31 protein-coding genes are annotated in these 46,269 nt (G+C 46.3%); 18 read left to right on the top strand and 13 right to left on the bottom strand.

Annotated features, from left to right (window positions below):
- Nucleotides 1-291 precede the first annotated feature (291 nt).
- Nucleotides 292-2,343, bottom strand: a complete 2,052-nt coding sequence (locus tag QUA78_RS21735) for an ABC transporter ATP-binding protein (RefSeq protein ID WP_333399011.1) — start codon at nt 2,341-2,343, stop codon at nt 292-294.
- 447 nt (nt 2,344-2,790) lie between these two features.
- Between QUA78_RS21735 and QUA78_RS21730 the strand changes: the two genes are divergently transcribed.
- Nucleotides 2,791-3,312, top strand: a complete 522-nt coding sequence (locus QUA78_RS21730; protein WP_333301480.1) for a GNAT family N-acetyltransferase — start codon at nt 2,791-2,793, stop codon at nt 3,310-3,312.
- A gap of 69 nt (nt 3,313-3,381) precedes the next feature.
- Here QUA78_RS21730 and QUA78_RS21725 read toward each other — a convergent pair whose 3' ends face one another.
- Nucleotides 3,382-4,659, bottom strand: a complete 1,278-nt coding sequence (locus QUA78_RS21725; RefSeq protein WP_333301481.1) for a tetratricopeptide repeat protein — start codon at nt 4,657-4,659, stop codon at nt 3,382-3,384.
- A 446-nt stretch (nt 4,660-5,105) separates the two neighbouring features.
- Between QUA78_RS21725 and QUA78_RS21720 the strand changes: the two genes are divergently transcribed.
- The 4 genes from QUA78_RS21720 (at nt 5,106) to hisC (ending at nt 9,210) form a co-directional block, all read left to right on the top strand.
- Entirely contained in the window at nt 5,106-6,368 is a 1,263-nt protein-coding gene (locus QUA78_RS21720) for an esterase-like activity of phytase family protein (protein ID WP_333301482.1), read from the top strand.
- 188 nt (nt 6,369-6,556) lie between these two features.
- On the top strand, nt 6,557-7,411 hold the full coding sequence (locus QUA78_RS21715; RefSeq protein ID WP_333301483.1) for an alpha/beta hydrolase: 855 nt from the start codon (nt 6,557-6,559) through the stop codon (nt 7,409-7,411).
- The gene (locus tag QUA78_RS21710; RefSeq protein WP_333301484.1) at nt 7,408-8,121 is read left to right on the top strand and encodes a glycerophosphodiester phosphodiesterase family protein; all 714 of its coding nucleotides are present in this window, start codon (nt 7,408-7,410) and stop codon (nt 8,119-8,121) included. Before QUA78_RS21715 ends, QUA78_RS21710 begins: the two co-directional genes overlap by 4 nt.
- Before the next feature lie 42 nt (nt 8,122-8,163).
- The gene (gene hisC / locus QUA78_RS21705) at nt 8,164-9,210 is read left to right on the top strand and encodes a histidinol-phosphate transaminase (protein WP_333301485.1); all 1,047 of its coding nucleotides are present in this window, start codon (nt 8,164-8,166) and stop codon (nt 9,208-9,210) included.
- An 89-nt stretch (nt 9,211-9,299) separates the two neighbouring features.
- On the opposite strand, the gene QUA78_RS21700 is transcribed toward hisC, so the two are convergent.
- The 7 genes from QUA78_RS21700 to QUA78_RS21670 all read right to left on the bottom strand — a co-directional run bounded on the left by QUA78_RS21700 (nt 9,300) and on the right by QUA78_RS21670 (nt 15,522).
- Nucleotides 9,300-9,749, bottom strand: a complete 450-nt coding sequence (locus QUA78_RS21700; protein WP_333399010.1) for a type II toxin-antitoxin system VapC family toxin — start codon at nt 9,747-9,749, stop codon at nt 9,300-9,302.
- A gap of 11 nt (nt 9,750-9,760) precedes the next feature.
- Nucleotides 9,761-10,057 carry an antitoxin family protein gene (locus tag QUA78_RS21695; RefSeq protein WP_333038430.1) on the bottom strand — a complete coding sequence of 99 codons (297 nt, stop codon included), beginning with the start codon at nt 10,055-10,057 and terminating at the stop codon, nt 9,761-9,763.
- A 46-nt stretch (nt 10,058-10,103) separates the two neighbouring features.
- Nucleotides 10,104-10,904 carry a class I SAM-dependent methyltransferase gene (locus QUA78_RS21690; RefSeq protein WP_333301487.1) on the bottom strand — a complete coding sequence of 267 codons (801 nt, stop codon included), beginning with the start codon at nt 10,902-10,904 and terminating at the stop codon, nt 10,104-10,106.
- Nucleotides 10,905-11,048: 144 nt separating this feature from the next.
- Entirely contained in the window at nt 11,049-12,689 is a 1,641-nt protein-coding gene (locus QUA78_RS21685; RefSeq protein ID WP_333301488.1) for a 2-isopropylmalate synthase, read from the bottom strand.
- A gap of 181 nt (nt 12,690-12,870) precedes the next feature.
- On the bottom strand, nt 12,871-13,392 hold the full coding sequence (locus QUA78_RS21680; protein WP_006633075.1) for a LabA-like NYN domain-containing protein: 522 nt from the start codon (nt 13,390-13,392) through the stop codon (nt 12,871-12,873).
- Nucleotides 13,393-13,725: 333 nt separating this feature from the next.
- Nucleotides 13,726-14,376, bottom strand: coding sequence for a response regulator transcription factor (locus tag QUA78_RS21675; RefSeq protein ID WP_172184679.1), 651 nt, complete (start codon nt 14,374-14,376; stop codon nt 13,726-13,728).
- Nucleotides 14,377-15,096: 720 nt separating this feature from the next.
- Nucleotides 15,097-15,522: a ferredoxin gene (locus QUA78_RS21670; protein WP_333301505.1), complete on the bottom strand. Its 426-nt coding sequence runs from the start codon at nt 15,520-15,522 to the stop codon at nt 15,097-15,099.
- A 257-nt stretch (nt 15,523-15,779) separates the two neighbouring features.
- Between QUA78_RS21670 and groES the strand changes: the two genes are divergently transcribed.
- From groES to QUA78_RS21640, 6 genes are all read left to right on the top strand, one after another.
- Nucleotides 15,780-16,091: a co-chaperone GroES gene (groES, locus tag QUA78_RS21665; protein ID WP_332945088.1), complete on the top strand. Its 312-nt coding sequence runs from the start codon at nt 15,780-15,782 to the stop codon at nt 16,089-16,091.
- A 138-nt stretch (nt 16,092-16,229) separates the two neighbouring features.
- Entirely contained in the window at nt 16,230-17,870 is a 1,641-nt protein-coding gene (gene groL, locus QUA78_RS21660) for a chaperonin GroEL (protein ID WP_333301489.1), read from the top strand.
- A gap of 122 nt (nt 17,871-17,992) precedes the next feature.
- Nucleotides 17,993-18,994, top strand: coding sequence for an ATP-binding protein (locus QUA78_RS21655; RefSeq protein ID WP_333301490.1), 1,002 nt, complete (start codon nt 17,993-17,995; stop codon nt 18,992-18,994).
- A gap of 28 nt (nt 18,995-19,022) precedes the next feature.
- Nucleotides 19,023-21,635 (top strand): S8 family peptidase, encoded by a 2,613-nt coding sequence (locus QUA78_RS21650; protein ID WP_333301491.1) that lies wholly within the window; start codon nt 19,023-19,025, stop codon nt 21,633-21,635.
- Nucleotides 21,636-21,803: 168 nt separating this feature from the next.
- Nucleotides 21,804-22,466, top strand: a complete 663-nt coding sequence (locus tag QUA78_RS21645; RefSeq protein WP_333301492.1) for a glutathione S-transferase family protein — start codon at nt 21,804-21,806, stop codon at nt 22,464-22,466.
- Nucleotides 22,463-22,891 carry a hypothetical protein gene (locus QUA78_RS21640; RefSeq protein ID WP_333301493.1) on the top strand — a complete coding sequence of 143 codons (429 nt, stop codon included), beginning with the start codon at nt 22,463-22,465 and terminating at the stop codon, nt 22,889-22,891. Before QUA78_RS21645 ends, QUA78_RS21640 begins: the two co-directional genes overlap by 4 nt.
- A 259-nt stretch (nt 22,892-23,150) precedes the next feature.
- Here the strand turns inward: QUA78_RS21640 and QUA78_RS21635 are convergent, their stop codons facing one another.
- Nucleotides 23,151-24,074 carry an SH3 domain-containing protein gene (locus QUA78_RS21635; protein WP_333301494.1) on the bottom strand — a complete coding sequence of 308 codons (924 nt, stop codon included), beginning with the start codon at nt 24,072-24,074 and terminating at the stop codon, nt 23,151-23,153.
- Between the two features lie 338 nt (nt 24,075-24,412).
- Nucleotides 24,413-24,604, bottom strand: coding sequence for a hypothetical protein (locus QUA78_RS21630; protein WP_333301495.1), 192 nt, complete (start codon nt 24,602-24,604; stop codon nt 24,413-24,415).
- A gap of 752 nt (nt 24,605-25,356) precedes the next feature.
- Between QUA78_RS21630 and QUA78_RS21625 the strand changes: the two genes are divergently transcribed.
- The gene (locus tag QUA78_RS21625) at nt 25,357-26,211 is read left to right on the top strand and encodes a lysophospholipid acyltransferase family protein (protein WP_333301496.1); all 855 of its coding nucleotides are present in this window, start codon (nt 25,357-25,359) and stop codon (nt 26,209-26,211) included.
- 385 nt (nt 26,212-26,596) lie between these two features.
- On the opposite strand, the gene QUA78_RS21620 is transcribed toward QUA78_RS21625, so the two are convergent.
- Nucleotides 26,597-27,982: a 2-polyprenyl-6-methoxyphenol hydroxylase-like oxidoreductase gene (locus QUA78_RS21620; protein WP_333301497.1), complete on the bottom strand. Its 1,386-nt coding sequence runs from the start codon at nt 27,980-27,982 to the stop codon at nt 26,597-26,599.
- Nucleotides 27,983-28,381: 399 nt separating this feature from the next.
- Between QUA78_RS21620 and QUA78_RS21615 the strand changes: the two genes are divergently transcribed.
- Complete coding sequence (locus QUA78_RS21615) at nt 28,382-31,480, top strand: MFS transporter (protein WP_333301498.1); 3,099 nt, start codon at nt 28,382-28,384, stop codon at nt 31,478-31,480.
- Between the two features lie 889 nt (nt 31,481-32,369).
- Nucleotides 32,370-36,905, top strand: a complete 4,536-nt coding sequence (locus tag QUA78_RS21610) for a response regulator (RefSeq protein ID WP_333301499.1) — start codon at nt 32,370-32,372, stop codon at nt 36,903-36,905.
- Nucleotides 36,906-37,034: 129 nt separating this feature from the next.
- On the opposite strand, the gene QUA78_RS21605 is transcribed toward QUA78_RS21610, so the two are convergent.
- A complete protein-coding gene (locus QUA78_RS21605; protein ID WP_333301500.1) occupies nt 37,035-38,696 on the bottom strand; it encodes a glycosyltransferase family 39 protein in 1,662 nt (553 codons plus the stop codon).
- A 74-nt stretch (nt 38,697-38,770) separates the two neighbouring features.
- On the opposite strand from QUA78_RS21605, the gene QUA78_RS21600 reads away from it, so the two are divergent.
- The 4 genes from QUA78_RS21600 to QUA78_RS21585 form a co-directional block, all read left to right on the top strand.
- Nucleotides 38,771-40,258 (top strand): hypothetical protein, encoded by a 1,488-nt coding sequence (locus QUA78_RS21600; RefSeq protein ID WP_333301501.1) that lies wholly within the window; start codon nt 38,771-38,773, stop codon nt 40,256-40,258.
- Between the two features lie 360 nt (nt 40,259-40,618).
- Complete coding sequence (locus QUA78_RS21595; RefSeq protein ID WP_333301502.1) at nt 40,619-41,050, top strand: DUF4347 domain-containing protein; 432 nt, start codon at nt 40,619-40,621, stop codon at nt 41,048-41,050.
- A gap of 918 nt (nt 41,051-41,968) precedes the next feature.
- The gene (locus QUA78_RS21590; protein ID WP_333301503.1) at nt 41,969-45,307 is read left to right on the top strand and encodes a DUF4347 domain-containing protein; all 3,339 of its coding nucleotides are present in this window, start codon (nt 41,969-41,971) and stop codon (nt 45,305-45,307) included.
- A 602-nt stretch (nt 45,308-45,909) separates the two neighbouring features.
- The coding region (locus QUA78_RS21585) for a DUF4347 domain-containing protein (protein WP_333301504.1) at nt 45,910-46,269 on the top strand (360 nt) is incomplete at its 3' end.

Below are 46,269 nucleotides of genomic sequence, written 5' to 3'. Positions count from 1 at the left end.
ATCATCAATTTTTCTTTGACACATCTTCTCAAATCCCCTTGACAACTGCCATACAAGCTTAACTTGTTACCAATGGTTAGTGGCTAATCACAGAAGGCATGACCATCGCGCAGACTGCGAATCCAACGTGAAATAACATCAAGAGCCCAGACTTCTTGAAGAAGTCTGGGCTCTTGGTATTCGGAGAAGTTTCCCTCTTCCTTCTTTCTGCTTCTTTCTGACTCCTGACTCACGATCGATAATTCATCCGTGCATCCATCTCATAATCCCTGTCGTGCCTGATTTCAGAGATTAACTTCCCAGCATTTGCAACTTGTACAAACTGGCATACAACCCTTCTTGCTGCAACAATTCTTCGTGGCTACCAGACTCTACTAATTGCCCGCGTTTGAGCACTAAAATACGATCGACATTTCGGATAGTCGAGAGCCTGTGGGCAATAATTATCGCCGTTCTGTCCGCCATCAAACGCTCTAGAGCTTCTTGGATTAAAGCTTCGGTCCCCACATCCAAACTAGCAGTGGCCTCGTCGAGCACTAAAATACTGGGATTGCGAATTGCGGCGCGAGCAAATGCTAATAATTGCTTTTGTCCCCCCGAAAGATTCGTCCCCCGTTCCCGCAATTGCGTATCGTAACCTTGAGGCAACTGTTCGATTAAACGGGCAACATTTGTCTTTTCTGCTGCTGCTTGAATTTCCTCAATCGAGTAATTTTCTCCCAAGCTAATATTGCTCTTCACATCGCCAGCAAATAGAAATCCATCTTGGATAATCACGCCTATGTGCCGCCGCAACTCTGCTTGAGGCAAATCCCGAATATCCACATGATTAACCAGAATCCGCCCTTGAGTAGGTTCGTAAAGGCGGCAGAGGAGACGGATAATCGAACTTTTGCCCGCACCGGTGGGGCCGACTAATGCTACTTTTTCGCCGGATTTGATGGTGAAATTGAGGTTTTGCAGGACGTATTCGTTTTCTTTGTAGGCAAACCACACGTTGTCAAATTGGATTTCTCCCGATTCTGAATTCTGCGATTTGGCATTTTCTCCCCCCCTTAGCTTGGGGAGGTTGGCGGGGGGTGATTGGGGATTGTTAGGCAATAAACGATATTCTGAACTTGCTGGATTTTGAGGATTATCTGCCAATTCTCGATCGAACGGAGACAAGTTGTAAGCCGTTGCCTCTGGATGTCCAGTTATCAACAACGGTGAATAACCTGCCCTTCTTCCTTCTTCCCTCTTCCCTCTTCCTTCTTCCTTCTTCCCTCTTCCTTCTTCCTTCTTCCCGCTAGTTGGATCTTTAATTTCAATGGGTTCGTTGAGAATATCGCTAATCCGTTCGACGGCGGTAAATCCTGCTTGAATTGCAGTGAATTTCTCAGCAAATTGCCGCAGCGGATCGAAGAGACGCTGAGCAAATAAAATGAATGCAGACAGAGTACCGAAGTTAAGATTACCAGCTAAAACCCTTTGACCGCCCATCCACAAAACCCCTGCGATGGCCACTAAAGCAATCCATTCTAAAGTCGCAGATACGGCGGAGTCGTAAAAGATAGTTGTGTCAACGGCTTTAATGTAGAGTTTATTGGTGACGCGAAACAATTCAGAGTTGAATCTTTCGCGGCGGAATAGCTGCACTACGCCAATACCAGTCAAGTTTTCTTGCAGTTGTGAGTTAAGGTCTGAAAGTTCTTCTCTGGTAGTGTAATTTGCTATGCGATATTGGTACTGGAAATAAATTATGACTGCGGTAATTGGTATCATCATCAGCACCAACATTAAAGCTAGTTGCCACTGCATGGTAAACATGAAAATGGCAATTACTAAAATAGAAAATAAATCGCTGACAATGCCGATCGCCCCTGAAGAGAAAACCTCTCCCAAAGCTTCTACATCGCTGGTGAGGCGAGTCATCAGTTTGCCTACAGGAGTGCGATCGAAAAATCTCACTGCTAGCGATGTGACGTGCGAGAACAAATCATTTCTAATATCTGTAGTAATTATTTGCCCTACTTTCGTGACTAAATAGCCTTGAAGTGATTGCAGTGCCAATCTAACTGTTATAGTTAGCATGAGCAAAACTGCCAGAAGATTCAATGCAGCAGATAAAGGCAATCCCCGCAAGAATTCGTAGGTAGGTTCCGAGCGAATTACCGAAATTGCCTGTCCGATGAGAATCGGTTGAACTGCTCCTGAGACTGCTAGCGGTACTAATAGTGCGATCGAAATAATCAGCAAGCGTTTGCTGCGGGTTGCGTAAGATGCCAACCTCAGAAATAACCGCCAGTCTGTTTCCTGGCCGGATTTGTTTTTGGTGTCTGTTACTGGTGAGGAAATTGTCATCCGATGTTAGATTTTAGATGTTAGATTTTAGATTGCAGAAGCTAGTATTCTGCTAAACTCGGGCGCTTTTGCTGAGAAGATCGAGCTTTTTTTTCGCTGCGCGGCTTGTAGGGCGGGCGGGCGAGATCAGTTCGCTCAGCTTTTAGCAAAAAAGCTGTACAATATAGTCCAACTAATAATTGTAGCAAATAGAGTCAGTCAAATTAGGAAATCTTCTACAGATCCAGCAAATTATCCAACCATACAGCGCTCAGTCACCCATATTTATTACAATTGCGGATACCCGCTACTTGCCACTTTATGCCTTTAGACATAGAGTCGGCCACTCGTTTTATTTGCTGGCTCAAATGCTGGATTTTCAAAATGCAGTTCACTGCATTGAAGAGATTGATTCTACATTTCACCGTCGTCTTAATGAAAGTGTATTAGACTTTGTACTGATAAATTATGCACGAAATAGAGACAGCCCGATTGTATCTGAGACAATTTACGCCTGAAGATTTAGATGAGCTGTACCGTATTTACAGTGATGCAGAAATAATGAAATACTTGAGAGGAGTTAAAACTAGAGAAGAAACAGAAATCGCCATTCATACCATGCTCCAACGTTGGGAACAAAACAACTTCGGAATGTGGGCTTTAGTACATAAAATAGACCGTAAATTGATCGGTCGCTGCGGACTTGCTTTTTTGGACAAAACACCGGAAGTTGAGCTTGGCTATGCGATCGACAAAGTTTACTGGAATCAAGGATTAGTCACAGAAGCATCTTTTGCTAGTCTAAACTATGGATTTGAAATATTAAAGTTAGAGAGAATAGTTGCCATCGCCCGCCCAGAAAATATCGCCTCCCAGCGGGTGATACAGAAAGTTGGCATGAAATATGAAAAAAATGCTCGTTATTACGAAACTGATGTACTATATTATTCAATCTCGCGAGAAACCTACGAGTCAAAAGTAGTTGTGTAGGTGTGCAATGCACACCTTACTGAATTTAAATTACTCACATCGCAATTTGTCATTATTGCCTGATGACAACTACGAAGTCCTTTGCAATTGCTTGTTAACTTTTTGAATTTTCTTAGCAAAATACTCTTGTCGGTGTCCCAATTTTTTAGCCACTTCTAACCCTTTTTGATAGGATTCCAAAGCCTTATCGTAAGCCTTCATCTCTTGATAAACTTGACCGATATTGTCATAAGTGTTCATCAATCCATAGAAATTGTAAGCCCGCTCTTCTAACAGCAACTGCATTTGATAAATCCGTAAAGTTGACTCCCACTGCTTTTGGGCTCGATAAAGTAATGCTAATTTATCTAAAGCTTCGCTAGCTTGGGCATATTGTTGAATGGGGACGGCTAAATTGTATGCTTCCTGATAGTATTGAGCTGCTAAATTGATTTGACCGATGGTTTGGTAATCGCTGGCGATCGCAATTTTGAGCGGTGGTATAGCGCTGGGATTTTGTAAGTTAAGATACACTGATGCTAGTTTTTCCCTGGCTGCGATCGCCTTTAGGGGTTGTTTCGACTGCTGGTAAACGTAAGCCAACTGTCTCAGAGTATCTACCTCAGTTGGAGGAGTTACAGGCTGCGGGGGCGCGCCGTTTCCCGCAACTACAGCAGAATTTTGCACAGCAGAATTAGCAGCAAATAAAGCGCGGTTTTCCTGAATTAAAGTTGCCAATTCCTCATACACCGGAGCAGCTTTATCGTAACTCAACCAATTGATGTGAATAAGCCCGATCGCCTTCAAAATCTGACCTTCAGCCAATATATCTTGCTTTTGGCGCGCATTTTCGAGAATTTCTTGGTAAACTTCTACAGTCGGGCCTTTAGCGCGCACCTGCTGAAAAGCTGCAACCAAGGTGGGGAGCAACTCAGTATTAAGTGGTACTTGGGATTTGACTTGTTTTTGAATTGCTTGCAAACGTTTGGTAATAAGCTGTAGTTCGAGGTTTTTACCATTACTCCAAGCAACACTTCCCACCCGACTCAAAGCAGCAATTTCCGCCGCCGGGCCCAGATACCTCCGCAGCCGCAATTCTCGGAACCAAATTTCAAAAGCACCCACGCCGTCTCCAGCTTGCATTTTAGCCGCTGCTTCTAAGTTTAACTCTTCCAAAGCCGCTGTCAGTTCGTCCCGCTGAGTGCTGCTCAAAGATTCGTTAGCGGGAGTTAGGGGATCGGGTGTTGTAATTTCTAGAGGATTAGGAGAAAATTGATCGAGGCCTGGTGGATTAGTTTGGGCGCTAGCAATAGAACCAGCACACAGCCACAAAAAAAGCAAGCACCCAATTGGCACAGAACTTCTCATAAAAATACTCGGTAAGTGGGAAACTCAGTGGCTTCAGCCCTGAGAGGAAAACGACCCGGCGGTTTCAACCGCCTTGAATCCCCGAAAGGGGTTGGAGAGGTCGAGTTGCCTCTCCGGTGAGGTATGGTTGCCTCAATCTCCTTTTCAGGGTAATGTTCGCTTCGCCAAGGTTATCGGGGCTTGTCACGCTTACAGCACTGTCTCAGTGACTTTAAGACTGTTTAACTGTAAACAACAGAGCGGAAAACTAGCGTCGCATCTTCCGGTGTTATGACCCCAATAACGTAGTCAGTGAAGACTTAGGCTGGTCAATACAGCTTGCTTGATTTCTCTTACAAGCTCAGTGGCTTTAGCCCTGAGTTACTGACTCTCAAAATTTGGTTGCCGCGATTCGGCATCTTTTCTGGAAACATCAAGTTTTGCATATCTACAAAACGGTATAAATTATGTCACAAAGATGGCACAAAAGCAAACTGTTCAACAAGAGCAACAAAATAAATGCCACCGCACTGAGCAATTATTGGGATTTAAAGACGCTGGGCGATCGCATTTTACGCTTATTTAGTCTAGCCCTTATTATCTTAACTGTTTGCACAGCTTGCGCCCCCCCTCCCGCAGTTGCTAGAGACCGCTCTTTTCCAGAAATGTCCTTAGAATTTTTGGGCGAGTACCAATTGCCAAAAATCAATTTTGAAGGAGCACCAGTCGGCGGTTTCTCAGGAATTACCTACGACCCCAAAGGTATTAGCGCAGTCACTTCCAAAGCTTATCGCTTTTACGCTCTTTCCGACGACCCCAGCGAAAACGGAGAAGCCAGATTTTACAGTCTCCGACTCGACCTCACATCAAGTGACCCAGCAAATATTCGCCTGAAAAAAGTTGCCGTTGAAGGCGTTACCTCCCTCAAAAAAGCAGATGGTGCAACCTTCTCTTGGGGTTCCATCAATCCCGAAGGCATCGCCCTTTCTCCCCGCAACTCAGTATTTGTCGCCAGCGAAGGCGTTACTCATGTTGGCATCCCTCCTTTTGTCGGTGAATTTGACCTCAAAACAGGGCAAATGCGGGGACAATTGCCGATACCAAAGCGCTATATTCCCGATGCCAGCGATGAAAAACAGCAGCAAGGAGTGGTGGAAAATTTAGGTTTTGAATCTTTAACCATCGACCCAGAAACTTTTAGTCCGGGCGGTCTCGATCCGTTTCGTTTGTTCGCAGCTACGGAAGCGCCGTTAATGCAAGATTTAGACCCAGAACAGGCAAGCAAAATCCGTCTTTTACATTATATCATCGTCGATAAAACGCCGCAATTAGTCTCAGAAAATCTTTACAACCTCGACCAAGTTCCCATGACTATTTTGAACGGTTTAACAGAATTAGTAACTGTCGGTGGCGGTCAGATTCTGAGTTTAGAACGTTCTTTTGGGCTGTCGGGATACAGCGCTAGGATTTATCAAGTAGCGGTTGGGGCGGCTACAGATACTTCGAGAATCCAGAGTTTTAAAGGTCGAGTGGCAATGGTCGAACCTGTTAAGAAAAAGTTGCTGCTAGACTTAAGCGAACTCGGAATTCCGCTGTACAATTTAGAGGGGATGACCCTCGGCCCGCGCTTGCCAGATGGCAGCCAGAGTGTAGTGTTGGTCAGCGACGACAATTTTGATGAAACGCAGAAAACTCAGTTTATCTTGTTGAGTTTAAAAAGCAAAAATTAGGTCAGAAGGGCGGGCTAGAAGCCCACCCCACAAGAAGAAGACTTATTCTTTGTGAAATAAGCCGGAAAGCCTGTTTAGGAAAACAGTTCAATAAACTTCACTCTTTGTGGAACAGGCATCTTGCATGTTCATGAAAATAGTATAAATGAGGTTAAATCAAATTTATCCAACTATAAAACATCCTAATCATGCCAAGTCGTAACACTTTGCACTTACCAGAAATCGAGCTTTCATACCTAGAATGGCAGCCAGAAACAGGGAAAGAAAAAGTTCCGCGTTTGCTGCAGCTGCACGGTTTAGCAGATAGTGCGTGTGTCTGGACTAGCTTGGGCAATTACTTGTCCAACCGCTATCATATTGTAGCGCCAGATATGCGCGGTCACGGAGAGAGTAGCAAACCGAAAACAGACTATACTTTTAAAAGTGCGATCGCAGATTTAGAAGCTTTGATGGCACATCTCAACTGGCCTGACGCACACATTTTAGGACATTCTTGGACGGGAAAACTAGCACCGATTTGGGCGAGGCAAAATCCCGATCGCTTTTGCAGTATGATTTTAGTAGACCCCATCTTCATCACCAAACTGCCCGCCGCGATGAAACTCACCCTGCCAATTGTTTACCGAAAATTAGACTGTCTCAAATGTGTGGGGCCGTTTGCGACTTTATCCCAAGCAGAAGCAGCAGCAAAACAATCGGGAGAATACGCAGATTGGAGTGACGTGCAGCAAATGGTATTCCAACACCAAATCGAACAAAAATCCGACGGAACTTGGGGCAGTAAATTTGCGATTGCAGCCAGAAATCAGATATTTGCAGAAGTGATGAAAGTTGCTGGTTTAACTGAAAATATTGAGATACCGACTTTGTTTGTACAGCCGGAAAAAGGCGTAAATCGCATGGATTGGCAAATGCAGCCATACAAGAGATACTTGAAAAATCTTACCGTTGCAAAAGTACCGGGGAATCACTGGTCTTTTTTGACTGAACCGGAAACTTTTAATCAAACTGTGGCAGATTTTTTAGAGGGCACAAGACGGTGAATTTAGAAATTATCGCACATCGGGGATTTTCGGCGATCGCCCCCGAGAATACTTTAGCAGCTTTTGAACTGGCGATCGCCCGTGGAGCTCATTCGATCGAATTTGACATCCAGCTATCCGCCGACAACGTACCAGTGATTTTTCACGACGCCACATTAGATAGAATCACTGGAGTTTCTGGCAAAGTTAGGGAAAAAACTCTGTCGCAATTGCAGACACTTAATGCGGGAAAATGGTTTAGCGATGAATTTTCACAAGAAAAAATTCCTACTTTAAAAGCCGCATTAACCATACTCAAAAAGGTTGGCAAATTTCTTTACTTTGATGTCAAACCTCACTGCGAGTGGTCTGACGCAGATGTCGCGGATTTTGTCAATACTTTGAAGGGCGAAGAAATCCAACACAAATGCGTTATTACCTCCTTTAACGCTCGATTTCTGGAACAAGTGCGGCGGCTATCTGGCGATTTGGCGATCGGACACATTGTTGCTAATTTAGAAGCATACAAAACTCAATTTGCTCAAGCTGTGGCGCATCGGGATAATTTGATTAGCAGTCAGTATCGCGTGTTGCTGGAAAACCCCGCACTAATTCAAGAAAGCCGGAGTCAGGGAGTTGACATTGTGACCTGGACGGTGGACGATCGAGCGGATATGCAAAAGTTAATTGATTTGGGTATAACGCGGATAGTCACTAATTGTTTGATATGATATTTTTAACCGCAAATGAAGGCAGATACACGCAGATAATAGATGAATTACTTTCGCAAAAGCATCCACGAAATGTCTGGCTATGTGCCGGGGGAACAGCCCCCGCTAGGCACAAAAATTATTAAACTAAATTCTAATGAAAATCCCTATCCACCTTCTCCCAAAGCCTTAAAAGTGCTTCAGGAAATAGACGGAGAAATGCTGCGGCGCTATCCAGATCCAACTGGCAAAAGTTTCCGCATTGCTGCTAGTAAAGTTTTGGGATTTGCTGACGATTGGATTGTTGTAGGTAACGGCAGCGACGATTTATTAAACTTGATAGTTCGCGCTGTGGGCGAATCAGGGAAACAGATTGTTTGTCCCGCGCCAACCTATGTATTGTACCGCACTTTGGCAGAAATTCAAGATGCCGAATTTGTTGAAGTTCCTTATCCCGAGGACTACAAGTTACCAGTCGATTTGCTAATAGCAGCCCAGGGTGCAGTGACGTTTATAGCTTCGCCAAACAGTCCATCGGGAACAGCCATATCTATTGCAGATTTGGAGAAACTGGCTAAAGAGTTATCGGGCATTCTGGTTATCGACGAAGCTTATGTAGATTTCGCCGAAGAAAATGCTTTGAACTTGACAAAAAAGTACAGTAATGTTATAGTTTTGAGGACGCTTTCAAAAGGTTATTCCCTCGCAGGATTGAGGCTGGGTTTTGGCATAGCAAATCCGGCGCTGCTGGCAGAATTAAATAAAATCAAAGACAGCTATAATGTGGATGCTTTAGCCTATGCAGTGGGGGCGGCTGCGATCGCCGATCGAGACCACAAAATAGCCAACGCCGAAAAGATTAAGGCTTCCAGAGCAAAACTAGCCGTTAGCTTCCAGGAATTAGGCTTTGACGTTTGGCCCTCGCAAACCAACTTTTTGTTAGTTAGGCCACCACAAGGCGATGCAGAAAGAATTTATCAAACACTCAAAGTACGGGGAATATTGATTCGATACTTCAATCAGCCGCGATTAGAAGACAAATTGCGGATTAGTGTAGGTACGGAGGAACAAAATCAAATATTGGTTAAAACTTTGAAAGAAATTCTCTAAATAACGATCGCACTAAAATTAGTTTCTAATAATAACTTTAGTCGTCTGATTTTTATGAGGACTTGCATTCCTGACTACACACAGCTTGATTACGGATAATTATTAGGATTATCAATCGCCAACCCTGCCGACTGAGCAAGATCCAGCAATCTGTTGTCCGCCGAAACAAAAATTAGTTGAGTTTCTGGCATTGATGTTAAAAGAGATTGAACGCGCAAAGCAGCCGCCAATTGCACAGCATCATAAGCCCGCAGTGGATATTGAACAATCAATTCACCCGCCCTTTCAACCAGTGCCTGATCAACTTCGATAACTCTATACCGACTATTGAATTCAGAGCGAAACTTTGCAATAAGTGCAGTAACTTCCGCAGCAGTTAAACCGCCTTCACGTTGTCTGCGTGCAAAAGCACTAAGAACTTCCACCCAGGTGATGCTGACTAGAAGCAGCGAGTTACCAGTCTGGGAATCCGTGAGCGTTTTTATCCAAGGGCTGCCAATTTCAACCACATATCTTTTGATGAGGGCGCTGCTATCCAAAAAATAAATGTTTACCACGGGCCGCGATCCTCGATAATTATTTCTGATAGAGGCTTGCCCGGTTTTGCCCCTAACCTTTTAGCCAATTCATACACATCTTCATCAGTGACAGCCTCGACGTTATGGGGATTGTTAGGTAGTGGAGTCACCAATCCTCGGTCAACTAAAAACTGGATTGCCAATTCTGCCTGCTTTTTTGGATCATCTGGCCAGAGTTGAATCTGCACAGTTTCCCCATCCTTGAAAGACACAGAACTCAAGGGACGAAAAACCCCGTTTTCGTAGATAGCAGTAATAGTTTCTGGCATAATTAGCCTCTTAATTAAATGCTTTGACTTATTGTACTTCTTTTAATTACTTCGTTGCCACCACAGCCAAATTCCAAGCCAAGCGCTTCATCAAAGGCAACTTTTTCAAAAAGCCATCCAACTCTTCTAACCGAGAGTATTCCGGTTTCAATCTATCTTGTTCAATGATAATCTTTTTCCAATAACGCTCCTCATTTGGATGCACTTTTTCGATTAAATAAAAACGCAAAAAAATCCAAAGCGATGTCAGCCAAAAGGTATCATAAGCCGTCTCCGAAAACAAAGACTTGACAAAATTTACAATATTAATATCTAAAGGAGTTTCATCCTCCGTCCGCACCTCTGTCGCAATCCTGCGGTAAACATTAATCACAGGATTGTGCTTCATCGGGTCCCAAAAACAAGCTTTTCCCCCAGGCTTTAGGACGCGGTGCATTTCGCGAATTGCCTTTTCTGGTTCAGGCAAATGGTGCAACAAATTAGAAGCATAAACAATATCAAAACTATTGTCCGGGAAATCCATCGCCATTGCATTCACCGTGCAGCCGTCTATTTTGACGCCGTTTTTATCAGCCAATTTCAGGGCAACTTCTACCATACCCTGAGAATAGTCTGCCGCCACACAATTTGCACCTTTTTTAGCAAAATAAACGCTATTTTCTCCCGCGCCGCAGCCTAAATCTAACAGGCGTTTGCCTGTAATATCGCCCATTTGCTTGAGGATAAATCTATTTTCTGGGGCGGTACAAGCTTCAAAATAATCATTGACTCGAATGCCGTCTATATCGATTGTGGATGCCCAAGCATCGTGGAATTGCCGCTCTTTTTTTAAAGTTTCTTCTTGCATTTTTTAGGGTTTGTTGTTGCTAAAAAAGATTTTAATTTTTAACCGCAGATGAACGCGGATTAACGCAGATTTATTAAGATATATCTGCTGTTATGTGCGTTCGTCTGCGGTTTGTTTCAAGAAAAATGGCTGACAAGAAATTTATCAGCGCTGTGCTTTTGCAACAACTTGATTTCCGCTCTGAGTTGGCTGTTCTGAGGATTTTTCAGGATTAGACTGCAATGCCTGATACAGCCGATTTAAAGCGCTGATGTATGCTTCTGCGGACGCTACGATAATGTCGGTATTTGCTGAGTGACCGGAAAATACTTTGCCTTCGTGGCGCAAGCGAATGGTTACTTCCCCGATCGCATCTATGCCCGCTGTTACCGACTGTACGGAAAACTCGATCAACTCGTTGGGTACGTTTACCACCCGGTTAATTGCCCTGTAAATCGCATCCACAGGCCCAGTGCCGATCGCAGCATCAGTCAATTCTTCGCCCGCCGGATTCCGCACAGTGACGGTTGCTGTCGGGCGAGATTTGTCACCGCAGGAAACCTGCACTAATTCTAACCGGAACAGTTCCGGTGCTTGGTGCACTTCGTTATTGGCGATCGCCTCTAAATCCCAATCAGTAATCTCTTTTTTCTTGTCCGCTAAATCTTTAAACTTGACAAAAGCCTTATTTAGCTCATCGTCTGCCATTTCAAAACCCAACTCTTTCAAGCGAGTGTGGAATGCGTGGCGGCCGGATAATTTGCCCAAGACGATTTGATTTTCCGTCAAGCCGATCGACTCAGCGTCCATAATCTCGTATGTCCGCTTATTTTTCAGCACCCCATCTTGGTGAATTCCCGACTCGTGAGCGAAAGCATTTGCCCCGACAATCGCCTTATTTGGCTGCACCAACATCCCCGTCAAATTGGAAACCAAGCGGGAAGTTTTGTAAATTTGGCGCGAGTCAATATTTGTCAGCGGTTCCTCAGAATCCGCAGCCCGGCCCAAGAACGGATTATAATATTGGCGCCGCACGTAAAGCGCCATTACCAACTCTTCCAGAGCCGCATTTCCCGCCCGTTCCCCAATCCCGTTAATCGTGCATTCTAACTGTCTGGCGCCATTTTTCACAGCTTCCAAAAAGTTAGCAACAGCCAATCCTAAGTCATTGTGACCGTGAACCGAAATAATTGCGCGATCGATATTCGGCACATTTTCCTTAATTCCCCGAATCAAAGCCCCAAACTCGCTCGGAGTCGTGTAACCGACTGTATCGGGAATATTAACAGTAGTCGCACCGGCGGCGATCGCCCGTTCCAGCACCTGATACAAAAACTCCGGTTCCGAGCGACAAGCATCTTCCGGGGAAAACTCCACATCATCCACAAAAGACTTAGCGTAAGCCACCATTTCCGGCACAATTTCCAGAACCTCAGCCCGCGTCTTTTTCAGCTTATACTCCAAGTGAATATCAGACGTAGCCAGAAACGTATGAATTCGCGCATTTGCTGCTGGTTTCAGAGCCTCTGCTGCTGTTTTAATATCCGGCTTTCTCGCCCGTGCTAAACCGCAAATTGTCGGCCCATCTTCCGTGCCAACCGAGCGGGCTATTTTTTGGACTGCCTCGAAATCTCCCGTGCTGGTGAAAGGGAAACCCGCTTCAATCACATCCACGCCCAATCTTGCTAACTGGCGAGCGATCGTCAGCTTTTCATCCCCATTCAGAGATGCACCCGGAGATTGTTCTCCGTCCCGCAAAGTCGTATCGAAAATAATAATCCGGTCTTGACTTGGTTGAGTTTTCATAGCTCTAAAAAAGTGTTTTCCTGATTTTTACTTGTCCGCTGTTCTGGGCAATTAGTCCCCAGTCACCAGTCCCGTGTTTCGCGCCAATAATTAATAACCCATAACCCATAACCCATAACTACTGACTGCTGACTAATGACTAATGACTAATGACTAATGACTAATGACTAATAACTACTGACTAATAATCCATTTTCTCGATATGTTCCCTAATTTCATTTAGGTCTATATACCTATCTGTAGCATTTCGTAACTCTCTAGCAATCATTCCTTCGGTTGATACCACAGTAATATGAGTATTTTTCGAGCGCAGCAGCTCGATCGCCCGCTCAAAATCCCCATCCCCGCTAAACAGCACAACTTGGTCGTACTGATCCACCGTATTAAACATATCAACAACAATCTCAATGTCTAAATTAGCCTTTTGAGAATATCTGCCCGAAGCATCGTCGTAATATTCCTTAAGAATCTTAGTGCGAACCGTGTAACCGAGACTGATCAAGGCATCTCGAAATCCCCTTTGATCTTGGGGGTCTTTCAGACCCGTATACCAGAAAGCATTGATCAAGATGACATTCGGCTGCGAAGTTTTGAAATATTCGAGCACCCTGCGAGGATCAAAAAACCAACCGTTCTTTTGTTGAGCGTAGAACATATTGTTCCCGTCCACAAAAATAGAAAGGCGGTTCATTAAGTTTGTCATAGAAACTTAGACCTAATAATTGTAGAAAGAAGTTAATCTAAATATCACATTTTAGCAACATGGAGCTAACTGAGGCAATAGATTAGACTTCAGAAAACTCCATCCCCCCAGTATTTCATATTTTAGGCTCTACCGCCAGAGGGCTCTTTTAACCCTGCTTGGATTCGATCGAGCGGCCCTCACAAACCAGACGCCCAGTAACTCAATACCGGCTGCCATGTCAAGGTTAATGGGGCTTCAAACTACCGCCCTACCGCCCTACCGCCCAGCAGGCATACCGAAGCGCATAGCAGTACCTTTTGCTCCCCTGATTTGATAGCAGAGTACCTCAGCTCAAGCCTTTTTGCTTTCAAGGGCCCAGCGAGCTAACTCTGTCCGGTTGTGCAGACCTGTTTTGCCCAGCATATTGCTGACGTGGCTCTCTATAGTCCGCTGGCTGACATTCATCACGTCTGCGATCTGTCGGTTTGCCATACCCTGCGCTAGCAACTGTACCACCTTTAACTCAGTGGGAGTCAATTCGACATTGCGGCGCGCCTTAATTTTTGGGCCGCTCTCAATACCTGGATTTGAGTGACGAATCAAGCGGGAGGCTGCTTTCAGAGAAGATTCTACTTGGGCTACCAGTTCTTCTGGTTCAAAAGGCTTGACTATATAAACGTCAGCCCCAGTGCTCAAGCCTTTTACTCGGTCTGAACTTTGACCTTTGGCGGACAAGAAAAGAACCGGAATCCAGCTCGTGCGCGGGTCTTCTCTGATGTATTTGACTAAAGTGTACCCGTCCATTTCCGGCATCATCACATCGCATATGATCAAATCGGGGACTTCTTGTTCGAGTTTTTCTAGAGCGTCTCTGCCGTTTTCTGCTGTAATGACGTTGTAACCCCGAAACTCCAAGTAATCCTTGACTAGCAAGATTAAGTTCGGGTCGTCGTCAACCAGCATCAGCCGTTTTTGATCTCCTGAATTATTGTCTTTTGTCATGTTTATTCCCGCTAAAGTATCCCGCTCGCTTCCTTTTTTTCACTCGTGTTTTTTCCGTCACTCCGCCACCACCCCGGCTGGGGGTGGAGGACTGCCGTCGGGTGAAACGATCGCCCTCAGGGGAAAGCGGGGCGGGTGTTACCGCTTCCCAACCAGCGATCGACGCCCGTTTGTGAATGTCTTGCGACTAGGAACGGAGCCAAAACTTATAAGGTACATCTTCAGAAAAGCCTGTCAGTGGCAGGCATCCTGCCTGCCCCACCAGAGTTATTGGAGATGTCTAATGGACGAACATCGCCCGTTGTCACTATCGGTCTTGATTGATTGGAGACTCTCTGGGAGAGCCCAAGTTAAATATTTAATCTCGATCGGTTTAATTGGTTGATGCCCCAGTTTTAAATGATACTTCTGATATAGAGAAATTTAAGCAGACTCCCTACTTACGTATTTAACTGTTTCTAGTGTAGTTTGGCAAACTGCTTAGTGTCTGCCACTGAGAAACTTTTGCACAAAATTTCACACTTTCTCCGATCGATTTTTTTGGGCGTACCTTTTGAGCAACACCAGCTACAAGCCAAGCCCGACTACCAAGACAACCTAACTACAGTTTTTTTGCTCTGTAGCAGGTGCGATCGCCCGGGGGGCCAACGGTCTAAAATTCTCACCTTTAACCTTAAACTTAACATTTAAGTATAACCCTGTACTTTAACAGCGCTATACTTAAATGTTTGGCTCTGCCTCAGGAGGCACAGGCAAAGGATGAGTCAAGAAAGCGTATTCTTGAACGACCTTTGAGTTTAGGAGATGTTCCTGAATAATTCTTTCAATGACGGGGGGAGTAACGTCGCGATACCACACTCCGTCTGGATAGACTACCACGATCGGGCCGGACGCGCACACTCGCAGGCAATTGGCTTTGGTGCGAAAGACACAGGTTGGTCGATCGGCACTTGGCTTGTCCAACCCCAATTCTTGCAAGCGTTTTTTTAAGTAATTCCACGCCTCCAGACTGGTTTGCCGATCGCAGCACTTGGGCACGGTTTGGTCGGCACAGATAAAAATATGCCGCTCGATTTGAGCGATTCCCAGGCTTTGGACGCAAGCACTCAAGCCTTTGCTGCAAGATTCCTCGTTATTTTCTGTCATTGTATTCATCAATCAAAAGTAATTGGTTAGCGGTCGAAAGTCATCACCACAGCCCCCACTCCCCCCTCTCCTTCCTTCCAACTCATGCTCGGTTCGGGAACCCGTACTGACAACTAAGTTGCGATCGCCCCTGACTAAAGCTAAATTAGCACTCAGGAGTCGAGAGTGCTAATATGTCAGTTGTAAGCAGTCGGCTGTTGCTTTCATAGCGACCCTGACGGCTGACTGACTAGGATCTGTAATCTGGAGATTTATTTATGGCAGCAGTATCACTGAGTGTTTCTACCGTTAAACCATTAGGCGAGCGCGTGTTCGTAAAAGTAAGCGCTAGCGAAGAAAAAACCGCCGGCGGCATCCTTCTGCCCGACACAGCTAAGGAAAAGCCCCAAGTAGGCGAAGTCGCGGCCGTGGGCCCCGGCAAGCGCAATGACGACGGCACCCGCATTGAAATGGAAGTCAAAGTCGGCGACAAAGTTCTCTACTCGAAGTACGCCGGCACCGACATTAAACTCGGCACAGACGAATACGTCTTGCTTGCAGAAAAAGACATTCTGGCGATCGTTAACTAATTAATCATTAGTCATCAGTCATTAGTCATCAGTCATTAGTTTAAAGCGAACGCCGCCAAACAACTAATGACACAGGACAAATGACAGACATCAATCATCCAAAATCCAAAATCTAAAACCCTCTCATCCCCAAAAACTATGGCTAAGCGTATCATCTACAACGAAAATGCACGTCGCGCCCTCGAACGCGGTATGGACATTCTGGCCGAAGCAGTAGCCGTAACCCTCGGCCCCAAAGGCCGTAACGTGGTTTTGGAAAAGAAATTCGGAGCTCCTCAGATCGTCAATGACGGCGTAACCATCGCCAAAGAAATCGAACTAGAAGACCACGTAGAAAATACAGGCGTTGCCCTGATCCGTCAAGCCGCTTCCAAAACCAACGACGCAGCAGGCGACGGTACCACAACAGCTACCGTTTTGGCTCACGCAATGGTCAAAGAAGGTCTGCGTAACGTAGCAGCCGGCGCAAATGCGATCGCCCTCAAGCGCGGTGTTGACAAAGCAACCACGTTTTTGGTAGAAAAAATTGCCGAACACGCCAAACAAGTAGAAGATTCCAAAGCCATCGCTCAAGTCGGCTCCATCTCTGCTGGTAACGACGATGAAGTCGGTCAAATGATTGCCAACGCAATGGACAAGGTGGGCAAGGAAGGCGTGATTTCCCTGGAAGAAGGGAAGTCTATGACCACCGAATTGGAAATCACCGAAGGGATGCGCTTCGACAAAGGCTACATTTCTCCCTACTTCGTCACCGACACCGAACGGATGGAAGCGATTCTCGAAGAACCGTTCATCTTGCTGACAGACAAGAAAATCGCTTTGGTACAAGATTTAGTACCTGTGCTCGAACAAGTAGCTCGTTCCGGCCGCCCGCTGTTGATCATTGCAGAAGACATTGAGAAAGAAGCTTTAGCTACCCTCGTTGTCAACAAACTGCGCGGTGTGTTGAACGTGACTGCTGTTAAAGCACCTGGTTTTGGCGATCGACGCAAAGCCATGTTAGAAGATATCGCCGTATTGACCGGCGGTCAACTAATCACCGAAGATGCCGGTTTGAAACTGGAAAACACCAAGCTCGACATGATCGGCAAAGCTCGCCGCATCACCATCACCAAAGACAGCACCACAATTGTTGCCGAAGGTAACGAAGTCGCCGTCAAGTCCCGCTGCGAACAAATTCGCCGTCAGATGGACGAAACCGAGTCTTCCTACGACAAAGAAAAGCTGCAAGAACGTTTGGCCAAATTGGCTGGCGGCGTCGCAGTGATCAAAGTCGGCGCGGCTACCGAAACAGAAATGAAGGATCGCAAACTGCGTCTTGAAGATGCGATCAACGCTACCAAAGCTGCTGTAGAAGAAGGAATTGTTCCTGGTGGCGGTACAACTTTGGCTCACCTGACTCCTCAATTGGAAGAGTGGGCTAACAGCAGCCTGAAGGGCGAAGAATTGACCGGTGCATTGATTGTGGCCCGGGCTCTGGCTGCTCCTCTGAAGCGGATTGCTGAAAATGCTGGTTTGAATGGCGCTGTGATTGCTGAGCGCGTCAAAGAAAAGCCGTTCAACGTTGGTTTCAACGCAGCGACAAATGAGTTTGTCGATATGTTTGAAGCTGGTATCGTTGACCCCGCGAAGGTGACTCGTTCTGCTCTGCAAAATGCCGCATCTATTGCTGGTATGGTGCTGACAACCGAGTGCATCGTCGTTGACAAGCCCGAACCGAAGGATGGCGCTGCTGCTGGCGCTGGCGGCGGCATGGGCGGCGGCGACTTCGATTACTAATTAATCGTCGTCTTTAAAGTAGGTGGGGGTGCAAGGGCCCTCACCTACTTTATTTTAATTAAGTAGTTGATTAATAAATCAAGTATCATAGTGGTGTACTCTCTAGTATAGTGAGAGGCGCTATGAAAGCAGAAGTTCTTAAAAGATTATTTAGGGCGATCGCCAGTGCCGACACAGAGGCGATCGACAAACTCACACACCTAGTCATTGAGGAAGAGCGCCAGAAGGGACACACGCTACTAGCCGACCAATTAGAGAATATTACCAAAAAGAGCCAGAAAGAGAAATCGACCTCTAACAGCAAACCAGCTTCGCCAGTACCAAATAGCCGACAAGCTTTAAGCGAACTGCCGACAAGTAAGCGATTAAACCTTCCTTTAGTGACTGTCATCGGAAGGGAAAAACTGCGGCATCACATGGTGCTTCCTGAAGTTATTGAAAAACGTTTCCAGCGAATTGAGCGCGAGTATGCAGCAAGAGATAGGCTTGCTCATCACGGACTCCGCTACAGACAAAAAATTCTTCTGTACGGTTTCCCGGGCTGTGGTAAGACACTCGGAGCAGAGCGTTTAGCTTGGAATACAGGTTTACCACTTCTCAAAGTTCGATTTGATGCAATGGTATCATCTTTTTTAGGCGAAACGGCGAGTAATTTGAGGCTCGTTTTTGAAGAAGCATCAAAAAATCCCTGTTTGTTGTTTCTTGATGAATGCGACTCAATTGCTAAATCAAGAGAAGACCATCAGGAAGTAGGAGAAATTAAGCGAGTGGTAAATACATTTCTTCAAATTTTGGATGAATATGAACCCACCTCTGGTCTGATTGTAGCAGCTACAAACCTCACTAAATCTCTTGATACTGCACTGTGGAGACGATTTGACGATTTGATTGAAGTACCAAAGCCCGGAGAAAAAGAGTTAGAATTTATCCTAAAAGAAACACTATCTGCTATGGAAGTAGGCTCTATTAACTGGCCTGTGCTCATAGCTCAGATGAGAGATTTTTCTGCCGCTCAAGCTGTGAGGGTTGCACAAGATGCTGCTAAACGGGCAATTCTTGAGCGAGAGGAGCTAGTCATTCACGAACACTTGGAAGAAGCGATCAAAGAAATCAAGGTTGGATAAATTTATTTTTTTGTATCAGGAGAAGTAAATGGTTGAACGTTCTGATAGATTTCCGCATATTCAGCTCAGCCTTGCAAAAGAAGGAATTGCTGCAAGTTTACCAAAAGGAGGCAAACCAAATGCAATAACATCTGCCAATGCAAGCAATCGACAAGGACATGGAAGTAAATTAAAGAGTTCTTTAGACTCCTTAATTTTTCAGTGGCAAGATACTCAAAAAACAAGAGAGGAAGAGGAAAAGCCACCACTTCCAGAAAAAGCTATACCTATCATTTTACAGATTGATCCTACTGCATTTGATGCAGAGGATATCAGAAAATATGGAATCGAAGTAATTGCTGAATTAGAAAATGGGTATATTATTGGTGCTTCAGCAGACGATAGTGAATTTAGTGAACTAGAAAAAAAGCTACAAAAATTTATTAAGGCAGAGCGAGGAGCGAGTAAAGTTGCAGCAATCTGGGACTTTATTGAGGGAAGCAAGCGACCTGAGTACGTCCTCTCACCAGAACTGCTTAATCAATGGCAGCAAATTACAGACGAAAAAATATATACTGTGGATATAGGTATTGCTTGTCTAGGAATGAAGTCACAATTGCCTAATTGCCCAGAAATAAAGCCTGATGAAAGTGAGGAAAAATTTACTAAACGATTCAGAAAGTGGGGTAAAAAACGTGATTTAAATTACGAGCAATGGGATGATATTAAGTGGCAAAGAGAAAATGAGTTTACGAAATTTGTCCAAGCTTATCGGGGAGAGATTTTAAATACTGTGGATGGAGCTATTCCTCAATCTTCTCAACTGCCAGACAGTTTTTCCTGCCGTATTCAAATTTCGGGCAAGGGACTAAAAGACTTAGTTTTCAATTTCCCCTATATTTTTGATGTGAATTTGCCTGATGAATTTACTAAGTTCGTTCCTCAGGAAAATTTATCTGATGTTGACGCTCCTGTTTTTCAACTAGAACAACCCGAATCAAATGCCCCTAACGTATGTGTTATAGATAGTGGGATTCAAGAGAATCATTCTCTTTTGCAAGCAGCTATTGATTCAGGGAATTCAAAGTCTTGGGTTCCCGGAGAAACCGATAAAACTGCTGACTATGTTAGCAACGGTGGACACGGGACAAGAGTAGCTGGTGCAGTCCTTTATCCAATAACGATACCTCGTATTGGAAACGAAAAAGCTGTTTGCTGGATTCAAAATGCCAGAGTTCTTGATGCTAAATGTCAAATACCTACACAGCTATTTGAACCCAACTTACTAGGTGATATTGTGGAATTTTATCACAGTAAAACAAAAACAAGGATTTTCAATCATTCTATTACTAGAAGTGTCCCATGTGGTACCCAATATATGAGTGCTTGGGCGGCAGGAATGGATAATTTGACATGGGAAAAGGATATCCTGTTTATTGTAGCAGCAGGGAATTTACCCTTAAGTGGTGAAATAAGTGGTGAAAGAGAAGATACAAGATTATCTGTGCAAGAGCATCTTGCAGCAAATCGGCTATGTCCAGATTATCTTTTAGAGAATTCTTGTAGAATTGCTGACCCTGCACAAAGTTTTCAAGCTTTAACCGTCGGCTCAATTTCTCTAGCTTCTTATCGTGAACTATCTTCTTCTTCAATATCACAGAAGGATAAACCGTCAGCTTTTTCATGCTCGGGGTTAGGAATTTGGGATACAATTAAACCGGAAGTAGTTGAATATGGTGGGGACTTAGTAAAAGATGAATCTATACCACCTAACATTACTTCACCTAAAGAAGTTTGCCCTGAATTAGTACGATCGACTTTGAATGGTGGGCCAGCAGTTGCTGCGGACACGGTGGGAACGTCATTTGCTACGCCAAAAGTCAGCCATATAGCAGCGTGTCTTGCTGCTGAGTTGCCGGATGAAAGTTGCCTTTTACATCGTGCGCTGATTGTGCAATCAGCCAGATGGCCAGAGTGGACAATGGCAGATAATGTGAATAAACTGCACGTCATTCGTCAAATTGGTTATGGCATTCCAAATCTCGATCGCGCTTTAGGTAATTCTCCCAATCGCATCACTTTGATTACCAGAGGAAATAATCGTATCAAAGCCAGACAGGCTCATGTTTACCAAGTTAAATTGCCAGACAAATTGCGTAGTCAGGGAGAAGAACATGAGATTCTGGTAGAAGTTACTCTATCTTACAAAGCACAACCACGTCGAACTCGTAGAAATCGCAGAAAATATCTTTCAACTTGGCTGGATTGGGATTGTAGCAAAAAGCGAGAAAATCCAGAAAAATTTCTGGCTAGGATTTTGAAAGAGTATGATGCTTCAGAGGATGCTGAAAAGGGAGAGGAAGGTTTTAAATGGACTATTGGCAACAGAGCCAAAAACTATGGAAAAATTGAGGGTGTTTCTAGAAGCGCGGGAACTGTTCAAAAGGATTGGACGGTTGTCAAATCATTTCAACTCAGAGAAGCATTCTGCATTGCAGTAGTTGGACATGAAGGTTGGAATAACGATCCAGATGCTGAAGCACCCTATTCTCTCGTTATTAGCTTTGAAGCAATAGCATCGAATATTCCAATTTACACTCCATTTGTTGAGGCTCAAGTCGAAATAGAATTAGAGCCACAGGTGGAAATTAACTCAATATGATGTAGCTAAAGTAGCTAAATGCGATCGCACATATTTTTGTTATATTTAACCAGTATTTGCCCTGACAATTCCGGATAGGGTAAAATTGACTACAGTCTAAATATTTTCAGCCGCGCGAGACAACTCAACCCTCAACACCTCAGTCTCTCAACAACCACAGCAGCAGCCATGAAACTTTACCACGCTCCCATTTCCCCCAACTCCCGCCGCGTGTGGATCGCCCTCTTAGAAAAAAACCTCGACTTTGAATTAGTAGAAATCCACTTGGACGGCGATCACTTGCAGCCCGACTTTATGGCAATGAATCCTTTTCACCGCATCCCTGTGTTGGTCGATGATGACTTCACTGTGGTCGAGTCTCTAGCAATTCTTGACTATCTAGAAACTAAGTATCCCGAACCGGCAATGCTGCCGAAAGAGCCGAAAGATTTGGCAGTTGTGAAGATGGTAGAATTGGTCACGGTTAACGAACTTCTGCCGGGACTTGACCCCCTCAGCAGTGAAATAATGGGATGGGGAATTCCTGAACCACAGGAAATCGCAAAGGCTAAGGAAAAAGTCGATACTGTGTTGAAATTCTTTGAAGGTTTGTTGGACGATCGCCCTTTTTTCGCTAGCAACAATGTGACGTTTGGCGAGTGCGTTGCCGGCACCGTCATACCTTTGCTGCCCTGGGTTGGTGTGTCCCTAGACGGCTATCCTAAAATTCAAGCTTGGTGCGATCGCCTGCTTGCGCGCCCCTCCTGGCAGCAAACTCAATCCACCGAAGCAGATTTGGTGACTTTCGTAGCTCGGAGACAAAAATTTCTCGCACAAACTCAAGTCTCATGAACAAATCACTTGTGAAGCGATCGCTCTTTTTCCTAGCTATTTTCGCCTGCATCCAAATTCCCATCGCAGCAATGGGGCAACCCGCTGCCCGATCGAACTACGAAGCAATTAACGCTAAACAGTTCCTTGCCGATCGCAAAATTACCGTCTCCAACCCCAAAGATATCGCAGCAAAACTCTTTAGCAGTGACCGAGAATCTGAAGGTCGAAAAAGCGATCAAATTTCGGTTGAATATCCCACGCGAGAAACAGCCGTAATTGTCCAAACCGTCGTCGGTTTAGCTGACGATTCTGTTGCTGGAATGCGGCACCGCATCGAATTCAGACTCAGGCAAAATAAGTGGGAAATTGTCTGGATTGGCCGACAATCCAAGTGTCAACCAAATCGGGGACACCAAGATTGGGCAAGCGGCCTCTGTAGGTAGAAAGGTCGATCGGCCTTTTCCTTAAATTCGTTCATTCCGCGTGCGTTGCGAGGAACCAAGCTAGGACTTGATGCAACCGACGAAAAACATAGGCCTAGAAAGATTCGCTACCGCTGCTTCCCGACAGAAATAAGCTATTCATGCGTAAGTCCAAGAAGCAGTCTGGGCTGGGCTTGGTTCGCTTGCAGCGCAACAATCTTAAAACTATTTTCGGTGTCGATCGCTCTTTTAGTCAAAAAGAGCGATCGAACTCAGAAGTTTACTTGCACATGATTAAATTTCCCGCCGAGATGAATCCGGGAACAGGGGCTGAAATTTCAACCCAATTGCGATTTTCTCCATTCTTATCTTTGACTAACTGGAAATTCGGTACAAGCGTTACTTGACCGTTAGCCGGTACGCCACCTTTAACCGCAGCAGTCTTTGAAGGCTCCGTGCGGATAGCTAGACCCCTTGGCGCTACGCGAGGTTCTACTTGGCGACACAGACTTACCGGGCCCGGTGCTGGTGCTGGTGCTGGTGCCGGTGCCGGTGCTGGTGCTGGTGCCGGTGCTGGTGCTGGTGCCGGTGCTGGTGCTGGTGCCGGTGCCGGTGCTGGTGCTGGTGCTGGTGCTGGTGTCGGTGCTGGTGCTGGTGTCGGTGCTGGTGTCGGTGCTGGTGCCGGTGCAGGACTTGGACTTGGACGCGGTGTCGGCGCTGGTGCTGGTGCTGGTGTCGCTGCTGGTGCCGGTGTCGGACTTGGGGAAGGAGTTTGACTAATTGTGCTTGCTGTCGTGCAGGAACCTAAATTAGCCTCGTTGTTGGGGTATCCGGTAGCTACATACCCCTTTACGGGAGCGGTAATTTGAATCCAGAGGCGGCCGTCGGAGGCTTTAACAGAAGTAGCGCCTTGGGACAGCATTACCTGAGTGTTAATTGCTACACCGCCAACTCTAGGGGATTTGGGGTCTGGGTTCTGGCGAACGGTCAAACCTTCTTTGGGAGTGACTTTGCGGCAAATGTTGCCAGCTTGGGCTATTTGAAAGGTAGCGCTATCTTCAAATGAACTATTTTCAGCATCCTGACTGGCAGTGGATGTTGACGGGGCGGCAACACCGATCGCATTCGCTTGCAAACTTCCGGCTGCGATCGCGATCGCGCCCAGCAAAGCAGCGGGTTTGTTCCAGTAACTCAAGTTTTTCATTCCGTTCAACTCCTCATCTCATCAAAACTATTATCTTTATTGCAGGTCAATATAGCAAAAAAATCGATTTGTCTTCCAGGAAAAAGCTCTAGGTAACATTTTTTATGGCTGTAAGTCAACTTTTATCTATATAATTTAATTTTTGCTGAGAGTTAAGCCAAGACAAATTAAGCTGCTACACCTATAAATTGCTCTTATGGCAGAGCGGGGGAGGGGGAGAAGACGAGAGGGCGAGAGCGGGGAGAGTGGGGGAGTGGGATAGTGGAGGAGTCAACAGTTAACTGTTAACTGTTTAAATCCGCGGCCGTTTACTAGGAATGCAAGTCATTTGTTGTCCGTCAATATCTTGTCAGGTGTTCCTTAAACCATTTAGCTGCCAGTTGTTCCAGTTGAGTAATATTTTGCTGCATTTGAGGTGAACTCTTGGCAGCTTCGAGAGCGAGATGGTGCTTGAAATGGTCCAAGATTCTGAGTGGCAGACGATTGGTGCGATCGACCCCATAGTCGTAGTGGGGTGCCGCAACCCGCATACTGTTCTTCGCTCTCGCTCGCATAACTCAACTGTCGATCGCACCTTACTTAATATTGCGGCAAACAGCGCAAATCGCTAGCATTGACCCGATGGCTAGCGTCAATTTTATAAAATCTTCCAAAACAGAAACCCATCGGCTTGAGACCTGGTTGTGTTTTTGTGGCTAAAGCAGCCGCGCGATTAGCCAATGACAGTTGCTGTAGCTGTTTCCAAACAGTTTTGTTCCTGTGGAGACATTTCCATTAAGGATTATAGTCGTCGCAACGCCGGCTTGTAGTTCCTCTAATTCAGGTGCCCTTGGTTCTGGCTCTTAAGTAAGGAACTTGGATGGTTTCTTTGTATTTACTCGCTGACGCTTTACTGTGCCTGCTGCGGTTCGAGCGCCTGTCAGTTTAATAAAGATACAAGGGGTCAGTTTAGCCAACAAAATAGACAACCAGCACAAAACCTCCGAACAAAATCAGCCCGCTCTAATTACAAACCAAATATTTGCACAGATTATGATTTAATGATATTGATATAGCAACCGCGAGCGAAGGTTAGGATGTTTTTAATTTCTGAAACTAATGCAGTACATTCCTTCTGAATGGGAGCATTTAATCCTAGTATTTTTTTTTGAGTGCGCTCGGGATGCTCTCACACAAGGAGAGTCAAAGTGAAACTGAGATGCTCCCTTCTTCCTTCTCTCCTCGATAGCTCAAGCTTTCTTCCTTCTGCTATATAATCACCAAAGCGTTAAATATTTTTGCAGTGACAAAAACTACTAACAAAAAAGACGGCAAATCCTCTAACTATCCCTTTGACGGTCTATCTTTAGACGATCGCAATCCTGACTTCATTCAGCTTTGGTTGCCAGTCTGGGAATGGCTGTACCGCTACTATTTTCGCGTACAAAGCGACGGCTGGCACCACGTACCCGCGAGCGGAAAGATGCTCGTTGTTGGTTCTCACAACGGGGGACTCGCCGCTCCCGATATGTTTATGTTCCTATACGAATGGTTCAGCAGGTACGGCACCGAACGCTTGGCCTACGGATTGATGCACCCGACGGTTTGGCAAGTTTCTCCTGATGTTGCTAGCATGGCGGTTCAGTGTGGTGCCCTCAAGGCGCATCCGAAAATGGCGATCGCAGCTTTGCGTAAAAATGCCCCAGTTCTCGTCTATCCGGGCGGCGCCCAAGATGTTTTTCGGCCCCACCACTTGCGCGATCGAATCTACTTTGCGGGACGCAAGGGATTTATCAAATTAGCATTGCGAGAAGAAGTGCCAATTGTACCAATTATATCGCACGGTGCCCACGATACTTTGATAGTTTTGGCAGATTTGTACGAACAAGCAAAGCAATTGCATGAATTGGGTATGCCGTGGTTATTTGGCATTGATCCAGTGGTATTTCCCGTGTATTTGGGATTGCCTTGGGGATTGAGTATTGGGCCTTTGCCAAACCTGCCTTTACCCGTGCAAATTCGGACTCGCGTATGCGAACCGATTGTATTTGAGAGGTACGGTTCGGAGGCGGCGCGCGATCGCGATTATGTCGATGCTTGTTTCGATCGAGTTACCGCTCAAATGCAAGGGGAATTAGATTGTTTGGCTGGCAATTGAGAATTGCACAAGTCTATATTAGTCTAGGATGCAGAAACCGATTTTTTTTACGACAAGATAGCGTGAAGCGCGAGGGATATGGGTAAAAAACCCGGTTTCTTGAGTCCTGTGAGTAAGTCCTGACTACAAACAATTTTTGCAATAAATCTAATAATTTATTTCACAAACCGACAATTGGGTAAAAAATCGGATTTTACCCATCTTATGACGTGAAATACCCGAAAACCGCAGTCGAAAAAGTCACGCTTTTTATCATCCAGGTTCGAGCGGACATAATATCAGGTTAAATAAAGGCAGATGAATAGGATTTCATCTGCCTTTATCTTCCTTCATCGGCGGTGAAAAAATAGAATTGGCAAAAATAACCTGATTCTGTATAAACTCTTTATTTTAATTCTGCCTTCTGACTTCCGGTGACTAATTGCCCGATCGCCTTAAGCGCAATACTGGGAGAAAAAAGTACAGCCGGCGACTCAATCATGTGCAGAACTTCCAAAAATGCTTGACAAACTTTAGCATCTCCGACCAGCACTTTTAACACCAGATCCATGTAATCAATTGTCAGCCGCGTAGCAAGGTTTAGTTTTGCACCTGTACTTCCGCGATAGCGGGAATCCTGACTGATGGCAAACGTCCAAGGAATAGTGTGTAATTTTGCTAGTTTTTGTTGAAATTGTCGCGCAAAGCCTGTTAAATCGCCTTCTGGATACCGCTCTCTTTGCTTTTGCAAACATTTATCTAGCATCTGAGCATCTAGTGCAGCAACGGTCATTCCCTGGCCGTAAACCGGGTTGAAAGCGCAAACTGCATGACCGATAATTATTAAGTTTTCAGGGTAACGAGCGAGGCGTTCGTAGTGGCGCAAACTGTTTTCTGTACCTCGATAACTATAAACAGGTGTTATTGCTTCTGCGTCTTTAATTGCATCATAAATTGTCGGGGTTGGCAAAGTGCGGGCAAATTCTAGAAAACCTGCTTCGTTGGCGGGGGGATAATCGCGATCGCCCCCGCCGAGAGTCACCAGCCAGCGATTACCTTCGATCGGAAAAATTCCACCGCCACGGGTGCGAAATGGTGGTGCTGTTGACACAAATACTGGCGCTGTTTCTGACAATTTACCGCTGCATTTATAGATGCGGGTTGCATAGCCGACAAAAGCATTGATAACGGTTTCTTGCGGAGGTTCATAGCCCAAACTTTTCAACCATTGAGGTGTTTTGGAAACTTTGCCGCCAGCATCGACTACTAAATCTGCATACAAATTCTCTGCATGGATGTTAGCCGGGTTGTGGCGATCGCGAAAACGCACCGACACGCCAGTAACTTCCGCGCGCGAGGCATTCGCCAGGAGTCCCGTTACTGTGCCTCCTTGGAGGAAATGCACGTTCGTATTTTCAGCCAAGCGGCGGCGAATTTGCCAATCAACTAAATCCCTACTGAACATAATTAAATCATTTAGATCCGGGCTAAATTGTGGGGCCCAACCCGCCGGACTAAACCACCCGATCGACCTCGGATCTAAACTAGGAGCACCAGCAGCTACCAGTTCGTTTTCCAAGCCGGGAAAAAACTCTTCTAGGATGATTTTCCCCCGATTTAAAAGGATGTGAAGGTGACAGGATTGAGGAATCCCGGGGCGAGGTGCGGGTTTTTCTGGGAAAAAATCTCGTTCAACAATACTTACTCTGTCGAAGTGTTTTGCTAATACTCTAGAAGCCAGCAGTCCTGCTAAACTGCCACCAATAATAATTGCATGACTTTCTCGCTGCACTATCGAATTCCTTGAAAACTAATTTGCTATGGCATTGGTAGATGAATTGTGAACAATTTGTCTGGGCTTCTGTGCTCACTCTTAATCTCGTTCTACCAAACATTCTTCTCTGCGATTATTTTAATCAGACTTACCATTATTACCATGTATCTCGGGTGCGCCGCAGCGCATTTTACTCATAACTAAGAACTAACAATTTAACAACTGCCAACTTACATAGCACAAATATCCCTAAAGTGATAGCCGGCCGCAGACATATTTCTACACTTCCAACTGTAGGGGGATGCTTTAGCTCGTCAATAAGGCGATGCTTGCCATTGGGGGCATGAGTCTAAAACTATACATTGGTTAACTCGCGCCAACGATCGCGCGCACCCACCCCTTAACGAGGAATATACTATGTATCAAAATTTGCCAATAAATCCACAACTGTATAACATCGGGTTCTGGCTGGCCCAAGTGCCAGTAGAGCAGACTACTACAAACACAGCAGAAGACGCAGCACTCCTCTATTCCGGGCCGCAATTTTTTATCGCCTTGATAGCTGGAGTCGTGCTCGCCTGCGCTTTCCAACTCTTGCTAACAAATTTATCAGTAGCCGCGGGCCTTTCCTACATGGGACAATCCCACGACGACGGCCAACACTCGGATAGCGGCAGCCCCCCAGTCCGCCACATCGGCCGAAAGGTAGGCACTTGGACGCTAGTCACCGTCACCATCGCCCTATTCTTTGCTTGCTTGCTAGCAGTTAAGCTGAGCTTGATTAGCAGTCCCGGTTTAGGTGCGATCGTCGGTTTAGTCGTCTGGGCAGCCTATTTCTCAATGCTCGTCTGGGTGAGCTCCACTACCGTCGGTTCCCTGATCGGTTCCGTCGTCAACACCGCGACATCAGGCTTTCAAGCCATTGTCGGCACCGCAGCCTCGGCTATCGGCGCAAAAGCAGCTAGCAACCAAGTCGTCGCCACAGCCAAAGCAGCAGCAGCAGCAGTGGGCCACGAACTGGGTAGCGCGATCGACCCCACAAGCTTGCGCGAAAACGTCGAAGACTACATCCAAAGCCTCAAACCGCCGGAATTAGACATCAAAGGGATGCGGAGCGAATTTGAAAAATTGCTCAACGATCCCCAACTCAAAGCAATTGCTGGCGAAAATTTGCCGAATCTCGATCGGCAAACTCTCGTAGATTTAGTAAGTTCGCGATCGGACTTATCAAAACGCGACGTAAACCGCATTGTAGACCAACTCCAAGATGCTTGGAAACAAGTAGGAAAACAAGGGCAGCCATCAGACGGTATCGCCCAATTAGTAGACTATCTCAAATCTGCCAAATCGGGAGATTTGGTCTCAGATAAATTGGCAAGTAGGGTAGAAAAAGTCCTCGGCAATCTGGGCGGTCAAAATTCCGGACAAAGCCCGACCATGATGTCCCAAGCAACGACAATGGCAGTCAATGCTTTAATGGGAATAGTATTGGGTCGCACGGATATTTCAGACTTGGATGTTGAAAAAGTAGTCGGTCAGCTCAAAGCAGCTAAAGACAAAGTTACTCAGCAAACTGATAAAATTACCGCTCAAGTCAAAGGCGAACCCGAAACTTACAGCCCAATTCGCGCCGACGTAGAAAACTACTTGCTCAATACTTATTCGTGGCAGATGAACCCCCAAGCCATCGAGCGCGAATTTCGTGACGTACTCTACGATCCTACGGCCGATCCAGGAACTGTGCGCCGCGAATTAGAAAAACTAAAACAGGCGAATTTTGCGGAAATTCTGGCCAGCCGAGGGGTTTTTACCCAAGACAAAATAAAAGAAATTTCCCAGGAATTAGAAGCAATTAGACAGCGAGTTTTACAAACCGCGATCTTTGCCGAGGAGCAAGAAAAAGCTCGCGATTTGCAGTGGCGGGTCGAAACTTATTTGAAGCTGACGCCGAAAGAGGAACTCACAGCATCAGGTATCGGGAGCGCTTTCAAAAAAATCTTAGAGGATTCCGACGCTACTTACGAACAGTTGCGCGATCGGCTTTCTCCTTACACCCGCGACAGTTTCGTGCAAATTCTCAGAGGCCGCGAAAACTTCGGATTTCAGGAAGTAGAACAGATTGTTCAAGAGTTGGAAAGGACGCGAGATGTAGTTTTAGCAGATGCTAAAGGTCTGCAAGAAGCAGCGCAAGTCCGACTAGACAACCAGTGGCAAAGAGTGCAAGAATACTTGAAGTCTACGGGCAAAGAAGAACTCAATCCCGAAGGCATCAAGCGCGATTTGAAAACGCTGCTGGACAACCCGGAAGCGGGAATGTGGGCGCTGAGAGCTAGAGCTTCTAGGTTCGATCGCGAAACTTTGGTAAAATTGCTATCTCAGCGGAAAGACCTCAGCGAAGACCAAGTAAATCAGCTTCTCGACAGCGCCGAAGAAACTTGGCACAGCGCGCTGCACGCGCCGCAAAAGTTAGCCGAAAAAGCTAAGGATCAGTACGACAATACCACCACCGCCCTTGCAGATTACCTGCGCAATACTGGCAAATCAGAACTCAATCCTGAAGGGATTAAGCGGGATTTGACAAAACTGCTGGAAAATCCCAAAGAAGGAGCTTTAGCGCTGCGCGGTCGCCTGTCTCAAGTCGATCGCGATACTTTGGTAAAACTGCTTTCTCAGAGACAAGATTTGAGCGAGGAACAAGTCAATCAAGTTATCGACCAAGTGCAGGAAACTCTCGGCTCGATTGTGAAAGCGCCGCGCCGTTTGGCAAAGCGGATGCAAAGCCAAGTGCAGGATTTTCAGAGTGTTTTAGAAGATTATTTGCGCAATACGGGCAAGGATGAATTAAATCCCGAAGCCATCAAGCGCGACTTGCAACTGCTGCTGCACGACCCGAAAGTCGGCGCTTACAGTTTGGGCGAGCGCTTGTCACACATCGATCGAGCTACAGTTGTTTCTCTGCTGTCTCAGCGGCCGGATATTTCTGAAGCAGAAGCCAATCGCATTGTCGATGGAATTTTGTCGGTACGCGACGAGTTCCAACTCCAAATTCAGAAAATACAGGAGGGTATTCAGTCGATTATTGACGGGATTCTCGGAAAAATTCGGGATTACCTCAATTCGCTCGATCGCCCTGAACTCAACTACGAAGGCATTACGCGGGACGTGCGGAAGTTATTTGACGATCCGCAAGCCGGATTTGACGCTTTGCGCGATCGGCTGGGTCATTTCAACCGCGATACTTTAGTAGCACTAATTAGTTCCCGCGAGGACATTTCCGAAGCAGATGCCAACCGCTTGATCGACCAAATTGAAAGAAGCCGCAACAGCGTCTTGCAAAGAGCAGAACGCTTGCAGCAAGAGGCGCAGCTTCGCCTCGAAAGCATCAAAGTGCAAGCCGAAAAACAAGCCGAAGAAACCCGGAAAGCAGCAGAAGTTGCCTCTTGGTGGCTGTTTTTCACCGCTCTTTCCTCGGCAGCAGCAGCAGCAGGCGCCGGTGCTTTAGCCGTCATCCGATAAAAAAAACTCAAGTTGCGATCGGATTGCAGATAGTGCCTGATGTGAGTTTCTACTGATATCAGGCACTAATGTTAGTAAAGGATTTTATCGGGGAGTGGGAACAACGGGTTTATTTAAGTTATTGGTAGTGTATAATGTTATTGATAAACCTGCTTCTACCTGTTTTTTGAGGATGGTGCAAACTGTGAATTGATACATCTTAATTAGCAGTTTTGATTCATTTAAAATTTAAAAATGAAAAGCATAATTTTTGGATTTTCGGATTTTTTATTTTTTTTCGGATGTAAACGAAAAGTCTGCGGATATTAATTACCTCTGCTAGAGCAATTTTTTGTCAGTTATGAACTGGGTTTAGGCTTCGACGCTAAATTGGCTTTTCGACCCATTCCACAACTCCTGCAAGGATTGCTAGAGAACGACAAAAATTAAAAAAGCTCCTGGAATCAGAACCTTTTTGCGGGCCAAACTAGACGCGTCAGTCCGCTCTCTCCTCAATATTTTTTAGGTATAGTAATAGTTAGGGTTTTCAACCCAGCACGCCTGTTCTCCCAACCGCCCGCTGCCCTGGCTACGTCAGTATCAAACGCGAACTGTTTTGAGTTCGATCGCTCGTTTCTTTTGAAAATGCCGATCGTCAGGTCATAACTTGTAGGTCATCAGATCGTAACTGGTAGCTCCTAGGTTGTGCATAATAGGGAACTAAAGCTGTGAAAATACTACACTGACTGTGGGGGGCAACATACCGGATACCTTGGAAATACCAAGGGCTTTGCCAAGTCAGCCCACAACAGTCAAAACACGCAGGCCCTGCGATCGCCAATGCTAAACAACCTACGTCTCAAACCTCTCCTGGCTAGTTGCCTAGTAGCACCGTGAGGAGGGCGACGCCATGCAACTCCGAAAAAAGACACTATTAATCATCGGTGCAGCACTGATCAGTCTGATTGTGGTTCTCTATGCCACTGCATCAAGCATTTTGCTGCACGATTTTAACAACCTGGAGGCACAGTACGTCCGCCAGGATGTCGCACGGGCTTTGGACGCATTAGATGACGACTTGTCGAATTTAAACACCAGCGCCCAAGATTACGCCGATTGGGACGATACTTACTCTTTCGTCGATACACATAACGAGGATTTTGTCAAGTCAAATTTCGTCGATTCGACATTTGTTTACTTGAGACTAAACTTGTTGGTGCTGCTGGACTCCAACGGTCAGACGATCTTCAGCAAAGGTTTCGACCTGAAATCCAAAACCCAAATCCCGATTCCCGAAAGCTTAAAACAGCACTTGACGGACGCGGTGCTAGACTCCTCGACAGGTTCTGGCGGCCCCGCCAAAACAGGCGTCCTCACCCTCCCAGAAGCCACGCTGCTGATTGCTTCAAAGCCGATCTTCAACAGCAACGCCCAAGGGCCACCGCGCGGGACGCTGATCCTGGGACGCTACCTCGACAGCAGCGAAATCGGTTTACTTTCAGAACTGACTCACTTGTCAGTGGATTTTAGATTGCCGAGTTTAGATTTTAAAGTGGGAGCCACGAACTACTCCGGGCAGGGCGCCAAGGTGATGGCTCGATCTAGGCAAGAGTTGGAAAATCTCAAACTAAAAATTTCCCACCTCAGATCGGTAGAAATTTTAGTCGAGCCGCTCAGCGACCGCTTAGTCGCAGGATACGCCCTGATTCGCGATATCCACGGCAACCTAGCGCTGCTGCTGCGAGTAGAGACAGAGCGAATCATCTACCGTCAAGGTCAGGCTACCTTAGAGCTGTTTACCTTCTCAATACTGGCAGTAGGTTTAATATTTAGCGCGATCGCCCTGCTGTTGCTAGAAAAATTAGTCTTGGCGAGATTGGCTTCCTTGAGCACCAGCGTCAGCAACATCGCAGCCAACGGCGACCCAGACTTGCGCGTTCAAATGGCCGGAGGAGATGAACTCGCCAGCTTAGCCGACACCATCAACCGAATGCTAGAAGCATTGACCAATTCTCAAGTCGAACGCTTAGAAATCGAAGGCCGCTATCGGTTGATGGCAGAAAACTCAACCGATATGATCACCAGACACGACCCCAAAGGCGTGTTTGTTTACGTCTCGCCCGCCAGCCGCGCTTTGCTGGGATACGAACCTTCGGAACTCATCGGCCGTGTCCCCAACGATTTTTTCCACCCCGACGATTTAGAAATCATCGCCAAAGCTCACTGGAAAGTCCTGGCGCTCCCTGTTACTTACACCGTCAGCTACCGCATCCGCCGCAAAGACGGCAAATACATTTGGTTTGAAACTACCGGCCGCACGATCAGCGATCCCCAAACCGGCGAAGTGCAAGAAATTATCGGCATTTCCCGCGACATCAGCGTGCGCAAGCAAACAGAACAAGAACTGCGAGAAAGCGAAGCTGCAATTAAAGCTTTGTACCAAGTGACTTCGGCTCCCCGTACAGACCCGCTCAACCACCTCTCTACCTTTGATTTGCGCCTCCAAGAACTGCTGGCAATGGGATGCCGGCAGTTAGGTATGTCCGTGGGAATTTTGTCCTCCATTCAAGGCGACAACTATCAAATAATGGCTGTTGAGTGTCCGGACGGGTCGATCGTCAAAGAACAAATCTATGATTTGGAAAAAACTTTCTGCGTGGCTACGGCAATGGCAAAAGAACCGATTTACTTTGAGTCGGTGAGATTTTCGGGTTTGTCCTTCAACACGGACGAGCCAGCCTTCAAAATCGAAGCTTACATGGGCATTCCCGTCACGGTGGCAGGTGAAGTTTACGGCACTCTGTGCTTCTTTTCTCCGACTCCTGTGACTGAACCGTTCCGAGTTGTAGACAGAGAGTTGATGAAACTGATGGCCCAGTGGGTGGGAAGCGAACTCGAACGCCAGCAAACAGACGTAGATTTGGCAAAAGCTCGCGATCAAGCACTAGCGGCTACTAGAGCCAAAAGCGAATTTTTAGCCACCATGAGCCACGAAATTCGCACTCCGATGAATGGAGTCATCGGCATGACCGGTTTGCTTTTGGATACCCGCTTAACTCGCGAACAGCGCGATTTTGTAGAAACTATCCGCAGCAGCGGCGATGCCTTGCTGACGCTAATCAACGATATTCTAGATTTCTCGAAAATTGAGTCGGGCAAATTGGACTTGGAGGAACATCCGTTTGACATCCGCACTTGCATAGAGGAATCTCTAGACTTGGTAGCTGCCAAGGCGGCACAAAAAAAACTGGAAGTGGGTTACTTGATCGATCGTGCAGTACCAGCAACCGCGATCGGCGACAGCACCCGCTTGAGGCAAATTTTAATCAACTTGCTCAGCAATGCTGTTAAATTTACCGAAGCTGGAGAAGTGGTGGTTTCGGTGACTGCAAAAAAGATTTCAGTGCCGGCAGCCAACGCTAAAGAACCGCCAGCAATTAATGGCGAACCGCTAACAATTAACCAAGCATACGAAATACAATTTGCGGTCAAAGATACAGGTATCGGCATTCCGAGCGATCGCATGGATCGGCTATTTAAATCTTTCAGCCAGGTTGATTCTTCAACGAGCCGCCAGTACGGCGGTACCGGATTGGGTTTGGCAATTAGCAAGCGTTTGGCCGAAATGATGGGCGGCAGGATGTGGGTGGAAAGTATGGGTAGTTTGGCGGGCAATCCTCCCGCAGATTTTAGATCTGCAGTTTTTGATTTGGGATGGGGAGAATCTTGCGAAATTGCCGAAAAATATTGCTATAGCAAATCGGTACTCAGCAATAAGCCGATCGGCCAAAATACCACATCCGTTGGCTCTACTTTTTATTTCAGCACGATCGTTTCTGGCTGCAACAGTTCCTTACCAGTTAACTTGAGCAATTCTCAACCTGAATTAGCTGGCAAGCGAGTGTTAATTGTCGATGACAATGCTACCAACCGCAGAATTTTGACTCTCCAAGCTCAGTCTTGGGGAATGGTGGCTAGGGCTTCAGCTTCGGCTCGTTTGGCTTTAGATTGGCTGGCTGCTAAAGAGGAGTTTGACTTGGCAGTTTTGGATATGCAATTGCCGGAAATGGACGGGTTGACTTTAGCAGCGCAAATTCGCCGGTATCCTGATTGCGAAAAGTTGCCGTTAGTCATGCTAACTTCGATCGGCAGGCAAGAAATTAACACCCCTGCTATTGAGGTAGATTTTGCTGCTTTTTTGAATAAACCGATCAAACAATCTCAGCTTTACAATGTTTTAATCAATATTTTTGGAGAACAGACACCTGAATTTAGAGGCCAGCGCACCAGCGGGCCTTTCTTGCAAAGCATACCCGTGCTCGCCGAGAACTTACCCCTGCGGATTCTGTTGGCTGACGATCATTTGGTGAATCAGAAGGTGGCTTTGCAAATTTTGCAGCGGATGGGGTATCGCGCGGATGTGGCGGGAAACGGTATCGAAGTGCTCGAAGCTTTGCGCCGCCAACCTTACGATGTGGTGCTGATGGACGTGCAAATGCCGGAAATGGACGGACTGGAAACTACCCGCCGCATCCGCGAGCAATTTTCAGGAGATTTAACTTTAGAAAATGACACGGGAGAATCAGAAGTTTCCGCAACTGATGAGCAATCTAATAATCGAAAATCCAGAATCCAAAATCCCAAATTGACTGACGAGGAATCTAACAATCGAAAATCGAAAATCGAAAATCGAAAATCGACTGACGAGGAATCTAACAATCGAAAATCGAAAATCGAAAATCGAAAATCGACGAGGCCTTGGATTGTGGCGATGACGGCAAATGCGATGCAGGGCGATCGCGAAGAGTGTATGGCTGCAGGGATGGACGACTATTTGAGCAAGCCGATCGCAATTGAGCAGTTGGTGCGAGCTTTGATTGGGTGTAAATCTCAATCAAACTCCGCATTCGATCGCCCGCAGCCGATTGTTGGTTTGAACTCACAGGCGGAACATATCGGAGGAACGAGTGAATTAGAAGTGGGATCGAATGTGGCTGTTGCGGGAAATCCACAACTAACAATTCCCAATTCGCCCGCAGTAGTCGATTGGGGTGCATCAAATCTCGATCGGGCTTTGTCAGAGAGCCACGATTCCCTGAGTGCCAAGATTATAGAGGGACTGCGAGAAGTGGAAGCTTTGGACGAGGCGATCGAGATTTACCTCGAAACAGCTCCCGAACTGCTGCGAGGCATCTCTATGGCTCTGGGCAACGCCGATCCGCTGGCTTTGCGGCGATCGGCTCACTCTTTGAAGTCGATTAGCGGTACTCTCGGTGCTTTTCGCTTGTTTGAGCTGTGCGAGGAACTCGAAATCATGGGCCGCATGGGAACAAATGCGAACCAGCCTTTACCCGATCCGGCCTGCGCGCTTTTAGAACAGGTTGAGGCCGAGTATCAAAGAGTCGAAACGGCGTTGAAAATAGAAATGCAGTCTGTTGATTGTTAGCGGTTATATAGTGTCCCATTGATTTCTTATAAATTCAAGTCCGCTCCGGGTAAGGCTGTCAATCTGAAGCAACATTAGACAATCGAAAGTTATCTCACCCGTCCCAAGAAGACGAGGGTTAATATTAACTTACTTTCGAGTTACCAAAACCCAATCGTCCGCTGTTTTGACAACCTCAGCATTCTCCAAACCTAAATGTTTTAAAACTGGTTTTTCTAACAGAAAATAAGGTTGAGGAAGAGATTGCCATTTCTGTTTGAGCGTCGGCGCGTCGGCGACAATAACTTGGCGTTGACTGTAAAAATTCAGCGATGGACGGCCCAAGCGGTGAGAAGTAAACACCTGTTGACCGGCCGGAGTTCCTGTGCGGACAATTTCGGCGATCGGCTTAACCGGATAATCCTCGGCCAGTTCCCAAACCCAGTTATCTGAAGCCACCAATACCAACAGCGCCAGGTAAGTTCCCCAAATTAAAACTAATATAAACTGCCGATCTTTGCGGTGCAGCAACACTGCCGCCATTGTCATTGTCAAAGCTACAAATATCAACATTAACTGCAAATCTCGCTCGCTCGGCACAATGTATTTCCCAATTTGCACTAAGCCACTGAAGTAAATGCAGCCGACAAAACCAACTATAGCCAGCACTGCGAAAATCGCGGGATGAGGCAACAAAGAAATAGCATCAAAATGTTCTTCTGCTTCCTCTTTGACTGGCTCTGGCGGCACCGACAGTTGCTCCCAAACTTCAGCGAGATAGCTGCCCACAGCTAGAGCAAAAGCTGGATAAACTGGCAAAACATACCAAGGCAATTTAGTATTCATCACAGAAATAGCCAGCAGATATACTCCAGTCCAAACCAACACTAATTTTGGCCCGGGAAAACTGCGATTTTCCCAACTCAAACGCAGCCCTTGTAGCCAAAATAACTGCCACGGCCAAGCTAATTTAAAAATTTCTAAAAGATAATACCAGGGCGGGCCTTTCTGACTGCTCACAGGTTCCGAAATGCGCCGGAAAGATTCGTTAACTAAATTAGCGTTGATGAAATATTGACCGTAGTGCAGCCATTGGGCAAAATACCAAGCAGCTACTGGGAAAGTTCCGATCGCCAATCCGCCCCAAAGATACCCAGAAGTGAGGAGTCGCGGGGTATCCCAAACCAAAAAAATACAGCCGATCGCAGCCAATAGCAGCCCCAACATGACGCCCTTAGTCAGGCAAATGAGTCCGAACCCAATCCCCGCTCCCAAAGCGTAGCGCAAGTCGCGGCGCGATCGTAACAAACACCACATCGCCCCCAGCAAGAAACACAAAACCGCCCCATCCAACATCGCCAAACGTCCGTGCCGCACCACCGGTAGCAGCGTCAGATACACGAGGGCCGAAAAAATGGCGATCGACCGTCTGGGAAACAACTCCCTGCCAATGGCGTAAAGCAGGGGCACTGAAGCGGCCGTCAGCATCGCCGGTACTAACCTCGCCGTCAATTCGCTGACACCGCCTGCTGCAAAACACAGCCCGATCAGCCAGTGTACCAGCGGCGGTTTGTTGAAATAAGGCATTGAGTCGATCGTCGGATACAGCCAATTTAAGTTGCCGCGCCAAATTTCGCGGCTTACCTGCGCTGCAATGCCTTCATCCCAATCCCGCAACGCCACTCCGCCCAGATTCAGCCCGAAAATCAGCACCGCAGCCAACAGAAAAGCCAGCATCCACACTTTGTCTGTAAAGCTGTCATTCCAGCGATTTTTCGGTTTGCGGCCTAGGAATGGAAAGATTTCTGACATAAGTTAAGAGAGTTTTGAGCGTCCCAAACTGAAGGTAAACTTAGACAGCAGTTATTTGCGACTAGGAAAATACCATGAATTTGCCTGTAATTATAGATATTATCATTGGCTTAGTCTTTATCTACCTGACTTTAAGCTTGCTAGCTTCGGAAATTCAGGAACTGATTGCTACTGTTTTGCAGTGGCGGGCGGAACATTTAAAGAAATCGATCGAAGTGCTGATTTCTGGCGGCAACGAAGGTGCGAAAGATCCCCTGCAATTTAAGCGAGTCGGACAGTTGGCACATTCGATTTACGCGAATCCGATTATCAAGGATTTGAATCAGGGAGCGAAAGGGCTTTTATCAGAGGGATTCCGCTCTGTTACGCACCGCATGGGGGATTTTTACCACATAGTTACGGGTACTAAAAATGTTTTCGGCAATAAATCCAGCGGGCCTTCTTATATTCCAGCAGAGTGTTTTTCTGCTAGCCTTTTGGATACTTTAAAGGTTTCTAGTTTGATCGGCTCTATCTCTAAAACCCGATTGGAAAGATTTAAAAATTTACAGTTGGCACAAATTCAAATGATTGGAGAAAATTTGAATTTGCCGGATTCTACTAAACCGATTCTTGCTCAAGAATTTGGGTGGCTGACGGCGGAGTTTAATCGAGTTGTTGAAGATTATCAAAACAATTTAGGAAGTTTGAACAACAGCTTAGATCGAATGTCGGAAAAGCTAGGATTTTATATTAAGGATTCTCAGGTTTATCTACCCGAAACCGAGCTGGGAGGGAGAGAATTTCAGAGGCAGATGGCATTTGTGAAGGCTCGTTTTGACAGCCCAATTGAGCGGGTGGCCCTGCTAGGGCAACTGCAACCGAGTTTCAGCAATCTGTTAAATACTGTTAAAAAAAGTCAAGCTACGGTAGCAGAAATTATGGAAATAAAAGAGGAGAGTCCGATTTATCAACAAATTCAAGAAACCTTGGACCGTATGCCAGAATCTTTGAAACGCAGCCTTTATATTTTAGCGCAGCGGGCTGAAAAAGGCGGCGGAGATACTCAAGAGCAGTTGCAGCGGTTTCAGAAAGAAATTGAAATTTGGTTTGACCAATCGATGGAGCGCGCTTCTGGCGTTTACAAGCGGAATGCCAGAGGGGTGGCGATTTTGCTCGGAACTGCGATCGCTGTCGCTGCTAATGCTGATAGCATTAATATTATTAATCGGTTGTCGAAGGATTCGATGTTGCGATCGACTGTTAATTTGTACGCTCAGCAGTTGGTGACAAACAATGCTAAGACTAAATCAAATAATTTAACCAGTCTGACAAAAGTTCAACAGGATGTCGATCGAGCTTTGGATCAGGTAGCTCTGCCTTTTGGATGGAGCGAACAGAACAGCTTAGAACGAGATGCCAAGGGGAATTTATTGTGGCCGGCTTTGATGGCAAAATTGTTTGGTTGGATATTGAGCGGCCTAGCTATTTCTATGGGGGCTGCTTTTTGGTTTGAGGCGCTGAACAAGATTATTAATATTCGCAATGCAGGGAAAAAACCGCCATCTTCCACAGAATCTTGAGCGGTGCAGTGTCGCGGTCGATCGACTAACTGTCATACCCTTTTAGATTTTAGATGAAAGAATGGGGAATGACTGAAGACTATTGAGGTTTGAAGCACGAGCCTACAGTTGGATTCTTTTTTGAAAGTGGTATCACCGATAGGATATAGGCTGGATATGTAATTGCTGGCTTGCCGGAAGTAAGGGAAAACACGCAGAATATAAATTCCGTGCGATCGCGGATGGCAGTGCCGCAGAAATAGGGGAAACTGATAGATAGGTAAAATAAGAATCAGCGAAATAAACAAGCTCGCTGGCAGTTTCGGACGCTCTGACTCCAAGGCTGTATCTACCACTAAACTGCCTTTTGGAGGAGGAAATATGTTCACTTCTTTAAGGGAAAACCCTCCCGCCTCGGAATACCGAAATGCCCCATCCAGAAGCTTTGTATTCAATGCCTCCAGCATCCATGACTGTGGATATTTTGTTTCGGAAATTTTGGCTGGTGAAGAAGTAATTTTACTCAACTCCAACTCGGACGGCATCGAGGAAATTACTTGGACACTTCAAAAATATGCCTCTATCCTTGGACAGATTTACAAAATTCGCCCAACTTCTGGCGGTAGATCGGGCAAACGGCAATTAGGCTCTGTTATCCTCAGTTCAGATTACCTGGAACCATACAAAAACCAATTGTCAAAATCGGAGAGTTCCCTGAGTAAAAAAAGCGGACTTGGTTCGTGTTATGCTGATCGAGATAGCGACACACTCGGCAACGGTATCGGGCGCGATCGACTATTTGGTAATAAGTAGAGTGATGCAATTGAGGGGGATTGGTCTGAATGCAATTGTAATTAGGGGACACAGGCGCGATCGAAATCAACGATTTAATCTGACTCAACCTGCAATCAATCATATGAACTCCCGCTGAATAATTCTAATCACGTTTGTAGTGACGGTGGCAGTCCTCAAACTGTCAGCGCCAGCGCACAAACAACTGGGAGCATCTCACTTTTGCAACCAAGCTAGAAATTGGAGTTTTGAGGCAGGAGGCAGGAGGCAGGAGGCAGAAGGAAAGAGGAAGAAGGAAAGAGAAAGAAGGAAGGAGCCACAAGAAGTATTTTTACAAATATGAGATGCTCCCCAAACAACTTGATTGCCAGCGATTAACTGGCACCTAATATCAGACAGTTTAGACTGTTGTAAAAAATGCGACAAAACCAACTTCTAATCAGTATTTTGGTGTATCAAAAATCTAGCAGCTTCCAAGCATATAGAGTTATTCAAACTGTACATAATTAAGTTTTTTTTTGCAGGAAATACAGCTATGGACACCTTACTACCCTGTGCCTATACCTAAAATTTTGCCCTTAAATTAAAAATAATAAATATAATTTCAAGGGATTATTCAAGGAGAAATTACCTACACAATTTCGTAATGCCTGAAATAATGGCTACCGTTAGCCAAATCAGGCTGAAAAGCTCGGAATGGTAGAAGGCGAATTTATTTAAATTTTTCCGATAAGTTTGAGTATCTCTTCCCCAGCGGTAGCGACCAAAAATCCCAGTCAGTATCAGCGCCAACTGGTAAATTAGGATAAAAATAAATTTAATAAATTAAATTTAAATATTGCATTTTATCCAAATTTGGTGTTAAGATATAATTAAATAAGCATGATGAGATTGCTCCGGGGTGTATCTACTAATAATGCCCTTAATGGAGTCTCAAATATGAGTTCTACGTTCGCTCAAGTTAACTCACAATCTTCTTTTGAAAAACTGCCACCGCGCTCCTTAGTCTTCATTGACTCCGGCGTGGAAGATTACGAGTCAATTGCAGCGGGAGTGCTGCCGGGACAGCAGGTAGTAATACTCGATAGCACCAAAAACGGCATCGAACAAATCAGCTCTGAAATTCAAAAATACGCCTCTACTAACGGGGCTATTGAATCGGTTCACATTATTTCTCACGGCAATTCTGGCAGCCTACAACTTGGCAATACTGCTCTGGCTTCAGATAACATAGAGCAATACAAAAGCCAGTTGGAAAAGTGGCAAACTGCACTAGCCCCAGAAGCAGACATCATGCTGTACGGGTGCGATGTAGCGGCCGGTTCAGGTGCTAATTTCGTCGATCGCTTCAGTCAATTAACCGGGGCTGACGTTGCCGCTTCCACCAACATAACCGGCAGCGACGGCGACTGGAATTTAGAATTTGCTAAGGGCCAAATTGAATCTCCCTTAGCCTTGGGGCCCGAGGCGATGGCAAGTTACCAAGGTGATTTAGCTACTATCGTGGTAGCCAACAATAGCGATAGCGGGCCCGGTTCATTAAGGGCTGCGATCGCCACCGCTGTTGCAGGCGATACAATTACCTTTGCTCCAGGTTTAGCCAGCCAAACCATTACCCTCACCAGCGGTCAACTCGATATTCCCGTTGGCAAAAACATCACCATTGACGGCGCCGCCGCAGCGGGTTTAACTATCAGTGGCAACAACGCATCCCGCGCCTTTTTTGTCAATGCCAACGTTGCGACTGCTACCAATTTTGCAGTCAAAAACCTCATTATTACTAACGGAAAAACGGCTGATAACGGGGGTGCGATCGGTACAACTGACGAAGTAACGATGACCGTAGAAAACCTTCAGTTTACCAACAACGTTGCTGATAAAGGTGGCGGTGCAATCTTCAGCGGCTGGAACAACACCCTGACCGTTACCGACAGTAAATTCACCGGAAATAAAGCCACTGCAACCAACGATGAACGTGGCGCTGGCGGTATTGCTTTTGCAAGTAATAAAAACCTCACCGTTGTTAATAGCGACTTCACCAACAACTTAGGAATTAACGGCGGCGCAATTAATAGCCTCAACGGCAAGTTAACAGTTGAAAACTCGCGATTCATCGGCAACGACACCACCGCAGGCCAGTTCGCCCCAAACGATCCCAACGGCAATTCTTTTTTAAGGGGTTTCGGCGGCGCAATTTACACAGACAGAGCCAGTTCTACTGACGAGCCTTCCGGCACAATTAAAATTACCAAAAGCGTATTTCAAGACAACAAAGGACGAGGCGAAGGCGGAGCAGCTTATCTGTTCACTGGTAGCCAGGACAATGTAATTTTGGAAAACACCACCTTCCAAAATAACGAAGTTATGGCGCTCACAGGCAGCCCCAATGGTGGAAATCCTGGAAATGGTGGTGCGGTAACGATTTTGAGCGACAGCACCAACAAGGGATTGACCATTGCCAACACCACCTTTGCTGGCAACAAAGCCAATAATCAAGGTGGCGGCCTGTGGATGCGAAATGCCCCCACTACGATTACTAACAGTACGTTTTCTGGCAACTCCACGGCGTTTGCTGCTGGTGATTACAACAAACTCGGCGGTGCAATGACTCTTGGTGCACCCACAACCATTCTCAACACGACGATCGCCGATAATTCTGCCGGCTGGGTTGGTGGAGGTATCTTCGCGGATGCCAATAATGTCACCCTCAAAAACACGATTCTTTCCAACAATACAGCGGCTAACGGAGGAAACCCTTGGGGCATTCAGCAACACGTCACCGCCCAATATAGCGATCGAGGAGGGAATTTTCAGTGGCCGGTGATTAACACCGATACCAAGGTGACGACAAGTGTGACGATCGCAGACCCTTTACTCGGCCCTTTGCAAAACATCAACGGCGCTTTAGTCAGACCCCTGCTGACAGGAAGTCCGGCAATTGATAAAGGGATTGCTACGGGCGCACCCGCTACGGATCAGCGCGGCGTGACTCGCCCTCAAGATGGCGACACCATTCCAGGTGCGATCGTGGACAGCGGATCTTTTGAATTGGGAGGTAGTGTCGTCCCGGTGCCAACTCCGACGCCCGCGCCGGCACCTACTCCGACACCGACTCCGGCGCCTACTCCGACGCCCGCGCCGACACCAACTCCGACACCGACTCCGGCGCCTACTCCGACGCCCGCGCCCACTCCTACTCCGACACCGACTCCGGCGCCTACTCCGACGCCCGCGCCCACTCCTACTCCGACACCACCGGCGCCAACTCCAACGCCCGCGCCCACTCCTACTCCGGCCTCGGATGCTTGCCTGCTGGATGACCTCAACGCCCCGCAACTCGACGTTGCTGCCATCACCGCGAACCCCGTCCAACAAACTCTCAACGGCGGTGAAGGTTCCGATTTCATCATGGGCGGTGGCATCAACGAGTCAATTAACGGACTTGCCGGCAACGACACTCTTTACGGCATGGGCGGCAATGACAACATTGACGGCGGTGCCGATAACGACTCACTCTTCGGGAATGAAGGCAGCGATTTCATCTCTGGTGGCGCTGGCAACGATACCATCTACGGCGGCAAAGATAATGACACTGTGGTTGGCGCTGATGGCAGCGATTTGGTCAGGGGAGATCTCGGCAATGATACAGTGGCCGGCGGCCTTGGCAGCGACACCATTTTTGGCGGCAAAGATGACGATATCTTGCTGGGCGAAGATGGCGACGACTACATTTTAGGCAACTTAGGAAATGACACCATTAATTCTGGAAACGGCAACGATATTGCCTTTGGCAATGAAGGTGCAGACCTAATTTTCGGTCAACTGGGAAATGACACGCTTTACGGCGGCAAAGAAAACGACAGTCTCGATGGCGGTGAGGGCAACGACTTGCTGTTAGGCGGCAATGAAAACGATGTGCTCTGCGGCGACATCGGTAACGATACTATGTACGGTGGCAAAGGCAATGATATTTTCAGCGGCGGTGCTGGTAGCGATTTCCTTTCCGGCGATGTTGGAGATGATACTTTGACTGGCGGTTCGGGAAATGATGTATTTTTCCTAAATCAAAGTTTGGGTAGCGACATCATTACCGATTTCCACAAGGGTGAGGATTTAATTGGGTTGAATCCTGGTTTGAGTTTCAATCAACTCAGCATCACTTCTAGCAATAATCAGACTTTGATTAGCGTTACGGACACCAATCAATTGTTAGCTAAGCTTAACGGTGTTACGCCCGGTATTCTCACCGCTAGCGATTTCACTCAGGTAACAATCTAACTGCCTGTGGTAGGGTGCACCATAAGCACCTTACTACCAGCGCAACATCGGGTAGGGTGCGCTATAAGCACCACCCGAATAAAGCAAGCTTTCTCAATAACTAAATTTCGGATTGTTTTGATTTTTTTCCGATAGCAAACAAGCTAAATTGACCAAGCTTTGATGCGGCTTTCCTGGTTTTAAGTAAGGCGAATGTATGAGGTACTAGCTAGAGCAATTCTCAGGAATTCGGAACCGCAGATATGTTTTCTGAATTTACCAGGACTAAGGTTCCAAAATGGTATGATGCGCTACTTATATCGGTAAGGTGCGCATTCCAAACCTGCAATATAGAGGTTCTACGTCCAGGGATATTTACATTACATCCTCTGCGGTTAATGGCTAGAAAACTCGCAATCCTTACACAGCAAAACGTGATTATGGATACAAGTCTCGGATTTAAGGCAGGGAGAAAAATAAAATTTTTCCCTAAAGTTTCATCTCCCAGATTGATAATTGAGGTTTTAATTCAGCCTTCTGTCGGCTGCCTACTGCATCTCTAGCCTTCTGCTTTCAAGGTGAATCTACCAGCAAATAGCAAACATTCTCATAGGGTATGCGAAATGAACTCAACTTTTGCCAGTATTGATTCACAATCTGCGATCCGCAATTCTCGTTCTCAATCTATTGTCTTCATTGATTCCGAGTTAGATGACTATCAAACTCTTGCGGGTGGCGTGCTTCCCGGCGCAGAGATCATCATTTTAGATAAAAATGGCAACGGAGTCGAGCAAATTACTGCGAAACTGCAAACAATTTCTGCTGCGGGAGGAACTGTAGACCAAGTTCACATTATTTCTCACGGCAATTCTGGCAGCTTGCAGCTAGGTTCTGCGACGTTAAATGCGGATAATTTGCCGCAATATGAAAGCCAGTTGCAAGAGTGGCGAAATGCGCTGAGCGACCAAGCTGATATTGTGCTT

Source organism: Microcoleus sp. K4-B3, from assembly GCF_036704615.1.
In the GTDB taxonomy this organism is placed as follows: domain Bacteria; phylum Cyanobacteriota; class Cyanobacteriia; order Cyanobacteriales; family Microcoleaceae; genus Microcoleus.
This window is presented reverse-complemented; position numbering and strand designations above follow the sequence as displayed.

Coding starts and splice junctions, on each gene's coding strand:
- QUA78_RS21735 (WP_333399011.1), bottom strand. CDS start 2,343: ATGACAATTTCCTCACCAGTAACAGACACCAAAAACAAATCCGGCCAG.
- QUA78_RS21730 (WP_333301480.1), top strand. CDS start 2,791: ATGCACGAAATAGAGACAGCCCGATTGTATCTGAGACAATTTACGCCT.
- QUA78_RS21725 (WP_333301481.1), bottom strand. CDS start 4,659: ATGAGAAGTTCTGTGCCAATTGGGTGCTTGCTTTTTTTGTGGCTGTGT.
- QUA78_RS21720 (WP_333301482.1), top strand. CDS start 5,106: ATGTCACAAAGATGGCACAAAAGCAAACTGTTCAACAAGAGCAACAAA.
- QUA78_RS21715 (WP_333301483.1), top strand. CDS start 6,557: ATGCCAAGTCGTAACACTTTGCACTTACCAGAAATCGAGCTTTCATAC.
- hisC (WP_333301485.1), top strand. CDS start 8,164: ATGAATTACTTTCGCAAAAGCATCCACGAAATGTCTGGCTATGTGCCG.
- QUA78_RS21695 (WP_333038430.1), bottom strand. CDS start 10,057: ATGCCAGAAACTATTACTGCTATCTACGAAAACGGGGTTTTTCGTCCC.
- QUA78_RS21690 (WP_333301487.1), bottom strand. CDS start 10,904: ATGCAAGAAGAAACTTTAAAAAAAGAGCGGCAATTCCACGATGCTTGG.
- QUA78_RS21685 (WP_333301488.1), bottom strand. CDS start 12,689: ATGAAAACTCAACCAAGTCAAGACCGGATTATTATTTTCGATACGACT.
- QUA78_RS21680 (WP_006633075.1), bottom strand. CDS start 13,392: ATGACAAACTTAATGAACCGCCTTTCTATTTTTGTGGACGGGAACAAT.
- QUA78_RS21675 (WP_172184679.1), bottom strand. CDS start 14,376: ATGACAAAAGACAATAATTCAGGAGATCAAAAACGGCTGATGCTGGTT.
- QUA78_RS21670 (WP_333301505.1), bottom strand. CDS start 15,522: ATGACAGAAAATAACGAGGAATCTTGCAGCAAAGGCTTGAGTGCTTGC.
- groES (WP_332945088.1), top strand. CDS start 15,780: ATGGCAGCAGTATCACTGAGTGTTTCTACCGTTAAACCATTAGGCGAG.
- groL (WP_333301489.1), top strand. CDS start 16,230: ATGGCTAAGCGTATCATCTACAACGAAAATGCACGTCGCGCCCTCGAA.
- QUA78_RS21655 (WP_333301490.1), top strand. CDS start 17,993: ATGAAAGCAGAAGTTCTTAAAAGATTATTTAGGGCGATCGCCAGTGCC.
- QUA78_RS21650 (WP_333301491.1), top strand. CDS start 19,023: ATGGTTGAACGTTCTGATAGATTTCCGCATATTCAGCTCAGCCTTGCA.
- QUA78_RS21645 (WP_333301492.1), top strand. CDS start 21,804: ATGAAACTTTACCACGCTCCCATTTCCCCCAACTCCCGCCGCGTGTGG.
- QUA78_RS21640 (WP_333301493.1), top strand. CDS start 22,463: ATGAACAAATCACTTGTGAAGCGATCGCTCTTTTTCCTAGCTATTTTC.
- QUA78_RS21635 (WP_333301494.1), bottom strand. CDS start 24,074: ATGAAAAACTTGAGTTACTGGAACAAACCCGCTGCTTTGCTGGGCGCG.
- QUA78_RS21630 (WP_333301495.1), bottom strand. CDS start 24,604: ATGCGGGTTGCGGCACCCCACTACGACTATGGGGTCGATCGCACCAAT.
- QUA78_RS21615 (WP_333301498.1), top strand. CDS start 28,382: ATGTATCAAAATTTGCCAATAAATCCACAACTGTATAACATCGGGTTC.
- QUA78_RS21610 (WP_333301499.1), top strand. CDS start 32,370: ATGCAACTCCGAAAAAAGACACTATTAATCATCGGTGCAGCACTGATC.
- QUA78_RS21605 (WP_333301500.1), bottom strand. CDS start 38,696: ATGTCAGAAATCTTTCCATTCCTAGGCCGCAAACCGAAAAATCGCTGG.
- QUA78_RS21600 (WP_333301501.1), top strand. CDS start 38,771: ATGAATTTGCCTGTAATTATAGATATTATCATTGGCTTAGTCTTTATC.
- QUA78_RS21595 (WP_333301502.1), top strand. CDS start 40,619: ATGTTCACTTCTTTAAGGGAAAACCCTCCCGCCTCGGAATACCGAAAT.
- QUA78_RS21590 (WP_333301503.1), top strand. CDS start 41,969: ATGAGTTCTACGTTCGCTCAAGTTAACTCACAATCTTCTTTTGAAAAA.